The organism is Burkholderia sp. KL41 (assembly GCF_057005415.2).
Genome location: NZ_CM174447.1, coordinates 115344 through 171812 on the forward strand (window position 1 = coordinate 115344; position 56469 = coordinate 171812).

General features: G+C 67.3%; 53 protein-coding genes (2 of these 53 running past the window's edge). 23 read left to right on the forward strand and 30 right to left on the reverse strand.

The genetic code is table 11. The annotated features are described in order from the left end of the window. The 3 genes in view from PQB87_RS18165 to PQB87_RS18175 are tightly spaced (at most 28 nt apart) and all read right to left on the reverse strand, a layout consistent with a single transcriptional unit that may run on beyond the window. Positions 1 to 1054 carry the 5' portion of a hypothetical protein gene (locus PQB87_RS18165; protein ID WP_489243438.1) on the reverse strand. The gene continues 215 nt to the left of window position 1, outside the view, so only the first 1054 of its 1269 coding nucleotides appear in the window; it begins with the start codon at positions 1052 to 1054; its stop codon lies beyond the left edge, outside the window. Then, entirely contained in the window at positions 1054 to 1476 is a 423-nt protein-coding gene (locus PQB87_RS18170) for a hypothetical protein (RefSeq protein WP_489243439.1), read from the reverse strand. Before PQB87_RS18170 ends, PQB87_RS18165 begins: the two co-directional genes overlap by 1 nt. 28 nt (positions 1477 to 1504) lie before the next feature. Next, positions 1505 to 2059, reverse strand: coding sequence for a hypothetical protein (locus PQB87_RS18175; RefSeq protein ID WP_489243440.1), 555 nt, complete (start codon positions 2057 to 2059; stop codon positions 1505 to 1507). A gap of 405 nt (positions 2060 to 2464) precedes the next feature. Between PQB87_RS18175 and PQB87_RS18180 the strand changes: the two genes are divergently transcribed. The 4 genes from PQB87_RS18180 to PQB87_RS18195 all read left to right on the forward strand — a co-directional run bounded on the left by PQB87_RS18180 (position 2465) and on the right by PQB87_RS18195 (position 6702). Next, positions 2465 to 3781 carry a lipase family protein gene (locus tag PQB87_RS18180; protein WP_489243441.1) on the forward strand — a complete coding sequence of 439 codons (1317 nt, stop codon included), beginning with the start codon at positions 2465 to 2467 and terminating at the stop codon, positions 3779 to 3781. Positions 3782 to 3981: 200 nt separating this feature from the next. Continuing rightward, a complete protein-coding gene (locus PQB87_RS18185) occupies positions 3982 to 5112 on the forward strand; it encodes a 3-deoxy-7-phosphoheptulonate synthase (RefSeq protein WP_027790280.1) in 1131 nt (376 codons plus the stop codon). A gap of 16 nt (positions 5113 to 5128) precedes the next feature. Further along, on the forward strand, positions 5129 to 6085 hold the full coding sequence (locus tag PQB87_RS18190) for a hypothetical protein (RefSeq protein ID WP_153490395.1): 957 nt from the start codon (positions 5129 to 5131) through the stop codon (positions 6083 to 6085). 188 nt (positions 6086 to 6273) lie between these two features. Further along, on the forward strand, positions 6274 to 6702 hold the full coding sequence (locus tag PQB87_RS18195; protein ID WP_042974211.1) for a PRC-barrel domain-containing protein: 429 nt from the start codon (positions 6274 to 6276) through the stop codon (positions 6700 to 6702). A 231-nt stretch (positions 6703 to 6933) separates the two neighbouring features. Here PQB87_RS18195 and dapF read toward each other — a convergent pair whose 3' ends face one another. Next, positions 6934 to 7752 carry a diaminopimelate epimerase gene (gene dapF, locus PQB87_RS18200; protein ID WP_489243442.1) on the reverse strand — a complete coding sequence of 273 codons (819 nt, stop codon included), beginning with the start codon at positions 7750 to 7752 and terminating at the stop codon, positions 6934 to 6936. Between the two features lie 481 nt (positions 7753 to 8233). Here dapF and PQB87_RS18205 point away from each other — a divergent pair, with 481 nt between their 5' ends. Continuing rightward, a complete protein-coding gene (locus PQB87_RS18205; RefSeq protein ID WP_489243443.1) occupies positions 8234 to 8608 on the forward strand; it encodes a fimbrial protein in 375 nt (124 codons plus the stop codon). A 60-nt stretch (positions 8609 to 8668) separates the two neighbouring features. Here the strand turns inward: PQB87_RS18205 and PQB87_RS18210 are convergent, their stop codons facing one another. The 15 genes from PQB87_RS18210 to gbpA form a co-directional block, all read right to left on the reverse strand. Then, positions 8669 to 9220 (reverse strand): cytochrome b, encoded by a 552-nt coding sequence (locus PQB87_RS18210; protein WP_060067945.1) that lies wholly within the window; start codon positions 9218 to 9220, stop codon positions 8669 to 8671. Positions 9221 to 9382: 162 nt separating this feature from the next. Beyond that, positions 9383 to 10066 carry a response regulator transcription factor gene (locus tag PQB87_RS18215; RefSeq protein ID WP_059688161.1) on the reverse strand — a complete coding sequence of 228 codons (684 nt, stop codon included), beginning with the start codon at positions 10064 to 10066 and terminating at the stop codon, positions 9383 to 9385. A gap of 13 nt (positions 10067 to 10079) precedes the next feature. Further along, a complete protein-coding gene (locus PQB87_RS18220) occupies positions 10080 to 10613 on the reverse strand; it encodes a type II secretion system protein (RefSeq protein WP_059688081.1) in 534 nt (177 codons plus the stop codon). Then, positions 10600 to 10995: a type II secretion system protein gene (locus PQB87_RS18225; RefSeq protein WP_060067941.1), complete on the reverse strand. Its 396-nt coding sequence runs from the start codon at positions 10993 to 10995 to the stop codon at positions 10600 to 10602. The genes PQB87_RS18220 and PQB87_RS18225 overlap by 14 nt, the downstream gene beginning before the upstream one ends. Beyond that, positions 10970 to 11458 carry a type II secretion system protein gene (locus PQB87_RS18230; protein ID WP_059688080.1) on the reverse strand — a complete coding sequence of 163 codons (489 nt, stop codon included), beginning with the start codon at positions 11456 to 11458 and terminating at the stop codon, positions 10970 to 10972. Before PQB87_RS18230 ends, PQB87_RS18225 begins: the two co-directional genes overlap by 26 nt. Continuing rightward, entirely contained in the window at positions 11455 to 13713 is a 2259-nt protein-coding gene (locus PQB87_RS18235) for a secretin GspD/PilQ domain-containing protein (protein ID WP_489243444.1), read from the reverse strand. The genes PQB87_RS18230 and PQB87_RS18235 overlap by 4 nt, the downstream gene beginning before the upstream one ends. Before the next feature lie 31 nt (positions 13714 to 13744). Further along, positions 13745 to 14215: a hypothetical protein gene (locus PQB87_RS18240; RefSeq protein WP_226143866.1), complete on the reverse strand. Its 471-nt coding sequence runs from the start codon at positions 14213 to 14215 to the stop codon at positions 13745 to 13747. Continuing rightward, a complete protein-coding gene (locus tag PQB87_RS18245; RefSeq protein ID WP_059688078.1) occupies positions 14212 to 14766 on the reverse strand; it encodes a hypothetical protein in 555 nt (184 codons plus the stop codon). Before PQB87_RS18245 ends, PQB87_RS18240 begins: the two co-directional genes overlap by 4 nt. Beyond that, positions 14763 to 15293, reverse strand: coding sequence for a hypothetical protein (locus PQB87_RS18250; RefSeq protein ID WP_059688077.1), 531 nt, complete (start codon positions 15291 to 15293; stop codon positions 14763 to 14765). Before PQB87_RS18250 ends, PQB87_RS18245 begins: the two co-directional genes overlap by 4 nt. Continuing rightward, positions 15290 to 16060, reverse strand: coding sequence for a hypothetical protein (locus PQB87_RS18255; protein WP_489243445.1), 771 nt, complete (start codon positions 16058 to 16060; stop codon positions 15290 to 15292). Before PQB87_RS18255 ends, PQB87_RS18250 begins: the two co-directional genes overlap by 4 nt. Further along, on the reverse strand, positions 16041 to 17675 hold the full coding sequence (locus PQB87_RS18260; RefSeq protein WP_489243446.1) for a GspE/PulE family protein: 1635 nt from the start codon (positions 17673 to 17675) through the stop codon (positions 16041 to 16043). The genes PQB87_RS18255 and PQB87_RS18260 overlap by 20 nt, the downstream gene beginning before the upstream one ends. Positions 17676 to 17729: 54 nt before the next feature. Beyond that, the gene (locus PQB87_RS18265) at positions 17730 to 18911 is read right to left on the reverse strand and encodes a type II secretion system F family protein (RefSeq protein WP_060067933.1); all 1182 of its coding nucleotides are present in this window, start codon (positions 18909 to 18911) and stop codon (positions 17730 to 17732) included. A gap of 2 nt (positions 18912 to 18913) precedes the next feature. After that, positions 18914 to 19423 carry a transglycosylase SLT domain-containing protein gene (locus PQB87_RS18270; RefSeq protein ID WP_233344368.1) on the reverse strand — a complete coding sequence of 170 codons (510 nt, stop codon included), beginning with the start codon at positions 19421 to 19423 and terminating at the stop codon, positions 18914 to 18916. Continuing rightward, on the reverse strand, positions 19398 to 19838 hold the full coding sequence (gene gspG / locus PQB87_RS18275; RefSeq protein WP_059688073.1) for a type II secretion system major pseudopilin GspG: 441 nt from the start codon (positions 19836 to 19838) through the stop codon (positions 19398 to 19400). Before gspG ends, PQB87_RS18270 begins: the two co-directional genes overlap by 26 nt. Before the next feature lie 269 nt (positions 19839 to 20107). Next, positions 20108 to 21505, reverse strand: a complete 1398-nt coding sequence (gbpA, locus tag PQB87_RS18280; RefSeq protein WP_233344367.1) for an N-acetylglucosamine-binding protein GbpA — start codon at positions 21503 to 21505, stop codon at positions 20108 to 20110. Positions 21506 to 21872: 367 nt separating this feature from the next. Between gbpA and PQB87_RS18285 the strand changes: the two genes are divergently transcribed. Continuing rightward, entirely contained in the window at positions 21873 to 24782 is a 2910-nt protein-coding gene (locus PQB87_RS18285) for a glycosyl hydrolase family 18 protein (RefSeq protein WP_489243447.1), read from the forward strand. A gap of 138 nt (positions 24783 to 24920) precedes the next feature. Here PQB87_RS18285 and PQB87_RS18290 read toward each other — a convergent pair whose 3' ends face one another. Beyond that, a complete protein-coding gene (locus PQB87_RS18290) occupies positions 24921 to 27233 on the reverse strand; it encodes an ATP-binding protein (RefSeq protein ID WP_489243448.1) in 2313 nt (770 codons plus the stop codon). Between the two features lie 294 nt (positions 27234 to 27527). Here PQB87_RS18290 and PQB87_RS18295 point away from each other — a divergent pair, with 294 nt between their 5' ends. The 3 genes from PQB87_RS18295 to PQB87_RS18305 all read left to right on the forward strand — a co-directional run bounded on the left by PQB87_RS18295 (position 27528) and on the right by PQB87_RS18305 (position 32324). Further along, complete coding sequence (locus tag PQB87_RS18295; protein ID WP_258403529.1) at positions 27528 to 29774, forward strand: carbohydrate-binding protein; 2247 nt, start codon at positions 27528 to 27530, stop codon at positions 29772 to 29774. Positions 29775 to 30026: 252 nt separating this feature from the next. Then, a complete protein-coding gene (locus PQB87_RS18300) occupies positions 30027 to 32105 on the forward strand; it encodes a carbon starvation CstA family protein (RefSeq protein ID WP_021158673.1) in 2079 nt (692 codons plus the stop codon). A gap of 12 nt (positions 32106 to 32117) precedes the next feature. Continuing rightward, entirely contained in the window at positions 32118 to 32324 is a 207-nt protein-coding gene (locus tag PQB87_RS18305; protein ID WP_233344354.1) for a YbdD/YjiX family protein, read from the forward strand. Positions 32325 to 32440: 116 nt separating this feature from the next. On the opposite strand, the gene PQB87_RS18310 is transcribed toward PQB87_RS18305, so the two are convergent. Then, positions 32441 to 33598 carry an MFS transporter gene (locus PQB87_RS18310; protein WP_489243449.1) on the reverse strand — a complete coding sequence of 386 codons (1158 nt, stop codon included), beginning with the start codon at positions 33596 to 33598 and terminating at the stop codon, positions 32441 to 32443. 135 nt (positions 33599 to 33733) lie between these two features. On the opposite strand from PQB87_RS18310, the gene PQB87_RS18315 reads away from it, so the two are divergent. Together PQB87_RS18315 and trhA are read left to right on the forward strand one after the other, a co-directional pair. Then, the gene (locus PQB87_RS18315) at positions 33734 to 34120 is read left to right on the forward strand and encodes an ArsR/SmtB family transcription factor (RefSeq protein ID WP_153490405.1); all 387 of its coding nucleotides are present in this window, start codon (positions 33734 to 33736) and stop codon (positions 34118 to 34120) included. Between the two features lie 196 nt (positions 34121 to 34316). Next, positions 34317 to 34937 (forward strand): PAQR family membrane homeostasis protein TrhA, encoded by a 621-nt coding sequence (trhA, locus tag PQB87_RS18320; RefSeq protein ID WP_021158676.1) that lies wholly within the window; start codon positions 34317 to 34319, stop codon positions 34935 to 34937. 215 nt (positions 34938 to 35152) lie between these two features. Here trhA and PQB87_RS18325 read toward each other — a convergent pair whose 3' ends face one another. The 3 genes from PQB87_RS18325 to PQB87_RS18335 form a co-directional block, all read right to left on the reverse strand. Then, complete coding sequence (locus PQB87_RS18325) at positions 35153 to 36565, reverse strand: MFS transporter (RefSeq protein WP_489243450.1); 1413 nt, start codon at positions 36563 to 36565, stop codon at positions 35153 to 35155. Continuing rightward, positions 36562 to 36993, reverse strand: a complete 432-nt coding sequence (locus PQB87_RS18330; RefSeq protein WP_111938711.1) for a nuclear transport factor 2 family protein — start codon at positions 36991 to 36993, stop codon at positions 36562 to 36564. Before PQB87_RS18330 ends, PQB87_RS18325 begins: the two co-directional genes overlap by 4 nt. A gap of 127 nt (positions 36994 to 37120) precedes the next feature. After that, positions 37121 to 37474 (reverse strand): DOPA 4,5-dioxygenase family protein, encoded by a 354-nt coding sequence (locus tag PQB87_RS18335; protein WP_060067921.1) that lies wholly within the window; start codon positions 37472 to 37474, stop codon positions 37121 to 37123. A gap of 501 nt (positions 37475 to 37975) precedes the next feature. On the opposite strand from PQB87_RS18335, the gene PQB87_RS18340 reads away from it, so the two are divergent. Both PQB87_RS18340 and PQB87_RS18345 read left to right on the forward strand, forming a co-directional pair. Then, positions 37976 to 38353, forward strand: a complete 378-nt coding sequence (locus PQB87_RS18340; protein ID WP_060067919.1) for a hypothetical protein — start codon at positions 37976 to 37978, stop codon at positions 38351 to 38353. A gap of 223 nt (positions 38354 to 38576) precedes the next feature. Then, positions 38577 to 39065, forward strand: coding sequence for a hypothetical protein (locus PQB87_RS18345; protein WP_059688066.1), 489 nt, complete (start codon positions 38577 to 38579; stop codon positions 39063 to 39065). 237 nt (positions 39066 to 39302) lie between these two features. Here PQB87_RS18345 and hpnH read toward each other — a convergent pair whose 3' ends face one another. After that, positions 39303 to 40463 carry an adenosyl-hopene transferase HpnH gene (hpnH, locus tag PQB87_RS18350; protein ID WP_021158681.1) on the reverse strand — a complete coding sequence of 387 codons (1161 nt, stop codon included), beginning with the start codon at positions 40461 to 40463 and terminating at the stop codon, positions 39303 to 39305. A gap of 12 nt (positions 40464 to 40475) precedes the next feature. Then, positions 40476 to 41417, reverse strand: coding sequence for a 4-hydroxy-3-methylbut-2-enyl diphosphate reductase (gene ispH, locus PQB87_RS18355; RefSeq protein WP_059688065.1), 942 nt, complete (start codon positions 41415 to 41417; stop codon positions 40476 to 40478). 402 nt (positions 41418 to 41819) lie between these two features. Between ispH and PQB87_RS18360 the strand changes: the two genes are divergently transcribed. Then, on the forward strand, positions 41820 to 43007 hold the full coding sequence (locus tag PQB87_RS18360) for a glycosyltransferase (RefSeq protein WP_059487627.1): 1188 nt from the start codon (positions 41820 to 41822) through the stop codon (positions 43005 to 43007). 101 nt (positions 43008 to 43108) lie between these two features. Here the strand turns inward: PQB87_RS18360 and PQB87_RS18365 are convergent, their stop codons facing one another. Beyond that, the gene (locus PQB87_RS18365) at positions 43109 to 44575 is read right to left on the reverse strand and encodes a phage tail protein (protein WP_489243451.1); all 1467 of its coding nucleotides are present in this window, start codon (positions 44573 to 44575) and stop codon (positions 43109 to 43111) included. A 108-nt stretch (positions 44576 to 44683) separates the two neighbouring features. After that, positions 44684 to 45691: a hopanoid-associated sugar epimerase gene (gene hpnA / locus PQB87_RS18370; RefSeq protein ID WP_011353724.1), complete on the reverse strand. Its 1008-nt coding sequence runs from the start codon at positions 45689 to 45691 to the stop codon at positions 44684 to 44686. Positions 45692 to 45855: 164 nt separating this feature from the next. Between hpnA and PQB87_RS18375 the strand changes: the two genes are divergently transcribed. From PQB87_RS18375 to PQB87_RS18385, 3 genes are all read left to right on the forward strand, one after another. Next, positions 45856 to 46152: an acylphosphatase gene (locus tag PQB87_RS18375; RefSeq protein ID WP_006480292.1), complete on the forward strand. Its 297-nt coding sequence runs from the start codon at positions 45856 to 45858 to the stop codon at positions 46150 to 46152. Between the two features lie 16 nt (positions 46153 to 46168). After that, positions 46169 to 47068: an EamA family transporter RarD gene (gene rarD / locus PQB87_RS18380; protein ID WP_060067912.1), complete on the forward strand. Its 900-nt coding sequence runs from the start codon at positions 46169 to 46171 to the stop codon at positions 47066 to 47068. 449 nt (positions 47069 to 47517) lie between these two features. Then, positions 47518 to 48639 carry an OpgC domain-containing protein gene (locus PQB87_RS18385; RefSeq protein WP_489243452.1) on the forward strand — a complete coding sequence of 374 codons (1122 nt, stop codon included), beginning with the start codon at positions 47518 to 47520 and terminating at the stop codon, positions 48637 to 48639. 34 nt (positions 48640 to 48673) lie between these two features. Here PQB87_RS18385 and PQB87_RS18390 read toward each other — a convergent pair whose 3' ends face one another. Continuing rightward, positions 48674 to 48880, reverse strand: coding sequence for a hypothetical protein (locus PQB87_RS18390; protein WP_027790314.1), 207 nt, complete (start codon positions 48878 to 48880; stop codon positions 48674 to 48676). Between the two features lie 117 nt (positions 48881 to 48997). After that, positions 48998 to 50518: a peptide MFS transporter gene (locus tag PQB87_RS18395; protein ID WP_489243453.1), complete on the reverse strand. Its 1521-nt coding sequence runs from the start codon at positions 50516 to 50518 to the stop codon at positions 48998 to 49000. A 499-nt stretch (positions 50519 to 51017) separates the two neighbouring features. Here PQB87_RS18395 and PQB87_RS18400 point away from each other — a divergent pair, with 499 nt between their 5' ends. From PQB87_RS18400 to PQB87_RS18425, 6 genes are all read left to right on the forward strand, one after another. Next, on the forward strand, positions 51018 to 51599 hold the full coding sequence (locus PQB87_RS18400; protein ID WP_021162455.1) for a cupin domain-containing protein: 582 nt from the start codon (positions 51018 to 51020) through the stop codon (positions 51597 to 51599). A gap of 179 nt (positions 51600 to 51778) precedes the next feature. Beyond that, complete coding sequence (locus PQB87_RS18405; protein WP_059688061.1) at positions 51779 to 53389, forward strand: peptide ABC transporter substrate-binding protein; 1611 nt, start codon at positions 51779 to 51781, stop codon at positions 53387 to 53389. 11 nt (positions 53390 to 53400) lie between these two features. Further along, the gene (locus tag PQB87_RS18410) at positions 53401 to 54339 is read left to right on the forward strand and encodes an ABC transporter permease subunit (RefSeq protein WP_060067909.1); all 939 of its coding nucleotides are present in this window, start codon (positions 53401 to 53403) and stop codon (positions 54337 to 54339) included. Between the two features lie 13 nt (positions 54340 to 54352). Next, complete coding sequence (locus tag PQB87_RS18415; RefSeq protein ID WP_021162451.1) at positions 54353 to 55255, forward strand: ABC transporter permease; 903 nt, start codon at positions 54353 to 54355, stop codon at positions 55253 to 55255. A 1-nt stretch (position 55256) separates the two neighbouring features. Then, on the forward strand, positions 55257 to 56249 hold the full coding sequence (locus PQB87_RS18420; RefSeq protein WP_021162450.1) for an ABC transporter ATP-binding protein: 993 nt from the start codon (positions 55257 to 55259) through the stop codon (positions 56247 to 56249). Continuing rightward, positions 56246 to 56469: the 5' end (the start) of an ABC transporter ATP-binding protein gene (locus tag PQB87_RS18425; protein WP_059688058.1), read on the forward strand. The gene runs 796 nt beyond the window's last position; only the first 224 of its 1020 coding nucleotides appear in the window; it begins with the start codon at positions 56246 to 56248; its stop codon lies off the right edge, out of view. The genes PQB87_RS18420 and PQB87_RS18425 overlap by 4 nt, the downstream gene beginning before the upstream one ends.

Sequence of the window (56469 nt, forward strand, 5' to 3'; positions counted from 1 at the left end):
CGTCCGTCACGTGCTCACCCCGTGCTGTCGTTGCGCGCAATCGCGTAATGAAACCCACCAGCGCGGGGCTCGTTGCCGGCTCCCCGTCCTTGCTCGTCGTAGCGGCGTCGATCACGCGATTCCAGTCGAGATACGCGCCACGCAGCAGGTCGAACGTGACCGGATCGTAGTGATTGTCCGGGTACGCGCCGCCGCAGAACAGGCTGCCCGATTCCACGATACCCAACACCGCGCGCGACAGCCACGTGACCGTTACGTGCTCGTCGTCGTCGTAACCGCCGAGCGTACCGGCTGCCGGCCCGTCGTCCGTATAGCGCGTCGCCGCGCATTCGAGCGCTGCGAGACTCATCTGCCAGTGCCGTTGTTCCAGCAGATGGTTGACCCGTGCCATCACGGCCGGATCGGGATGGCGGCTCAGCCGCGGATACGCGAGCACGGTGCGCGGGTCGCTCCACATCCTGTAGGCAACCAGGCCGTCGCCGATCTCGGCGCCCACCGGCCGTACGTGCCCGGCAAGCTTCAGCGTGGCATAGGGTGCGTGCTGCATGTCGATCTCCGCGCTGCGCGCGATGCCGCTGCCGACACCCCCCGCGGATACCGCGGTGATCGCTTCGACCGACCCGGGCGCAACCGCGTCGGGATCGTATTCAGCGACGCGCCGCAGCGTGAAGCTGCGCGTCTTGCCGGAGCGTGTGTCGGTCCAGCGGCCGCGATAGCCGGCCTTGTCCCGCGTGCCTTGCCACGTGGCCGCAGCATGATCGAAATCGGCTTGCCCGCGGAATCCCGACGCGTCGCGCGCGTCGTCCGGCAACTGCGTTCGCACGACCGGTTCGACCAGTTGCGCGGGCGTGCCGTGTAGCGGAATATCGACGCCGTGCTGCGCATAGAAGTAGCGGCCGGAGATCGAGCCGTCCGCAGCCGGGCGATCGTCGAGTTCCATCACGACGGCTCCGGCGCCTTGCAGCGTGCCCTCGTAGACCGTGCGCGGCGCGGCATGCGCGAAGCCTGCGTGCAGCGCGACCAGCACCCACGCGATCCGGATCAGCGGGCGCATCACCAGCGGCACCCGGTCTGTTCGGACGCGTCGACATCCAGCGCGCGGCCGAACGCGGTCTGCTTGCCGGTACGCGCGTTGGTGTAGGTCATCGAATAGACCATCGCGCCCTGGGTCATCATTTCGTAGCGCCCGTTGACCTTGCCGCCGACCATTTCGACCCAGGTCGTCGTGTACTGGTGCGGACGGCTTTCGTCGAGCACCTCGTCCTCCTCGTGTTCGATCACCAGCGGCAGGGCCGTTTTCGACTGCGCGTACCGGACCATGCCGCCCGACCATTTGACCGCATCGTCATAGTAGGTGCGCATCTCGAAGCGCATGGGTTTGTCGCCGTCCGACCTGAAGCAGAACACGTCGGTGGACACCTTGGCGAGTGCCGGAAGCGACACGCAAAGCAGCACGGTTGCGAAGATTTTTTTCATGGTGGCGTAAGGGAAACGGAGTGGCCAGTCAACCGACGCGGATCCGCGAAGCGCCCGCATCGACGAGCCGGAACAGCAGATCCTCGACGGCCGTTTCGGGCGCGGAGCCGAGATCCGCATGGACGCGCCAACCCTGTTCCGCGCGAACCGGTTCCGACAGGTAGTGAACGATCCCGTGCAGGCCGTCTTCGGCCGGCGTGTTCTCGTCGTCGGCGTCGAACCACGCGAAGAACCATGCCTTGAACGCGTCGGCCGCCGCGCTTTCGTCGAGACCGTCGGCCTCGATCGCGGCCCAGTCCCACACGAACGGGCGGATCGACACGGCCACCGTGTCGAGATCGAACGCGAACGGCTCGAAATCCAGCTGCGTGGCGGAATCGACCATCGCCGGCTGGCCGGCCGATTCGCCTTCGGACGCGATGATGTCGGCCCGGCACGGCAGCGCGAGCGGCCCTTCGGTGGCGAGCGTGCCGTCGGCACGCCGGTAGGCCGGTTCGGCGATCACGGCCGGTTGTGCGGCCGCCTTCGCGAGCAGGTCGGCATACGGTTGGCGAATGGCGCGGAGCAGTTCGGAGACGGTCATCGTGGCGTGTCGGCTGGGCAGGAAACGATCGGTCACAGGCAGGCGGTGCGCCGTGCGGCCGGCATCGCACGACGCGGCCGCTTCGGTACCCGACAGCCGTGATCGTACGGTACTTCCGCAAAACGCGGACAGTCGGCCGAACGGCCAGCGCGCCCCGCATCGTGCGGCGGCGCGTTTAGACGTTTACCTTCAAACAATGGAAAACGCCCGTCGAGCGTGTTCTCGATGTGCTTCAATTAATCCGGTTTGTACTCCTACTAAAATCACGAATTCAGAACAGGCCGGATCAACCTTTCACAGGAGACAGTCGATGGCACGGAAACGGTTTTGACGCGGCGCACACGATGGTCTGCAACACCGCCGAACTTCCTTCGATGAAAGCAGGTTATCCCAGGGGCCCCAACCATGTCCTCCAGACGTTTCATGCTGGCCGCGGCAGCCGTATCCGCTGCGCTGGCGGTCGCCGCACCGCCGGCCAGCGCCGGCGCACCGGCCGTGTCCGATCCGTTCTATACCTACACCGGCACCACGCCGCTGGCATCGATTCCACCGGGCACGGTGCTCAAGACGCGCAACGTCACCTATCACGTGGCCGGCATTCCGACCGCGCTGACCGCGCTACAGTTGCTGTATCGCACCAATAACGCGCTGAACCAGCCGGTCGTGAACGTGACGTCGGTGATCCGGAGCCAGGTCAGCAACGGCCGGGCCATCTCGTACCAGTCGGCTTACGATTCGCTGAACCCGTACGACGAGCCGTCGCAGGTGATCGCCGGCGATCGCGACGTCACGAAGATCATCAACGTCGGCACGTTGCTCTACAGCGCGGAATCGATTCCGCTGTCGACGCTGCTGCTGCTCGGCTACAACGTCATCGTGCCCGATACGGAAGGCCAGACGGCCGATTTCGCCGCCGGCCCCGAATACGGGATGACGACGCTCGATTCGATCCGCGCGGCGCTCAATACGCCGTCGACCGGCCTGAGTCCGTCGAGCAAGGTCGCGATGATCGGCTATTCCGGCGGCGCGATCGCGACGAACTGGGCCGCGCAGCTCGCGCCGAGCTATGCGCCCGAGATCAACAGGCAGCTCGTCGGCGCGGCGGAAGGCGGCGTGCTGGTCGACCCCGCGCACAACCTGCGCTATGTCGACGGCAGCATCGTGTGGGGCGGCGTGGCCGCGGCCGCGCTGGCCGGGCTGTCGCGCGGCTACGGCTTCGACCTGACGCCCTATCTCAGCGATACCGGCGTCGCCGTGTTCAACGACATCCAGAGCCAGTCGCTCGCGTACATCCTGCCGAGATACACGGGGCTGCACTGGGGCACGCTGTTCAAGCCGCAATACGCGAACGACATCAACAGCATTCCCGCGTACGTGACGTATGCCAACAAGGTGAATGCCGGGCTGGCCGCATCGCCGACGATCCCGATGTTCATCGGCCAGGGCACGGCGGGCGCGCTGGACGGCACCTTCAGCAGCCAGGTGGGTGACGGCGTGATGCTCGCGTACGACGTGCGCGCCCTTGCGCAGAAGTTCTGCGCCAGCGGCACGCCGGTCACGTACACCGAGTATCCGCTCGAGCATGCGGGGGCGATCGTGCCGTGGGTGGCCGGCATGCTGCCGTGGCTCTACGACCGTTTCAACGGGAAAGCCGCGCCGAGCAACTGCTGGCTGACGTCGCTGCTGCCGAGCAATTCGCTGGCGCCCGAGACGCTGCACTAGCCGCACCGCACCGCACCGCACCGCGAGGCGCATGGCCGGGCGACCCTTCACGGGTCGCCTTTTTTCATTCCGGGATTGATCACGGTCGCGTCAACGCGGCCTTTGCCGCGCCCGGCCCTCCCGCCGGAACCCTTCGCCGCCCCGCCCGGGTGCCATAATCGAGCCTGCTCATCATTACAGACGTCCCCCGGAGAATCACCATGCAGAACCTCGACAATCCTTCCCACGATCGCGAGGTAGGCAGCGCCGACGCGACGCAGGACACCACGCGCATCGACGACGTCCGCATCGGCGCCGTGCGCCCGCTGATTTCGCCCGCGCTGCTGCTGGACGAGCTGCCGGTGCCGGCCGCCACGCAGACGCTCGTCGAGGATACGCGCCGCGCGATCGGCGACATCCTGCACGGCCGCGACGACCGGCTGCTGCTCGTCGTCGGCCCGTGCTCGATCCACGATCACGACCAGGCGCTCGACTACGCACGCCGGCTGAAGGCCGCCGCCGATGCGCTGAAGGACGACCTGCTGATCACGATGCGCGTCTACTTCGAGAAGCCGCGCACGACGGTCGGCTGGAAGGGCTACATCAACGACCCGCGCCTCGACGGCAGCTTCCGCATCAACGAAGGGCTGCGTGCCGCGCGGCAATTGCTGCTCGACATCAACGCACTGGGCCTGCCGGCGTCGACCGAATTCCTCGACCTGCTGAGCCCGCAGTACATCGCCGACCTGATCGCATGGGGCGCGATCGGCGCGCGTACGACGGAGAGCCAGAGCCACCGCCAGCTCGCGTCGGGCCTGAGCTGCCCGATCGGTTTCAAGAACGGCACCGACGGCGGTGTGCAGGTTGCGTCCGATGCGATCGTCGCGGCGGCCGCGAGCCACGCGTTCATGGGCATGACGAAGATGGGGATGGCCGCGATCTTCGAGACGCGCGGCAACGACGACGCGCACGTGATCCTGCGCGGCGGCAAGAACGGCCCGAACTACGACGCCGCGCATGTCGACGCATGCTGTGCGGTGCTGCGCAAGGCCGGGTTGCGCGAACAGGTGATGGTCGACTGCTCGCACGCGAACTCGAACAAGTCGCACGACCGCCAGATCGACGTCGCGCAGGATCTCGCGCGACAACTGTCGCAGGGAGAGCACCGGATCGTCGGCGTGATGGTCGAGAGCCATCTCGAGGCAGGGCGGCAGGACCTGAAGCCGGGCGTGCCGCTCAAGTACGGCGTATCGATCACGGATGCATGCCTGAGCTGGACGCAGACTGAGCCGGTGCTCGACGTGCTGGCGGAGGCCGTGCGGCATCGGCGAGTGTATTCGCGCAATGCGTGACGCGGACGATACCGGCATGACCGATTTCCCGTCCGACGCACCGGCTGTCCCGGGCGAACCCGCTGCTTCCGGCGGGGCGGCGACGGTGCCGCCCGGCAAGCTGTTCACGATGGCGGGCATAGGCTGGGCGGCGTTTCTCGGCTCGCCGCTCGCCGGCGGCATCCTGCTCGCGGCGAACGCGCGGCGTCTCGGCCACCGCGCGCTCGCGCAGCGGCAGATTCTCGTCACGGCACTCGTCACGCTCGTGTCGATCGTGCTTTACGCGGCGGCGGACGTTCCGGAAACCTCGGCGGTGCCCCACGCGCTCGTGCATGCGGTCGTCATTGCCGGTCTCGCCGGGACGATCGTCTATGCACGGCACGCGCAGCGCGAGGCCGTCGACGCTCACCGGGCGGCCGGCGGTGCGCTGCAATCGAACTGGCGTGCGGCGGGCATCGGCCTGCTGACGCTGCTCGGCGTCTGGCTGTCGATTGCGACGGCGATCGTCGTGCTGGGTGTTGCGGGCGTGCTGAACTTCGACAACGACCTGCGGCTCGTGCGCGACTATCCGGCGCCCGCGGAACTGCGTCTGCCTGCGGGATGGCGGGTCGCGAACCAGCCGGAGGATCGCGGCGACGCGACCTACCGGATCCGGCGTTTCAGGTTCGGGCTGATCTCGGCCGGGATCGAGTTCGTCATCGGCGACAAGAGCGACGATGCCCTGTCGAGCCTCTGCGACGGGTGGGACGAGGGGGGCGGGGAAGGCGGCAGCGCGATCGAATCGTCGCACGCGGCAAACGAAACGATAGCCGGCAGGCCCGCACTGGCTTGCGAGCACAAGGAGGCGCTCGGCGATGCAATCGTCCACCAGGCCGTCGTGGCGACTGCCGGTGACACGAAGACCTGCGCGCTGATCTACACGGCGCGCGAGGAGAACTACGCGCGTTATCTGCCGGAGTTCGACCGCGTTCGCGATTCGCTGCGGTGTCCGTAATGTCGCCGTCGCGCGGGGCAGATGACGGGTGCTGCGTCATCGCGTCCGATGCAGCGTTGCGCGAGTGGCGCTAACATGGGCCGGTGCGATGTGTCGCGCGCGGGCCACCGGGCTTCGCGCGGCGCATGCACGGCGGCGGCTCGGCCGACCGCCGCGACCGACAACAATTCACCGGAGTGCACAACAGCATGGCTTTCTACAAAACCCTCATCGCAGCAACCGTCCTCGCCTCGAGCGTCAGCGCGCACGCGCAGATCGCGGGTGCGCAGCCGATCAGCGTCACCGTCGAGCAATCGCAGGCGCTGCTCGAAGGCTGGAGCGTGAAGAAGAGTGTGCTCGGCAAGGCCGTCTACAACGACGACAACCAGAAGGTCGGCACCGTGCGCGACCTGATCGTCGCGCCGGACGGCTCGGTGTCCGCGGCGATCGTGTCGGCCGGCGGCTTCCTCGGCGTGGCCGCGCACGACGTCGCGGTGCCGATCGCGTCGCTCGACGTGCGCAAGGGCAACATCTACCTGCCGGGCGCGACGAAGGAAGCGCTGAAGGCGACGCCGGCATTCCAGTACGCGAAGGTGCCGTCGCCGCCGAAGCCGAAGAAGGTCGACGACAAGCACTGATCGTCGATTCGATGCATCGCCGCCCGGCGCGCACCGCGCCGGGCCCGGCGACCGCCGTTCGTCGATGGCCAGGCGAGTCGGCGCAAGTCGGCGGGGGCTCGGCCTCGCATCATGGCTCCGGGCGAATTGCCTCGACGATCGATGCCGATGCAGCTGCGCATCGCGCGCGGATCGGCGCGGTGCGCCGTCACACGCCGTGAATGCCGCACATGCCGGCGATCAGATCGCCGGCTACTCTCCGCCCACCCATACCCCGCTGAACCCGAACGAAACCGGCCCGCTCAGGAGCACGCTGCCGGTACCGTCCCATCGAACGGTGACGTCGCCGCCGTCGCAGGTCACCCGCACCGTATCGTCGAGCAGCCCGCGCCGGATGCCGTTGACGACCGCACCGCACGAACACGATCCCGAACCGAGCGGCACGCCGCCGCCGCGCTCCCAGATGCGCAGGCGAATATGTGTGCGATCGATGACCTGAACGAAATGCACGTTGGTTTTCTGCGGAAACAGCGGATGCGTTTCGATGGCGGAGCCGAGTGCCGCGACATCGATCGCGCGGAGATCGTCGACGAAGAACGTGCAATGCGGGTTGCCCATGTTGCAGGCGGCCGGCGCGCCGGGCAGCGGCAGCGCGAGGGTGTCGAGTGCGTCGGCGACCGGCACGTCCCGCCAGCCGGTGAGCGGCGTGCCCATCTCGACGGTGATCAGGCCGTTCGTCTCCCTCGAACACACGAGATAACCGCGGCGGGTCCGCAGCACGAGCGATGTCATGCCGGATTCCCGCATCAGCTTCCACGCGATGCCGCGCGTTGCGCTGCCGCAGGTGTCGAGCGGCGAGCCGTCGGCGTTCCAGAACGCGACGCGGGCCGCCGCGTCGTCGCAGTCCGACACGACGGCAAGCTGGTTGAAGCCGATGCCGCGGTGCCGGTCGCCCATGTGCCGCACGAGGTCGCGATCGATACGCGGCACGTGTTCCTGATCCTGACCGCGCAGGTCGACGATGACGAAGTCGTCGCCGTTTGCGTTCATCTTCTGAAATCCGATCGGCATGGCGGTTCCGGAATGGAGACAGGCGAACACTGTACGTGACTCGCCGTTCCCGATCAATCGCATGCCGGACCGGCGGTTTGCATGAATTTGTTCTTGTTGCTGCCGCGTCAACAGGGCGGCTGCGGGGTTTCCTTCCTTTGCGTTCCTGTCGGGCTGCATGGATGGGTGCCGGCGATCGCCGCATCGAGGGACGACGCCAGGACCTCGAGCGCGCATTCACATGATGGCTTTTTCGTTAAAACCGCCTCTATTCCAGCGGATTCGGTGATTTCATCCGGATTCGTCGACGGCGCATCGCTCGACGCGTCGTTTCAGCCCCCGAATTTCGCGCGCTCCCCCAAGTATTCGACGTGCTGGCCGCCGCCACGCCGCCGAATCCGTGCAAGCCGCCGATCAGCCATACGGGAGCAGGCAATCTCGGCATCGGCATCGACGGATCGGTCACATTCCGAACAAATGCGACGTGTTGTCGAACGGCATCTTGCACGTCGACCCGGGTCACTTTCCGGTGAGCCGGTTCGGTGCACCGAACGCGACGTCCACGCCGGTCGATTTCAGCATCTCGCTCAGCGATTACGCGGCTTCCGCGAAGCCGACCCTCAGCTTCCGCGACAAGGCCGCACAACCGAACGCGGACAAGACGTTGTTGTCGTCGAGCGCGCCGGCAGCCCGCGCGGTGGCGCAGGGTTTCAACCTCGTGACGACCGAGGCGTCGACCGGCGAGTGGATTGCCTATGGCGATCCGTTGAGTGCCAGGCAGTACCCGATGAATCGCGTGGGCGACATGGCGACGATTCCGCTGCGCGCGCAATACATCCGTACCGGCGCCGCCGAGTTGACGTTCACGTTTCCGTGACGGCGGCGCGATTCGCGGGCCGTGCCCTGCGAGATGGGGAGTTGTCGATGCGATGCGGGATCACAGCATGCGTGTCAACACGCTGTTCTTCGACACGAAGTGATGCTTGAGCGCCGCGCCGGCATGCGCCGCCACCAGGGCCGCCAGCGTGTAGCAGGCGATCTTGTGGAGAACGAACCAGTGCTCCGTCACCGGCCCGGCCGAGAACGGCGTCTTCACGTACACCGTCCAGAACAGCCAGTATCCTTCGGGCACCATCAGGAAGCCGCTGACGAGCACCACGGCGATGAGCGCATAGATCAGCGAATGAACCAGATGCGCGATCGCACGTTGCTTTTCCGGAATCGACTGAATCTCCGGCGGCGCCTTGCGGAAGAACGACCAGAGATACCGCAGCGGAAACAGCGCGATCAGGCAGGTCGCGAGCGACATGTTGAGCGTCGACACGAAGCCCCAGATCGCCGGTTGCGTGATGAAGTGAAGCGAGATGCCGGCGACCATCGTGTAGAGAATGATGGCCGCGAAGATCCAGTGCATCGCACGGGAAAGCCGATCGTATCGGCCGGCCTGCGGCACCCGGTGCCGCGCCTGTGACAGGGAAACGGAAGACATGATTCAACATCCTTGATCGAGTGTCGATCGGTTGATCGACGTGATTTAAAGATGAGAATTATCTCGATCGCGCCGCAGGATGAAAAAGATCATGAACGATTTCTCAACGCGTGCGGTGTGCTCCCGTCACGGCCGCGCGGGCCGCGTTCGGCTGCGAACGGATCAGGTCCGCTCGAGCCGGTATCCGTAGTTGTAGATCGTCGTGATGACGAGCCCGTTCTTCGGCCGCAGCCCGAGACTCCTGCGCAGCTTGCTCACGTAGGTTGCCAACGTCGCGTCGTATTTCCGGTCGACGACGCCCCATACGTGCTTGATCATCATGTCCTTCGACACGATCCGGCCGACACTCTCGAACAGCATCAGCGCGAGATCGAATTCGCGCTGGGACAGTTCGACCGGCGCGCCGTCCACGGTGGCGACGTGCGTACCGGTGTCGAGCGCGAATTTCCCGACCTCGACGATCTTCGCCCGCTGCGTTTCCGGATAGTACTTCCGCGCCTGGGCGCTCACGCGCGCGATCAGCTCGCGTTCGCGCAGCGGCTTGACGAGATAATCGTCGGCGCCATTGTTGAGGCCGAACACGATGTCGTCCTCGCCGTCGTGCTGCGTCATCATGATGATCGGCAGCGCGTCGGCGAACGAATCGCGCGCCCAGCGCATCACGTCGATGCCCGACATGCCGGGCACGTCCCAGTCGAGCAGCAGCACGTCGACGCGCGTCGAGCGTACCAGTTCGACGAAGCTCTCGCCGTCGTGACGGACCTCGGTTTCGTAGCCGGCCTTCTCCAGCCAGCGGGCCACGACACCCGCCTGCGTCACGATGTCTTCCAGGATTGCAACGATCATGTTGTTTCCGCTTTCAGTGTGCGGCCCCGGTTGCCGGCGTGCCGGCCGCGTTTGCAGCACCGTCGCCGGGCGCCGGCGGCAGGTAAACGAAAATCCACTCGCCATACGTGTCGCGGTCGCCGAACGACTCGTAGCGGACCGGGAACCCCTGGCGTTTCAGCGGCCGGCCGGCCGCTTCGCTGAACACGCCCATGATGCCGCCGTCCGGCGCCTTCACGAGCCCCCATTGGGTCGACCCGGTCAGCGGGTCGGCATACAGGCGTCGCAAATGGCGCTGGGTCGGCAAGGTCCGGCGATCCTCCAGCAACGCGTCGAGCGACTCGGGATAGCGGTTTTGCCCCGCTGCGCCGTAGTAGCGTTCGATCGCCGCGCGATACTGGTCGCCGACGAACAGCAGCTCGGCTTCGCGGTCGCGTTGCTGAACGGTGCTCCAGATGCGCGTGGCCTCGGTCATCCCGAGGCCGAGCGCCGCGACGAGCATCAGCACGCCGAGATACGCGATGCCGCGTTGGGTGCGCGGGCGTTGCCGCAGGTTACCACGTCTCATAGCTGCTTCCGTCGAGCGCGCTTCCCTTTGCGCCGCTCTTGATGTCGGCCACGCCGCCGCTGTCGCCGGCCAGGGGGCGCCACGAATTGCGCTTGCCCGTCACCGGGTCGAGCGGCACTTCGCGCAGGTAGCGATTTTCGACGAGCGCCTCGAGCGAGGCCGGGTCGCGGCCGTGGTCGGCGCGGTAATCGTCGATCGACTGGCGCAGCGTATTCAGGTTGTGGCGCAGCACGGTTTCCTTCGCGCGGTCGCCCTGCTTCAGATAGCCGGGCGCGACGAACGCGGTCAGCGCCGCGATGATCGCCATGACGACGAGCAGTTCGACGAGCGTGAAGCCGGCGGTGCGACGCGCACGTCTACCATTGGTTGTACGGGACGCCATTGATGCCCTCCTTGCGGTTGGTGGAACGGATGTCGAACACGTCCTCGCCCGACGAAAAGGATGCCGGATCGCTCGAGTAACTGCGCGTTTCCCACATCTCGTCGGGCGCCTTGCCGTCGCATTCGCACATCGGATCGGCGGGAATCTTGCGCAGGAAATACAGCCGCGCGCCGTTCGGGGAAGTCTTGTCCTCGACGCCCTCGACCAGCGTGCGCAGATCCGGCGGATAGCCGCTCGCGTCAGCGCTGTGCTCGATCCGTCCTTCGCCGGCCGCCGTCTTGTAGGCATCGAGCGCGGTACGGATGACGACCAGCGCGCGGCGCAGCTCGGTTTCGTCGGCGCGGCGCCTGGCGAGATCGGTCAGCGGCAAGGCGACGGTGGCGAGCAGCGCAAGCAGCGTCAGCGCGACCATCATCTCGATCAGCGTGAAGCCGCGCGCGCGGCGGCGCCGCGCGGCGCTCATGCGACGCTCCAGAGGCTGGGCAGCCGTCCGGGCGCGTCGGCGTGCAGGGTCGATCCGGGCACGGCGCCGCCGTTGATGGACGCCACGAACGACACCAGCGAGCCGATCAGCGAACGCACCATGGCCAGCAGCCCGCGCTTTTCGGTCGCGGGCGCCGCCACGTCGGCCGGCAGGTCCGCGGCCGCGACGACGACGGCCTCGGCCTTCGGCGGCGGCACGGCGCGCGTGGCCGAGGCGGGCTCGATCGCATGCGCGCGAGGCAGCGGCAACGCGGCCGCTTCCGCACGCACACGCATCATGCTGCCGCCTTTCATCGTGGGCTTGCCCGATACGGCCCCGGCTTCGCCCGACTCATCAGCCGGGGAGGCTTCAGCGCCCGGCGCGGTATCGACGGCCTCGTCCGGGCCCGGTTGCGCGGCAGGCGCGGCGTCCGCGGCGGGGGCCGCCGGTTCGATCGGCGCATCGAGATCCGGGGCGTTCGACGAAGCCGTCGTGGCCGATGCGGATTCGAGCGTCAGCGCCTCGGTCGTCACGCGCGACTCGGTCCCCGACAGGAACGTGGTGACGGCCGACGTCGGCAGGTCGAGATTGCGCTCGATGTGCGGGGTGATCAGCAGCACGATTTCCGAGCGCTCGTTGCTGCGGCCGTTCGAGCCGAACAGGCGGCCGACGACGGGCAGGCCCGACATGCCGGGCAGACCCGAGATGTTCTCGATCTCGTTGCGCTTGACGAGGCCGGCGAGGATCTGCGTTTCGCCGTTTCGCGCGGTCATCAGGGTTTCCGCATTGCGTGTCCCGAGCGAATAGGCGACGAGGCCGGTCTTGGTCGTTTCCTTCGACAGGATGCTGCTGACTTCCATGTTGACCTTCACGCTGACTTCGTCGTCGAGGCTGATGCGCGGCTCCACCTTCAGCATCAGGCCGACGTCCTGGTAGCTGACGGATTCCGTGACGACGCCGTTGGCGTTCGTGGTCGTGACGATCGGCACGCGTTCGCCGATCTTGATGTTGGCCTTCTCCATGTTGCGCACGCGGATCTTCGGATTCGCGAGCGTCTTGGTCTTGCCCTGCTTCTGCAGCATGTCGATCGCGAGCGACAGCGCGCCGGATTCGCTGGATACGCCGATCCGGTCGCGGTTCAGGCGCAGCAGGTCGCCGAGCGTCAGCGCCGCGCCGTCCGCGCCGCCGAGCGCGCCGAACTGCACGCGGCCCGGGTACTGGACGCCGAGATCGAGGCTGTCGTTCATGTTGACCTCCAGCACCTGCACGTCGAGCGTGACTTCGGACTGGGGAATGTCCAGCCCCATCACGACGCGCTCGGCCACCTGGATCGTTTCGGGCGTGTCGCACAGGACGACCGCGTTGACGCGCTCGTCCACGTAGATGTCCTTCGGCTTGATCATCTGGCGCAGTGCCGCCATCACCGATTTCGCGTCCGCGTGCGACAGGAAGAAGGTGCGCAGCGCGAACTCGGTGTAGGTGCGGCTTTTCTCGGGCTGCGACGGATAGACGAGCAGCGTGTGCTTGTCGAGCACCTTCTTCTCGAGCTGGTTCGTGCGCAGCAGCAGGTTGATCGCATCCTCGGCGGTGGTGCGCTCGGCGAACAGCGTGGCGGGCTGGTTGGTATCTACGTCGCGGTCGAACACGAAGTTCACGCCGGACACGCGCGAGATCACGTCGAAGATGTTCGACATCGGTTGCTGCTTGAAATTGAGCGAAACCGGCTTGCGCAGCGCGTCGGACAGTTGCGGGCGCACGGGACGGCTCGCCTGCGACGCGCGCAGCAGCGCATCGCGCAGCCGCTTGGCTTCCGCGTGGTTCGGCTGTTCGGCAAGGATGCGCCGCGCGATCTCGAGGGCTTCCTGCGGTTGCTCGCCGCGGATGCGCTGTGCGCGCGACAGTTCGACCGCCATTTGCTGGCGGCGCTTGACCTGCTCGAGTTCCTGACGGGCGCGCAGATTGCCGGCGTCCTCGGCCAGCACGTTGTTCAGGTGATCGATCGCCGCGCTGTGGTTGCCCTGTGTGCTTTGCCGCTCGGCGGCCTTCAGCTCGGCGCGCACGTATTCCTGCCGCGTGAGTTCGAGGGAGGTGGCGATCCGGATGTCTTCCGGCGCGGCTTCCTTCTGCTGCTGGAGCGTGCCGAGGCGTTCGGCGGAGGTCCCGGCGGCGGCGGGCGGGCTGCCGGCCGGGAGGCTCGAGCATCCCGCCAGCGCCAGCGCCGAGGTCAGGAGCAATAAACTGATGGTTCGTTTCATCATGGTGTTCGGTAGAAGTTCGATTCGCAATTCAATGGGTCGGCGACGGCGGCGACAGCTCGATGTCCGAGCCGTTTCGGGTCATGACGACCGGACCTGTTTCGCCCAGCGTTTTCAGCCGGTAGCCGTCGGCGATCTCGCCGCCCGGCAATACGGCATCGCGGACGCCGCAGCGGCGTCCGCACAGCAGGAATGTCTTGCCGTCGCCCTCCAGCACGACGATGCGCTGCCCTTGCGTGCGCCATTCGCCGGCAATCTCGAACGGCATCGGCGGCGCGGCGGCGGCGTCGATCGGATCGCTCAGCGCCGGCGGCTCCGCCGCGGGCGGCTCGACAGAATCGGGCGTGCCGGGGGGCGCGTCTTCCGCGCCGAGCGACACCCAGCTTTGGGCCGGAAATACGTCGACGATGCGCGGCTGGCCGACGGGCTCGTGCGCCAGGCTGCCGCCGGAGGCGGCAACGGCCAGCGCCGCCGCGACGCGTATGAAGGTGAGGCGCATCATGCGTCGGGCCCCAGCAGGCTGACCCGCAGATCGACGTTGACGACGGGGCTGTTGATCTTTTCGCGCTCGATCGTGACGTTCTCGATACGCACCATCGGCTGGTTGGCGATTTTCCGCATCGCTTCGCGCAATCCGGCGTAGCTGCCGCTCAGCGCGATGCTGATCGTGAGCCGTCGCAGCTTGCCTTTCACCTCGGCCTCGCGCCGGTAGGTCGCGTGCTTCCGTTCGAGGCCGTTCTGCGACAGGATCTCGAACAGCGAATACGCCTGCTCGCGGCTGCGCAGCTGCTGGACGTCCTGCAGCGTCATGCCGCTGGCGCCGGCCTTCGGGCCGGGCTTGGGCAGCGCGGCTAGATCCTGGGCGAGCGCGCCGCGCGTCGCGTCGAGTCGCGCGACGTCCGGCTGGATGTAGAGCGCGTGCAGGCCGAGCAGGCCGACGACCGCGCCGGCCGCCAGCAGCCCGGGCACGCCGAGCTTGCGGGTCGCGACGTAGCGCCCCCAGCGCAACCGCGCAGCAAGCGCCGTTTTGTCGATTGCATTCAGGTGGGTCATGGATGTTCGATGCTCAGGCTGAAGTGAAAAATGGCCTTGCCGTCCTCGGTCTTCGTCCGATGCTGGAGCAGGCCGATCATGCGGTCCGGATGGCGGTCGTGCAGGCGGTCGACGAACAGGTAGATGTGCGACAGCTCCGCGGCACCGCCTTCGATGCGCGCCTCGCGGCCCGCCTTGTCCACCGTCAGCGACTTCAGCGCGATCTGCGGGGTCCATGCGTGCTCGATCCAGTCGACCACCGACAGGCCGGATCCCTTGTCGGTCATCGTCTGTTCGGCCAGCACGCGCTCGATGCGCCGCTGCTCGGGCGTCTTGGCCTTCTCCCGCCGCTGTTCGCGCTCGATGACGCGCTGACGCTGCTCGATGCGCTTCTCGACCTGCTCGACATCGTCACGCAGTGCTTCGACGCGGTTCCATTCGCTGCCGGCGAAGAGGCCGGCCGCCAGCGCGCAGCACAGCGCGATGCCGGCCCACGGCGTCAGGCGCGTGCGCGGCGCGACGAAGTTCAGTTCCGACAGGCGCTTCATGCCGGATCCTCCGCCGTGACATCCATCGGTTCGACAGTGCGACCCTCGGTCGGCGCGCACGCCGCGTCGCCATCGGCGAACATCGAGCCGTCGAACCGGCATACATGCGCGTCGCCGCCGGCCGGCTGCCCGGCGATCAACGCCGCCGCGGCGAACCAGTCGTCGGGGTGGTCGCCGGCGCGCGGCAACGTGACGATGTCGGCCCATTCGCCCGAACGCCGGAAAATGCACGTCACGACGTGCGGCTGGCGAAGCGCGAATTGGAAATCGTTGCCGACCAGCCGGGCGGCGTGCGAGGCGAGCGACGCCGACAGCGCGTCGCGGAAGCTGGCGAGCCGCCAGCCGGCCGCGCGGCTCGCGTCGACGAGCGCCGCGAGGAGTTCGTCGCAGGCCGCGACCGCGAGGCGCGCGCGGCCGTGCCGTTCGTCCTCGATGAGGATGCGCAACGCGCCGCGCTGCGCGCGCGCGGCGAACAGCATGCGGGCATACGCATCCCACGCGGCGTCCGACACCAGGCCTTCCTGCCAGGGCAGCACCACACCGTGCGACCACGGATGGCCGACGACGACGTGGAGGCGGTTGCGCATCGGCAGGCGCACTTTCGGCAGGCCGGCGAGCACCTGCGCGAGCGCGTCGGCCGGCCGGCCCTCGTGGGCGACGACGGCGAGCGGTGCATCGGCGCGCCGTGCGCGCCGGCTTTCATGCGCCCGGACGTGCAGCGTATCGGCGTCGATCAGCACGGTGACGTCATTCCAGAGCGATCGCACGCTGCACCTCCTGGAATGTCGTCATTCGTGCGCGCACCGCCGCCAGCCCCGCGTCGCGCATCGACTGGTAGTCGGGGCTCTCCGCGAGTGCGCGCGCGCGCTTCTCGATCGAGCGCTCGAGCAGGGCCGCCTTCAGCGGCGCATCCAGCGCAAGCACTTCGGCAAGCCCGATCCGGCCGTGATAGCCCGTGCCACGGCACGTGTCGCAGCCGGCGCCGGGCGCCACCTCGCGCCGAAGCACGTCGGGAGGCGCATCGGACAGATCCGCGCCGCTCGTCGCCGGGGTGCCGCAGGTCGCGCAGATCCGTCGCACCAGTCGCTGCGATACGACGCCGTTGAGCGCCTCGAGAAAGGTCGACGGTTCCACGCCCATGTAGATGAAGCGGTCGATCACGCTGAATCCGTCGTTCGCGTGCACGGTCGACAGCACGCGGTGGCCGGTGAGTGCCGACTGCACCGCGATCGACGCGGTTTCCTCGTCGCGGATCTCGCCGACCATCACCGTGTCCGGATCGTGCCGCAGGATCGAACGCAGCCCGCGCGCGAAGGTGAGGCCCTTGCGCTCGTTGACCGGAATCTGCAGCACGCCCTTCAGCTCGTATTCGACCGGATCCTCGATCGTGATGATCTTGTCGTCGCCCGTGTTCACCTCGGACAGCACGGCATAAAGCGTCGTCGACTTGCCGCTCCCGGTCGGCCCCGTCACGAGCATGAGCCCGTAGGGGCGATGGGCGAGCGCACGCACGCGGCGGGCGGTCGACGCGTCGAAGCCGAGCACGTCGAGGCTCACGCTGTCGCCGCGTTGCGACTTGTCGAGCACGCGCATCACCGCGTTCTCGCCGTAGGTGCCGGGGATGATGGAGACGCGGAAATCGATTTCGCGCCCCTGCATCACGATCTTGAAGCGGCCGTCCTGCGGCACGCGTTTTTCCGCGATGTCGAGGGCCGCGAGCACCTTGAGCCGCGACATCGTCTGCGTGGCGACTTCGATGCCGGGAATGTGGCGGATCGACTGCAGGACTCCGTCGATCCGGTAGCGGATCGCCAGGCCGTCCGCCGCCGATTCGAGGTGAATGTCGCTCGCGCGGCTCTGCAGCGCGTCGTACAGCGTCGAGTTGACCAGCCGGATGATCGGGCTTTCGTCCCGGGCGATGCTGGCGAGCGAAATCGATTCGGTCACGCGCGCGAGCGTGTCGCCCGATGCGTCGATCGTCACGTCGTCCATCGCGCGTTCGTTCGATTCGAGATCGCCGAGCAGGCGCTCGACTTCGCCGGGGGTGCTCATCGCGAGGCTGACCGGCCGGGCGCCGACGCGCGAGAGCAGTTCGTCGCGCACGGTGCGCGCGAGCGGATCGGCGACGACGATGCACGGTGCACCGTTGTGCTCGATCGGCAGCGCGCGCAGCGCCAGCGCGTCGTGCAGCGGCAACAGGTCGAAATGCGTCGGCGCCGCGCGCAGCGTGTCGGCGTCGATCGGATCGATGCCGAGGCAGGCCGCCACTTCGTCGAGACGCGTCGCGTCGGCGCGCATCAGGTCGTTGACGTACTGTGCGAAATCGATGCCGGACGCCTCGCTTTCCGCGTGCCAGCGTTGAATCAGGTGTTGCTTAGTCATCTTGAATTCTCCAGTTGGGAAGCGGGAAGGCGGGCACCTGGCCGACCGGGACCGCTATCCGACGCTGCCGGCCAATTCGAAGATCGGCATGTACAGCAGCAGGACCACCGCGCCGACCGTTGCGCCGACCGCGAGCATCAGCACCGGTTCGAAAACCTTGCTGATCATTTCGATCGACCGGTCGAGCGCGCCGTCATGAAACTGCGCGATGTGCTCGCACATCCCGCCCAGGTCGCCGCTCTGTTCGCCGACGCGCAGCAGCCGCTCGGCGACGGAGGTCGTCAGTGCATGGGCCGCGAAGACGGTCGATACCGATCGTCCGGCACGCAACTCGGTCAGCGCGGCCGCGAGGCGCGCGCCGAAATGCGCGGGCAGCACCTTGCCGGACAACTCCAGCGCGTCGATCACGGGCGTGCCGCCCGCGATCAGGAGTCCGACGGTTCGATAGAACCGGGTCAGGGCGAACAGCGCACAAACGTCGCGCACCTTCGGCGCCCGCCACATCAGCCGCTGCGCCGCGCGCTTCGCGGCGGCCGAGCGCACCGCCAGCCCCGCGCCGACGGCCGCCGCGGCGACCGTCATGCCGACCGCCGCGCCGTTCTCGCGCAACAGGGTCGCCCACCAGAGCATCACCTGCGCGGTCGGCGGCAGCGTGGTCAGCGACTCGAACACCACGGCGAAACGCGGAATCACGAAAAAGGCCATGAACAGCAGGATCGCGATGCCGACGCCGATCACGACCGCCGGATAAATCAGCGCGCCGGTGACCCGCTTGCGGATCTGCTCGATCCGCACTTCGTATTGCTGGTAGCGCTTCAATACGGCGGGCAGCTGGCCGCTGTCTTCCGACGACGCGATCGTCGCGACGAGCAGCCCCGGAAAGACGTCGGGCTGTTGCGCAAGCGCCGCGGATAACGGCTGCCCCTGATACATCACCGACAGGATCCGGTCGATCACCTGCTTCGACGCCTTGCCGGCATCGTTCTTGTCGCGCAGCGCCTCGAGCGCTTCGATCAGCACGAGGCCCGCATCGAGCAGCGTCGACAGTTCCTGGAGGAACAGCGCGAGCGCAAATTTCGGCGCGCGCTTGCGGCTGACCAGGCGTGCGCGGCGAATGTCGAGCGCGACACCGCCTTGAGCCGCGATCCGGGCCCGCACGTCCGCTTCGCTCGCTGCTTCGATCGTCTGCAGGGCGACCTTGCCGTCGGCAAGCACCCGAACCTGAAACGATTGCATGGCTACCTCCGCCATTCGTCGAGCAACGCCAGGCTGGCGGCGCGATCGCGGGTCAGCGTCTGGTACTCGCGCCAGACCTTGGTTGCATACGATTTGCGCACCGGTCCGCGCTTCTCCGACGATCCGGCGTTGTAGGCGCCGACGGCATTCCATGTGTAGCCGTGCCGTTCGATGAAGCCGGCGAGAATCGACGCGCCGGCGTCGATCGACGTACAGGGCTCGCTGATCAGGCGCTTGTGCGTGACGCCTGTCTTGATCAATCGCGGCAGGTGCGAGCTGTTGATCTGCATCAGCCCGATGTCGTAGGTGCCGTTGCGGTTGTAATTGATCGCGCGGGGATTCAGCGACGATTCCACTTTCGCGATCGCGACGAGCAGGAGCGGATCGATACCGTGCCGCTCGGCTGCCTGGGTAAAGCAATCCTTGGCTGCGGCACCGGACGCGCAGACGGCGATCGCCGCCGCGACGGTCCAGCGACGCAGGCCCTTACATGCCGTAGACGAGGTCCGCATCGTTGCCGCTCCCTCCGACACGACCGTCCCGACCGAGCGACACGATCTCCGCCTCGCCGTCGCGGCCCGGCACGTTCCACTGATAGGCCCGGCCCCAGCCGTCCTTCGGCACGGCCTTCGCGAGATAGGGGCCGTTCCACCCGTCGGTGTTCTGCGGTTGCTTGACCAGCGAATCGAGCCCTTCGTCGGCGCTCGGATAGCGGCCCGTGTCGAGCCTGAACTGCGTGACCGCGTCGCCGAGCGTCTTCATCTGCGATTCGGTCGAGCGAACCTTCGCCTTGTCGACCTGCGAGAAGAGTTTCGGGCCGACATAACCTGCCAGCAGCGCGATGATCAGCAGCACCACCAGCAATTCGAGCAAGGTGAAGCCACGCTGGCCTCGTTTCTTTGTCCATTTCGGATAGTTCGATTTCACGTTGTATGCCCTCGGTTGAAGTTCCGACGCGATTCGCGGGTCGGAGTGTCGTCGTATTGCGGACGACTGATGAATGGCGCGCTGTGGGGAAGGGGCTTGTCCGAGCCCGGGCGCCGCTTGATGACGTCATTTTGCAAACGCGACGCAGGCGCGGCAATTTTCATGAAGGATGTCTCAACAAACTTCGAAACGCGCCGCGCATGCGCCCGTCGAGGACGGGCGAGCCGCACGCCAACGGCGTGCGGCTCGCGGGATTCATGCTGGAATCCTTACTTGCTGCATGCGCCGAGATCCTTCCAGACCTTGCCGGAGTGATCGGCGCCGGTCGTCGCGGGCGAGCCCGGTACGTCGTTCTGGGTCCACCAGCGCGCCTCGTAGGTGCGGCCGTCGTGCTGCACCTTCGCGCCGCCCGTATAGGCCGTGCCCTGCTTCCACGCGGCCTGGCACTGCGCGCCTTCGCCGCCGCCCGTGCCGCCGGTCAGCTTGAACGTGACGGTTTCCTGCTTCAGCGTGCCGCCTTCGATCTGCGACGTCGCCACGGCCGTGTGCGCGCCGGCCTTCGCATTCGCGATGTCGACGCTCAGGTCGCCCTGCATCCGCATCGTTGCCGACTTCGAGCCGACCAGCGAATTGGCCGCGTCGTACACCTTCATCGTGACGCTGGTGTCCTTCGTGTGATTGAACTTCAAGAAGAACTTCGCGGTGGCCTTGCCGTTCTCGATCTTGAATTCGGGGTTGCTCGTGACGCTGAAACCTTCGTCGATGCCCGATTCCGGCTTCTTCTCGACCGTCGTCTCCGTGCGCACGATGCCGCTGCCGCTCTTGGCGAACACGCTGTTCGCGCCCAGCCCCGGCTCGATACGCCCGTCGCGCTCGATGCCTGCCAGCAGGCTGGCCGACTGCACGCGGTTGATTTCCTTCGCGAGCAGCATCGGCCACATGTTGCGTTCGCCCTGTTCGGCCGTGCCGATCGTGACGGTCGTCTTCATCGACGGCACTTCACCGCCCGACTTGAACACGCGGTTCATGACCTTGTCGCCGGCCTTCAGGTCGACGGTCGGCGCGATGGTGCCGACGGACGACCAGCTCGGCTTGCCCGGGTCGGTCGGACCGCCGTCCGCCTTGATGTTGAGGTCGGCCACGTTGTAGAACATGCCGGCCGTGTCGCCGACGTGCCACGTGCTCAGCATCACGTGATGCCCGGTGCGGTCCGACGGAATCGTGCAGTTGTGCGGCCCGATCGCGTCGGCCTTCTGCATGCCGCCGTCGACCGTGCAGAACGGCGTCAGGTCGAACTGGTCGCGCGTCAGCGGCAGGTTCGGGTTCCAGCCCTGCTTCGTCAGGTAGTACTTGAAGTTCTTCGTCACGTGCGGCGCGGTGAACGTCCAGTTGAACTGGTGCGCGCCCGGCTTGATGTCGTTGGCTTTCCAGCGGTCGACGGATTGCTCGTTGAGTTCGCTGAACTGCACGACGCCGCCGCTTGCGATCTGTCCGTCGGGCGCACCGGCCTGAGGGAAGCCCTGCTTGCCTTCGACGCTTTGCGGTTCCCATGTGACCGAGCCGCAGTTGAAGTTTTGCGCCGGGCCCTGCTTCGAGCTGCACATCAGGTTGCGCGACGGCGGATCGGAGAGGTAGCCGTGCGCGAACGCATGTTGCGCGAAGAACATGGATGCGCATGCGACCAGCGGCGAAAGTTTGAAGAGCGTTCGGCTCGCGGTGTGTTTGTTCATGGTGTGTAGGAGATGGATCGTATCTGTCGGTACTGCTTTCGAAAGAGCGGTTGATCGAAGCCGGCACGGTGCCCGGCGTTTGCGCGTCGTGCATCGAGCGGGATGCGACACGGGTTGCAGTTTCCGCGAGCGCGGCGGGGGCGGGAATCTTCCTGAACGATTCATCAAGAATCCGGCTTCCGGCTTATGAAAAGCCCGCATTTCTTGAGACATCCTTGAGATTGATTGGCACGGGGCGGCGGGGAAAAAACAATGCGACGGTCGATTCAGACACTCTTTCAATTTCTCAAGGACGATCCTCAAATTGCGCCTGAATAAACTCAACCTCAATCCGTCGCGTACCGGCGGTGCATCCGGCCGCACCCAGACGCTTGCATTCGCGACGATCGCCACGGCCAGCGCGCTGTGTTTCGCGAACGCCGCGTTCGCCGCCCCCGGCAAGCCCAGTCTCAAGCAATACGAAATCACGTCGAAGCCGCACGGTTTCGTCGAGATCGATCTGCAGAAAGCGGGCACCGCGCCCTACAAGGACCTCATCAAGCTCAACAAGAAGGTCGACGTGCCGTTGCCGTTCGACATCTGGAGCAACGGAACCGCGGTGAAGGCGGTCGCGGTGGTCGACGGCGCGGTCGATGCCGCGTCGGAACTCAAGCTGACGCCTGGCGGCACCCAGAGCGGCACCGTCGTCGCCAACGTCAAGACGCCGGGCGTGAAGAAGATGCAGGTTCGGGTGATCGACGCGAACGGCGCGTCGACGGACAGCGCGCCGATCGACGTGGTCGTGTTCGACACGATTCCGGAACTGGCCGATACGCTGCCCGACAACGCGAGCAAGGCGCACAAGCGTTTCAAGAACACGTCCGGCTCGGTGGTCGGCACCTACTTCGCGACGTGGTCGGTCTACGACCGCAAGTTCAACGTCGACAACGTGCCGGTCGAGAACCTCACGCACATGCTGTACGGCTTCGTGCCGATCTGCGGCGGAGCGAACATCAACGCGTCGCTCGCGCGCGACGTACCGAATTCGTTCCGCGCGCTGCAGCAGACGTGCGCGGGGCTGCCCGACTTCAGCGTGGCGATCCACGATACGTGGGGCGAGATGGGCATGACGCTGCCCGGCCAGACCGCGAACTCGAAGCTCAAGGGCGTGCTTGGCCAGATGATGGCCGCGAAGAAACGCAATCCCGACCTCAAGATCCTGCCGTCGATCGGCGGCTGGACGCTGTCCGATCCGTTCTTCCAGCTGCACGACCCGGCCAAGCGCAAGGTGTTCGTCGATTCGACCGAGCAGTTGCTGCGCACCTGGAAGTTCTTCGACGGTGTCGACATCGACTGGGAATTCCCGGGCGGCAAGGGCGCGAACGGCGCGATCGGCAATCCGCAGACGGACGGCGCGCTGTATGTGACGCTGATGAAGGAACTGCGGCAGATGCTCGACCGCGTGTCGGCGGACACCGGCAAGACCTACGAGTTGACGTCGGCGATCGGCGCGGGCAAGGACAAGATCGACGTGGTGAACTACAAGGAAGCCACGAAGTACATGGACTACATCTTCGACATGACGTACGACTACTACGGTGCGTTCAGCCTGACGGAGCTGGGTCACCAGACGGCCCTGCACGCGCCCGCGTGGAAACCGGACACCAAGTACACGACCGACAACTCGATCAAGGCGCTGCTTGCGCAGGGCGTCGATCCGAAGAAGCTCGTCGTCGGCGCGGCGGCATACGCTCGCGGCTGGAACGGCGTGTCGGGCTATACCGACGGCAATCCGTTCACCGGCACCGCGAAGGGGCCGCACAAGGGGCAGTGGGAAGCCGGCATTCTCGACTACAAGAAGCTCAAGGCGGAGATGATCGGCCCGAACAACGCGGGCATCAACGGCTACGAGTACCACTACGACCAGACGGCCGAGGCGCCGTACGTGTTCAACAAGAGCACCGGTGAACTCCTCACGTTCGACGATCCGCGCTCGGTGAACGCGAAGGGCGACTACGTGCGCAAGCAGCAGCTCGGCGGGATGTTCTCGTGGGAAATCGACGCGGACAACGGCGACATCCTGAACGCGATGCACGAAGGTCTCGGCCACGGCGACGGCGGAAGCGGCGCGGAGAATCGTCCGCCGCTCGCGAACGCGGGCACGGCCATGACGGTCACCGGGCCGCAGACGGTGACGCTCGACGCGTCGAAGTCGCGCGATCCCGACGGCGACAAGCTGACCTTCAAGTGGGAACAGATCGGCGGCGATCCACTGAAGATCGGCAGTCCGGACAGTGCGAAGGCGACGGTCGACGTGCCGGCGGTCAAGCAGGACACCCGCTACACCTTCCGTGTGACGGTGACCGACCCGGCCGGGCTGAAGGATGCCGCGCAGGTCGTCGTGACCGCGCAGGCCGAAGCGTCGGTCGAGCCGCCGCCGGCCGAAAACCGTCCGCCGGTCGCGCGACTCAGCGGTCCGGCGCAGGCGGAAGGCGGTCAGGCCGTGGCCCTGTCGGCCGAGAAATCGACCGATCCGGACGGCGACAAACTGACGTTCCAGTGGACGGCGCCGTCGGGCATCGACGCGCAGCCTTCCGGCGCGACGCTGCGCTTCACCGCGCCGAAGCTTGCGAAGGACCAGTCGTTCACGTTCTCGGTCAAGGTCGGCGACGGCAAGCTGTCGTCCACCGCGCAGCACACGGTGCTCGTGAAGGCGACGGAGACGGGCGGCGGCAACGGTGGTGGCGGCAACGGTGGCGAAGGCGGCCAGTACCCGGCTTACAAGGCCGGTACGCAGTACAAGGCCGGCGACGTCGTGTCGAACCAGGGCAAGCTGTACCAGTGCAAGCCGTTCCCGTACAGCGGCTGGTGCTCGGGTGCACCGGCGGCCTACGAACCGGGCAAGGGCACCGCGTGGAACGATGCGTGGACGGTCTTCGGCAACGGTGAAGGCGGCGGCAACGGTGGCAATGGCGGCAACGGTGAAGGCGGCGGCAACGGTGGCAACGGCGAAGGCGGTGGCAACGGCGGCAACGGCGGCGGCGAAAGCGGCGGCAACCATCCGCAGTACAAGGAAGGCACCAAGTACGGCGCCGGCGACATCGTGTCGAACAACGGCAAGCTGTACCGATGCAAGCCGTTCCCGTACACCAACTGGTGCTCGATGGCTGCCTGGGCATATGAGCCCGGCAAGGGCACCGCGTGGGATCAGGCCTGGGAGGAACACAAGGACTGACGCACACTCCCCGGTTACGCCGGGCCGCGGCGCAAGCCCGGACCGGCGCCGAACCCGTATCCTCGAACCGGCATCGACCGATGCCGGCCTCGCCCCCGCCTCGTGCGGGGGTTTTTGTTTTTGGCGGCCGCCGGGCCGCTATGCGGCGGCGTCCGTGCCCGCGCGGGTCATCGGCAAGTGCACGGTGAAGCGGCTGCCTTGCCGTGGCGCGGACGTCACGTCGATCGATCCGCCGTGGCGCTCGACGACCGTCTTGACGAACGGCAGCCCGAGCCCGACGCCGCCGCTTGCATCGCGATACGTGCCGTTCACCTGGAAGAACGGCTCGAACAGCCGCGGCATCGCCTCGGCCGGGATGCCGATGCCGTTGTCCGCCACGGCGATGGAGACGTGGCGCTCGTCGGAGGTGATCCACACGTCGACGACCGTGCCTTCGTCCGAATACTTGATCGCGTTGTCGAGCAGGTTGGTCAGCGCGCGGAGCAGCATGTCGCGATTGCCGAGCACGAACGCTTCGTCGCCGTCTTCATGCGGACCCTCGACGCGAATCCGCTTCGCGCCGGCACTGTGCCAGACCTGATCGACCGCTTCCATCGCCAGGTCGCTCGCGGACACCGGTATGTAGGCGCTCTGGTCGAGATGCTCCGCGCGCGAGAGCTGGGTGAAATCCTGCGCGACGCGCAAGCTGTAGTCGACGAGCTTGTGCAGGTCCGCGAGGAAATCGGGATCGGTCGAACCGTTGCTGACGCTGTGCTGCTCGAGCAGCGACAGCACGGTCGAGAGCGGATTGCGAAGATCGTGCGCCATGTGGCGCAGTGTCATGCGGTCGCTTTCGACCGCCGCCGTGATGTTGTGGATGTCGACGAGGCAGATCATGCTGGCCGTGGAGCGATGAGGATCGCCGTCGCCGAACGGCGTCACCATCATCATGTGCGTGCGCGCATTCAGCGTGAGTTCGGCCGAGTGGATCCGCCCGGTTTTCTTCGCGGCGAGGATTTTGTCGTAGGCGATGCCGATCACCTGCCGGGCGGCCGCATCGCTGTCGACGTCGATCGATTTCAGCATCGCGTTGCCACGTTCGTTGCACATCAGCAGGCTGCCGTCCTGTTCGACGAAGATGGGATAAGGCAGCGTATGGATCACTTCGACGTAGGTCGACTGCCATTCGCGGATGAGCGACATCGCCTGCGCGACATCGTCGTCCGTCGGCGCCGCATCGTCGGCGTCGCCCGTTTTCGCAAGGCCCGCGAACGCATGCCGCCCCGCCAGCCCGCGCAACCCGCGGTATTCCTTCATCAGCGCGGCGCGCAGGCTGCCTGCCCGCCGCCAGCCGCAGACGGCGAAGATCGTCACGCACACGGCAAGCAACGGCCCGACCGGTGTCCAGTATGCGCCGTACACGAGCAGCGCCGTTTCGCCGGCGACGTAGGCAGCCAGCCACGCCAGCGCGAATCCGTACATGCGTCGGCCCGGCACGAACAAGCAGATCAGCAGCATGCCGATCGCGACCGCGATGCTGACGACCAGCTGGATCCCGGCCGGCACGCGCCGCATCAGGTGGCCGTCGAGCAACGCTTCGGTGGCGAGCGCATCGACCTCGACACGCCTCACCCTGCCGCCGCTTCTCGTCGACAGATAGAACACGCCCGTCATCTCGGACATCCCGTCGCCGATGAACACGATGCGGCCGTGCCATGCCGACGCGGGCACGCGGCCCTTCAGCACGTCGACGAACGAGTAGCTCGCGAGGTCGAAGCGCAACGGAAGGCCCAGCAGGATCGTGCCGTCTTCGACTCTTCCCATCCGGGTGACATGCGGCTGCACGTGGCGACGCACGTCGCTGTCCGACAGCGGCACGTTGGCGACGCGGATCGCCTGCAGACCGACATGAGGAATTTCGTCGCCGCTGCTGCTTTTGACATAGGGCACGATGCCCTGCACCAGATGGTCGCTGCTCAGCACGACGCTGCGCTGGCCGATCGCCGCGGCCGCTTCCCGCAGCGACCGCGCCGGCAGGATCACGGTATCGGCCCTGTTGTGAACCGGCGACATCTGGGCGGGCAATACCACGCGGCCGTGCCTCGCGATCGCGGCCGCCAGCAACCCGTCGTCCTGCGCCGGCGAGATCATCGTCATGTCGAGGACGACGCTCGACGCGCCGGCGACGCGATCCAGCACCCCCGCATAGGCCGTGCGCGTGTAGCTCCCGCTGTCGCCCAGTTCGGCGAGCGTCTTCTTGTCGACCATGATCACCGCGACCTTGTCGCGCGGCCCGCGATCGATGCCGGATGAAACGACGTGCCAGTAGAGTCGATCCACGGGCGAGAGCAGCGTCTCGACCGCGGCGGTGCAGCTCAGTGCCGCCAGCGCGGCAACGCCGGTCAGCAGCAGCCATGTGGACGGGCGTGCCGACGCTGCGATTCCCGGAACCTGGCGGAGCCTGTCGAGCATAGGGCGGCGTCTCCCCGAACAAGATGTTGTTGGATGTCGACCGGGATGCTGCGGCGCCGGGCGCCCCGGGCAAACGATGCTTGCCGGTTCGCGCCATGCGGTTTTTCCCGTCGGGAGAGTCTAGCGTTGTTTTTGCCGCTCCGGAGCATGCGGCGGAGCGAAATCGTTCCGGAACGGAACCGGCGGCGCCGGTCGACGCGTTGAGAATGAGTTGAGGATGTTTGAGCGGGGAGCGGGGCGCCGGAACAATGGGGACTCCTTTCAATGCGCGCCGCTTGCGCCGAATGTTATCCCATGATCGTGAAGCCTCTTAACCAGACTCTCGCGCTGACAGCCCTGTCAGCGGCCATCGCAGCCCTGCTGATACCGTCAGGCGCATCCGCTGCCCCCGCCTACGAGCCCATCAAGCACTACCAGGACGGTGTCGAGCAATGCCTCGCGTGGCAGCCGGGCAGCGCCGATCCCGTCGTCGCGGCCTGCGACGGCGCCGCCGCGCAGGACTGGGCGTTCGTGCCGAGCGGGGGGTATTACCAGATCCGCAATGCCGGGGCCACGCAGGCGCGCGGCCAGGACATGTGCCTGCGCACCCAGGCCGGCAATACCGGCATGGGCGGCGTGTCGATCGATGCGTGTGCCGGCGGCGACGCGAAGACGTCCCAGTGGCGCTTCGAGACGGGGCCGGCCGGCCGTCTTGGCATGCTGAACGCGTACCGGATCTCGACGGGGCGGGACGAAGTGCTCGCGATCCGGGCCGGGAGCCAGGGTGTCGCGATGCAGTTCGCCCGCGGCGAGGCATCGGCGGCGTGGGTGTCGGCGGCGACGATTGCGCTGCCGCAGCGCCCGCTGATGGGCAGCAAGACGGCGCTGGTATTGACCGCGCGCTTCAGCGACGCCACGGCGAACGATCCCGAGATCATCCGCAAGGCCGTGTTCGGCAACGGCGACGACTATTCGTCGCTGCGCCGCTATATCGAAGTGGCGTCCCACGGCAAGGCCACGCTGAGCGGGACGGTGCTCGGCGACGTCGACCTGGGCGCCCGCCCGGCAACCTGCAGCTCGGGCGCGTTGCTCGACTCGGCCCGCAAGGCCGCGCTGGCGCAGGGCACGGATCCGGCGCGATTCGACTACCTGCTCGTCGATTTCTCGAAGCTCGGCAGCTGCAACTGGGCGGGGCTGGCGGCGAAGCCGGGCAACTGGATCCTGTCGAACGGCAATGGCCACGGATACTGGATGTGGACACACGAATACGGTCATTCGCTCGGCGCGTCCCACCCCGATTCGCTGATCAACTGCCCGACCGTCGGCGGCACGGTGCAGGTGGGTGCCGCGTGCCGCACGGGCAAGGTCGACGATCCGTCCGACACCGTCGGCGGCGGCGGCCGTCGCCTTTATCCCGGCAGCTACCAGTTGTTCTCCGGCTGGCTCGATCAAGCCCAGGTGCCGGAAATTCGCGCGTCCGGCACCTACCGGCTGATGCCGCTGTTCGGCGACCAGGCGGGTGCGAAAGGCTATCGCATCGCGCGCAGCGACGGCACGCAGCTGTGGCTCGAATTCCGGCAGCCGCTGCGCGGTTTCGACGACTGGAAGGCGGACGATCCGTTCGTCAACGGCGTGATCGTGAGGAGCGTCAGGTATCAGGGTAGTACGCTGCAGAATACGCTGGTGGATACGACGCCCGGCAGCGCGGGCGGCATGAAGGATGCCCCGCTGATGCCGGGTCACGCGCTGCACGACACGCTGTCCGGCAAGATCGTCACGGTGAACTCGGTCGGGCCGGACGGCGCCGTGGTCACCGTGAAGAACGATGGTGTGCTGCTGCCGGAGGCCGCCATCACGGGGCCCGCGCAAGCCGATGCGAACACGACGGTCACGTTGTCCGGCGACGCATCGGTCGGCGATCGCCTGCAATACCGGTGGAACGCGCCGGCAGGCGTTGCGCTGGAGCAGAACGGCAGCAGTGCGAGCGTGGTCGTCCCGCCGGCCGACCGGGATCGCGAATACGCGTTCGGGCTGACCGTGATCAACGGCAACGGGTATGCGGCCAGCACGACGCACGTGCTCAAGGTGAAGGCGCAGGAGGCGATTGCGCCGCCGGGCGCGTCGATCGCCGGCCCGACACGGGCCGTGGGCGGCGAACGCGTCACGCTGTCGAGCGCGCAATCGACCGGAAAGGGCCTGTCGTATGCGTGGACGAGCCCGCCCGGCGTGCAGCTCAGCCAGCAGGGAGCGACGGCGAGCTTCGTCGCGCCGAAGGCCGGGAGCGAGCGCGGATATGACTTCCGCGTGACGGTGACCGATGTGCTGAACCGCCAGTCCGTGGCCACGCACCGTGTGACGGTCCAGGCCGATGCCGGCGAGGCGATCGAGTCATGGGATCCGAAGCGGACCTACGCCGCCCCTTGCCAGAAGGTCGCTTACGCCGGCAAGCGCTGGATGAACGGCTGGTGGGTGCTGGGCGACGTGCCCGGCCAGGGCGGCGAATGGGGCCCGTGGCGCGAATTCGAGGCGGCCAACATGCATGCGCAGTGCAAGGTCAAATGATCGAGGGCGCGCGCCGGACGGGCGGCGAAGCACCCGTCCGGCTGCCGCACACGGTTCGGCCGGCACGCGGTTCTACGTAATTCTACGTAGCTCCGCATACGTAGTTAACCGCTTGTAAGCCTCCCCGGTCACACGGAATACTACGGCCCATCGCCGCGGCCTTTGCGAGACCGCGGCACGACGCATCGACGTCACGCGGGTTCGGCGCCTCGCCGCATCCACTCAAAAACACATTGGAGACCAGGAGACGCCATGAATCGGGCTTCCAGTACCCTGCTCTGGATTGCGGTCGCGCTGCTCGGCGCGTTCGCGTTCGGCACGATCGCACTCGCACACGGCGAGCGCGTCAGTGCCCTCTGGATCGTGATCGCCGCAGTCTGCGTGTATCTGATCGCGTATCGCTTCTACAGCCGTTTCATCGCCAGCAAGGTCATGCAGCTCGACGGGCTGCGGATGACGCCGGCCGTCAAGTACAACGACGGCCTCGACTACGTGCCGACCAACAAGTACGTGCTGTTCGGCCATCACTTCGCCGCGATCGCCGGCGCGGGCCCGCTCGTCGGGCCCGTGCTCGCCGCGCAGATGGGCTACACGCCCGGCATGCTGTGGATCCTGGCCGGCGTCGTGTTCGCCGGCGCGGTGCAGGACTTCATCGTGCTGTTCATCTCGACGCGTCGCGACGGCCGTTCGCTCGGCGACCTCGTCAAGATGGAGCTCGGCACGGTGCCCGGCGTGATCGCGCTGTTCGGCGCGTTCCTGATCATGGTGATCATCCTCGCGGTGCTCGCGCTGATCGTCGTGAAGGCACTGACCAATTCGCCGTGGGGCACGTTCACCGTCGCCGCGACGATTCCGATCGCACTGTTCATGGGCGTCTACACGCGCTACATCCGTCCGGGCCGCATCGGCGAAGTGTCGATCATCGGCTTCGTGCTGCTGATGGCGTCGATCGCGTTCGGCCAGCACGTGCACGATTCGCCGACGCTCGCCGCGTGGTTCACGTTCACCGGCACGCAGCTCACGTGGATCCTGATCGGCTACGGCTTCGTCGCATCGGTGCTGCCGGTGTGGCTGCTGCTCGCGCCGCGCGACTACCTGTCGACGTTCCTGAAGATCGGCACGATCCTCGGCCTCGCGATCGGCATCCTCGTCGTCGCGCCGGAACTGAAGATGCCCGCGCTGACGAAGTTCGTCGACGGTACGGGCCCGGTGTGGTCGGGCAACCTGTTCCCGTTCCTGTTCATCACGATCGCGTGCGGCGCCGTGTCGGGCTTCCATGCGCTGATCTCGTCGGGTACGACGCCGAAGCTGATCGACAACGAAACCAACGCGCGCTTCATCGGTTACGGCGCGATGCTGATGGAATCGTTCGTCGCGATCATGGCGCTGGTTGCCGCGTGCGTGATCGAGCCGGGCATCTACTTCGCGATGAACGCACCGGCGGCCGTGCTCGGCTCGACGCCGGAAGCGGTGGCCAACACGGTCACGCAGTGGGGCTTCGTGCTGACGCCGGACATGCTGACGCAGACCGCGAAGGCCGTCGGCGAAACGACGATCATCGCGCGCGCGGGCGGCGCGCCGACGCTGGCCGTCGGCATGGCGCACATCCTGCACCAGGTGATCGGCGGCGAAGCGATGATGGCGTTCTGGTATCACTTCGCAATCCTGTTCGAGGCGCTGTTCATCCTGACGGCCGTCGACGCCGGCACGCGTGCGGGCCGCTTCATGCTGCAGGACCTGCTCGGCACGTTCCACCCGGCGCTCAAGCGCACCGAGTCGCTGCCCGCGAACCTGGTCGCCACCGCGCTGTGCGTGGCCGCGTGGGGCTACTTCCTGTACCAGGGCGTGGTCGATCCGCTCGGCGGCATCAACACGCTGTGGCCGCTGTTCGGCATCTCGAACCAGATGCTGGCCGCGATCGCGCTGGTGCTCGGCACCGTCGTGCTGTTCAAGATGAAGCGCGAGCGTTATGCGTGGGTGACGATCGTGCCGACCGTGTGGCTGCTGATCTGCACGCTGACCGCCGGCTGGCAGAAGATTTTCGACGCGAACCCGAAGGTCAGCTTCCTCGCGCACGCCGCGAAGCTGCAGGCCGCGGTGGACGAAGGCAAGGTGCTCGCGCCGGCGAAGTCGATCGCGCAGATGAAGCGGATCATCTTCAACGACTACATCGACGCGGCGCTGGCCGGGCTGTTCATCTTCGTCGTCGTGGCGATCGCGGTGTACGGCGTGCTCGCCGTGCTGCGCGCGCGCCGCGAGTCGAAGCCGACCGTGCGCGAGACGCCGTACGAAGCGATGCCGGCCGCGCAGGCGCTCGGCAGCGGACGTTAAGGGGAGGCCGCGATGTTCAGCGATCTTGGCAGCGACCTGCGCAGCGCGGGGCGTTACCTCGGGCAGGCGTTGCGGCTGATGGTCGGCCTGCCCGACTACGACACCTACGTCGTGCACATGCGCGAGACCCATCCGGACCGCGAGCCGATGACGTACGAGGAATTCTTCCGCGAGCGCCAGAATGCGCGGTATGGGTCGGGAGCAGGGAAGTGCTGTTGAGCGGTTGAAACGGCAGGAAAGAACGAAAAGGCGTCATGGCGTGAAAGCCATGACGCCTTTTTTCATGTCGCCGCAAGGCGACCGGCTCGTGCAACGCATGCCGCCGCGTGCGGCCGTCAGTCGTTGTCGTGACGGAGCGCAAGCACCGCGGCGGCCCCCGCGGCGAGCGCGATCAGCGTCAAGGCGACGGCGAAACCGGTCGCGCCTGCCGTGAAGCCGACGCGGTCGATCGCGTACCCGGTCATCACGGGCATCAGTCCCGCCGGGAGGTAGCCGCCGATGTTCATGACGGCGTTCGCCTCGGCGCGCCGCGCGTCCGGTACGTGCAGGCCGATCAGCGTCAGGCCGCCGAGCTGCCCGAGGCCTTGTCCCGCGCCCGCGAAGAGCGCCGCCGCGACGAGGACGGCGGCCGACGACGCATGCACGGCGACGCACAGCATCACCATCGACAGCGTGGTGGCGACCGTGCCGGCAACGAACGTCGCACGGATCGATCCGCGCCGCGCGACGAACTGGACACCGGTAGCGGCGATGAACATCGCGCAGGCCATGCCGCCCGCGAGCAGCGGGCTGCGCACGTGAAGCAGGCGTGCCAGCAACGACGGACCCAACGCAAGCACGAAGGAGGTCGCGGTGATGCCCGGCCCGAACACGGCGACACCGCTGGCGACATGGCGCCGGTTGTGAACCGGCACGGACGGCAGACGTAGCGGCGGCGCGTCGCCTGGCGCCTGCACGGGCTGGTTGCGCGGCAGCCGCAGCGCGACGGCCAACGCGCTCAGCAGGATCACGAACTCGACGCCGAAGACGAGGGCGACCGGATGCGCGGTGGTTTGCGCGGCAATCCCGGCGAGCAACGGCCCGAGCCCCGCGCCGAGCACCATGGCGACCGACGCGAGCAGCGCGGCCTTGCGCCGCTCGGTGCCCGCGAGATCGATCACCGACGCCATGCCCGCCGACACGATCACGCCGACCGCGATGCCCGTCAGCAAGCGGGCGACCGCGAGCATGGCGACGGACGACGCGGTCGCGAACAACGCGCACGCGATCAGCGCCGCGGCGAGGCCGGGCAGCAGGACCGGCTTGCGCCCGTAACGGTCCGAAAGCTGGCCGGCGACGAGCAGCGTACCCAGCAGGCCGGCGATGTAGAGCGCGAAGATGACGGTCAGCGTGCCGGACGAGAAACCGAGTGCGCGCTGCCAGGACACGTACAGCGGCGTCGGCGAGTTGGACAGCATGAACACGGCGGTGACCATCCAGGCGGCGTGTGCCATGCGGGGCACGGAACGCGAGCCCGCGGGTCGCGATTGGGGGACGGCGGTGTCGGACATGAATGCGCTCCTTGTACGAGTTTTTTCGAACTATAGCTTAGTTCGAAAAAACTCGTACAGGGTGATATGCTTGCGGACATGAAACGAACCCACCCTGAACGGGCGGCCGGCCTCGTGCCGGCGCCCGCGGACTTGCCCGATCCGCTGCCGGAGCCGGGCGTGGCCGAGCTTCGGCTCGAAACCATTCTTGGCGCGCTGGCCGATCCGTTGCGACTGACGATCGTGCGGAAACTGATGCTGGAATCCGAGGCTTACGACCATCCTTGCGGCTGGTTCGGCTTCGATCGCCCGAAATCGTCGCTCACCCATCACTTCAAGGCGTTACGCGACGCGGGCGTGCTGCGCCAGCGTCAATACGGGCTCGAGCGGCGCAGCCGCGTGCGCACGGAAGATCTCGATCTGCGCTTTCCCGGCCTGCTGAAGCTCGTGGCCGAGTGGGCGCCGCCGGCAGACAGCGACGGTTGACGGCTGGTGGAGGGTGGATGAGCCGCCCGGCGGGATGCGCCGGTTCGCCATGCGGCGGCGAGCGTGACGCGCCGGGCGCGCGGCGCCGCGGCGCCGTCCGAGTGCCGGGCTTGATCTGCCTGCAACCCGGCTTCGTTTCCCGGCCGGTATCATGTGAACCATTCACCCCGATGAACCCGCACAGGAGGAGCCCGTCGTGCATGCCGGTGAGCGTTTCAACAGCATTACCCATCTCGTCGGCGCGGTGCTATCGGTGGCGGGGCTGGTAACACTGGTGACGATGGGCGCGCTCGAAGGCGACGCCTACAAGGTGGTGAGTTTCAGCGTGTACGGCGCGATGCTCTGCGTGCTCTACGCGATCTCGACGCTGTACCACAGCGTGCGTAGCCCGCGCCTGAAAGCCATCCTGCAGAAGTGCGACCACTCGGCGATCTACCTGCTGATCGCCGGCAGCTATACGCCGTTCACGCTGGTCACGCTGCGCGGCCCGTGGGGCTGGTCGCTGTTCGGCGTGAGCTGGGGGCTGGCCGTGTTCGGTATCGTGCAGGAACTGACGCTCGGGCGGCGCACGCGCATGCTGTCGATGATCCTGTACGTGGCGATGGGCTGGCTCGCGCTCGTCGCGGTACGTCCGCTGATCCACGCGCTGCCGCCGGTCGGCACCGCATGGCTCGTGGCCGGCGGCCTCATCTACAGCGCGGGTATCTACTTCTTCATCAACGACGAACGCATCCGCCACGGGCACGGTATCTGGCATCTGTTCGTGCTGGCCGGCAGCCTGTGCCAGTTCGTCAGTGTCGCGATGTACGTTGCGTGAGCGGACGGCGGCGTCAGCCGCCGCCGTGTCGACCGGTCGCTGATCGACGATCGTACCGGCATCGGGCCCACGCATGTCGGCGCACCGGCACGCGAGGTCGTCGTGTTCGCAACGCGGAAGTCGACGTATCGCGATGAACCCGGGGGCGTGTCCAGGAAGATCCGCCGGCGCGCGGCGCTGTTCGTCGTGACACGCTGTCGCGTCGGGCGAGTGAACTACTCGCCTTCCGCGACACGAATCCCGGCCGTGCGAGCGCCGACTTTCGGTGCCTTGCCTGTTCTTGCCGCGATCCACCACATCGGCATCGCAGACGCGGATATCGCCACGGCGGCCAGCAACGTCACCCGCATCGCCACCGGAAACGGCTGCACGGTCGCGATGCACGCGCCGAAGATCGCGACACCGAGCGCCGACCCGCTCTGCCGCGCCGCGTTCAGCGCGGCCGCCGCCACGCCCGCGCGGCGGCGGTCGACCGTCCCGAGCGCCGGCGACGTCGCGGCCGGCGAGATGAATCCCGATGCAAAGCCGATCGCGAGCATCGGCGCGACGGCGAGCCACGCCGGTGTCGCCGCGTCGATGCGCGTCATCCCGAGCGCGCCGGCCGCATAGAGCGCGAACGCGGCGCACATCGAACCGCGCGCACCGAAGCGTGCAACGAGCCTGCCCGAGCACAGTCCGCCGAGCGCGACCATCGCCGTCATCGGCAGGAACGCGAGCCCGGTGTCGAGCGGGCTCGCGCCGCGGATCTGCCGATAGAACAGGCTGAGGACGAACAGCAAGCCGTAGAACACGAACGCCGATGCCATCGACACGAACGTCGATCCGGCGAACAGCCGGTTGCGGAAGAACGCGAGCGGCAGCATCGGTTCGCGGCGCCGCGCTTCGATCGCGATGAACGCGACCCACGCGACGGCGCTCGTCGCCGCGCCGCCGACGATCGGCGCCGAGCGCCAGCCGAGCGACGGGCCTTCGATCAGCGTGCCGATCAGCGTGGCGATCGCGACGATGGCCGCGGCCTGGCCACCCCAGTCGAAATGTCGCGACGCGTCGCCGGCGGCGCGCGTGACCGTGCGGGCGAGCCAGATGCCGGCAAGCCCGAGCGGCAGGTTCACGAAGAAGAGGCTGCGCCACCCGGACAGGTGGATCAGCAGGCCGCCGATCAGCGGGCCCGACGCCATCGCGATGCCGCCGCAGCCCATCCACAGGCTGATTGCCGATGCGCGCGCGGCCGGCTCGGGGAACGCGCGGTTGAGCAGCGCGAGCGAGCAGGGCACCAGCATCGCGCTGCCGACGCCTTGCAGCGCGCGGGCGATCGCGAGCGCCGGGAGGCTCGGCGCGATGCCGCATAGCGCGGATGCGGCGACGAAGATCGCGAGCCCCGCGACATAGACGGTGCGATCGCCCAGCCGGTCGCCGAGCGTGCCGCCCGTCATCAGCAGGCTCGCGAACGCGAGCGTGTACGCATTCACGATCCACTGCAGGCCGGCTATGCGGCTGCCGAACGTGTGGGCGATATCGGTGAGCGCGACGTTGACGATGGACGCGTCGAGCAGCACGAGCGTGTAGCTCACGCAGGTCGCGGCGAGCACGCGGCGGGCCGCGGCCCGGTTCGGCGCGGCGGCCGTCATGCGTGGTCGGGCGCCGGCGCGGCGGCCCGCAGCGCGAGCAAGCCGACCCATCCCCAGTACACGCGATGATGCGCGATCAGCCCGTCGCGCAGGTCCATTACTTCGACGAGATCGACCTGGTCGCCTTCCGGTGTCGCGCGCGGATATTCCCACGTGAGCTGGCGGCCGTTCGAGAAGAACAACCCGGTGCGGTACCAGCGCCCGAGCCGGTTGCCCGGATTGCGCAGGCCGGCCGCGAAGAACGCGCCGATCGCGGCCTTGCCGTGCAGCACGCCTGAGCCGTGACCGGGCAGCGTGACGACGATCAGCGGCGTTTCGAGCACCGCGTCGTCGGTATACAGCGCCATCAGCGCATCGACGTCGCGCGCGACGACGGCCGCGTGCCAGCCTTCGTAAATGTGCCGGGCATTGGCATCGGGGTGTGTCATGGCGGGTTCCGGAAGTGTCGATAACGGAACCCACTGTATGAGCGCGCCGTCGCGGGACGTTTCACGTCGACCCGAAACGTGGATGCCGCCGCGGCGAAGGCGGCGCTTTCCGGCCGATTTTCGGCTGTTATCCGGCCAGCGCGTCGAGATTCAGCACGTACGACTTCCCGATCCACACTGCGCAATCGCGATGGTCGCGCAGTTCGTCGCCCGTATTCGGATGCAGGAAGATATCCAGCGCGCCGTGGTTCAGCACGAGCCACGGCACGATTTCGTCGAAGCGCGCGGTGTCGAACGCGATCTGGTACGACCACGCCGGGTGCGGGCCGACGAGGCGTTCGTGAAAGCGGCCGAGTTCGATGATTGCGCCGAACCGTTCGTCGACGACCTGGCGAAACGCCCACGCGGCGTCGCGGCTGGCCGCATCGAAATAGACGTGCGCATGCCAACTGTGGATGGCGGTGGTGTCGAGGGCAGCCATGGAAGGACTCGATAAAAATGGGAATGCATGAGGTGCCGTGCGAAACGGCCGATGCGTGATTATCGCGCGTCCTTGCCGCGCACGTCGTGTCGCTATCCGGCAATCCGGATGCGATGCTTGTCCTGAATCACGAGAACCGTTCGATCCGGCAACGCCGCGGTTTGAGATATCCGCGGGTATCCGCACGCGCGATATCACGCCGGAAGCCTTGCCGGAAGGTGCGCCCGCTGCGATCGCATCGGCAACACGTCATTTCGGAAATTGAAAAAGCGCTGTGTGCACGGCCTCGGATCGTCTGAACAAATGCGATCAGGGCATTGAATGAAATAAAGAAATTCCGATTGGGCGGGATTCGCGCATGACGTGATTCGCGCACCGAATTCCGAAGCCGAAAATATCAATTGCGGAATCGGCTATTCAAGCGGCATGCAGCGCGACATACGATGCTTTCAACGCATCGTCGAACACGATCGATGCGGGGACAACCACCTGGAGGCCACTATGCGATCCCTCGTTCCCGTTGCTGTACTTTCCTGCGCACTCGTTGCGCTGCCCGCCGTCAGCTTTGCGCAGTCGGCCGTTTCCGATGGGGCATCGAATGCCTCGCTGTCGAGCTGGTCGGCGGCGCGTGCCGAAACCAACGCGCAACTGATGCAGATGACGCGCGCAGGTTATCGCGCGACGTCGGCCGGCAACCAGAACTATCCGCTCGCGATGCAGCGTGCGCTCGAACGTGTCCACAATCCGGTGCCGGACCGGTCGCGCGAAGAGCGGGCCGAGATGGAGGCGCGCGCCGCACGCGACGCGCAGGGCGGCCATCCGGTCAAGGCGTTCTTCGTGAAGACCGCGTACTACCTGAAGGGCGAGAACACGTTCTGATGCAGGAGACGAGCATGGCTTGCCCGATCCGATTTGCCTGCGTCGTGCGCGCGTCGGCGCTGCGCCGGCTGCCGGCCGCGCGAGCGTCGCAGCGGCGGGACGATGCGCGCGGCGCGCGACGTCGCGCGAAACACCGCCGCCTTGCGCACCGTGCTGCCGTTGCGTGCCGTACCGCGTGGCCGGCCGTCGCGGCGAGCGATGCGCCCGCAAGCGGGAGCCCGTCATGAAGGGTTCCCGGAAGCACCGCCGCCACGTGCCGCTGACCCGCGAGTGGTTGCTGCCGCTGCCGCCGGTGCATGCGCGCGACATCTCGCTGAAATGCCACATGGCGCTCGTCGCGCTGCGCGGCGGGCATGGCAACGAGGCGCTGCTGATGCGGCTGCGCACGAGCGTCTACCTGGTGTTCCTGGCGCTCGACGATGCGGTGTGCGCGGATGCCGACATCGACCTGTGCGTCGACGCGGAGCGCGCGCTCGACGCGGGCGTGGCACGCGCGGCGCAAGGCGGCGCATGGACGCTGCACGACGACGAATGCGCGGTGCTCGAGCATGTGCTCGCGGCGAACGACGCGTGCGTCACGACGCTCACGCGGCGTCGGCTGGCCGAGCTGTGGGAGCACGTCTGCGCGTTCGCGTCGAGCGGCCAGCCGGCGCTCGTCGCGGGCGCGGCGGAGAAGATCCGCATGCACGCGGCCGAATCGCTGGCCGCGTAGCGTCTCGCATTGGTTTTGCCGGGAGTCTGGAGGAGACAGGGCCGGCCGCACCGGCACGGCGGCCGTTAATCGCCGAAGCAGCGATTGCACGGCTGTCGCAGCCTGTCGTGGCCATAGGGCGACGGCGGAACGCGACTCGACACCTCGGCCCAAAACAAAAGCGCCACGGAGCAGGCTCCGTGGCGCTTCTTTTTTCCCGCCGGCGCGGAGGCAAGGCCCCCGCGTGGCGAAACGCGCTTAAGCGGCGGCTGCCGGCTTCGCCGGCTTCTGCAGCTTGCCCTTGCCGGCGCGCTGGATTTCCTCGAGCTTGATCTCGACGTGGCGCGAGAACACGTACTCGGCCGGACGCTGCTTGTCGATCGGAATGTCCGGTGCGAACGGGCCGTCGGTCTTGATGCCCTTGCGGCTCACGGCGAACGCCTTCAGCGGATGCGCCATCGTGTCCATCACGGCGGTCGCCTCGAAGCCGCAGTGGACCATGCAGTCCGCGCACTTCTCGTAGTTGCCGACGCCGTAGTTGTCCCAGTTCGTGTCTTCCATCAGTTCCTTGAAGGTCTTCACGTAACCTTCGCCGACCAGGTAGCACGGCTTCTGCCAGCCGAACACCGTACGCGCCGGGTTGCCCCACGGCGTGCACTTGTACGTCTGGTTGCCGGCCAGGAAGTCGAGGAACAGCGACGACTGGCTGAACGACCAGCGCTTGCCGCCTTCGCCGCGCTTCAGGATCTCGCGGAACAGGTTCTTCGTCTTGTCGCGGTTCAGGAAGTGCTGCTGATCCGGTGCGCGCTCATACGCGTAGCCCGGCGACACGGTGATGCCGTCGACGCCGATCGGCTTGAGCGTATCGAAGAACTTCGCGACGCGCTCGGGGATCGCATCGTTGAACAGCGTGCAGTTGATGTTCACGCGGAAGCCGCGGCGCTTCGCTTCCTTGATCGCCGCGACCGCCTTGTCGTACACGCCTTCCTGCGACACCGAGTGGTCGTGCATCTGCGCGTCGCCGTCGAGGTGGACCGACCAGACGAAGTACGGGCTCGGCTGGTAGTCGTCCATCTTCTTTTCCATCAGCAGCGCGTTCGTGCAGAGGTAGACGAACTTCTTGCGCTTCATGATGCCGCGGACGATTTCCGGCATTTCCTTGTGCAGCAGCGGCTCGCCGCCGGCGATCGACACGATGGGTGCGCCGCACTCGTCGACCGCTTCCAGGCATTCCTGGACGGACAGGCGCTGGTTCAGGATGGGATCCGGGTAATCGATCTTGCCGCAGCCGTTGCAAGCGAGGTTGCAGCGGAACAGCGGCTCGAGCATCAGCGCGAGCGGATAGCGTTTGTTGCCGGACAGGTGTTGGCGCGTGATGTACGCGCCGACGCGGACTTGCTGGAGCAGCGGAATAGACAAGAGATGTCCTCCTTAAACTTCGCGGGCGACAGCTTGCGTGAGCTTCGCCGGCAACTTGAATTCGACTTTTTCTTCACGGCCCGCCATCGTCGTGACGTCGACGGGGCCCAGCGCGCGCAACGCGCCGATTACATCTTCAACCATTTCCTCGGGCGCGGACGCCCCGGCGGTCAGGCCGACGGTCGTCGCATTCGCGAACCATTCGGCCTTGACTTCCGAACCGTCGGCGACGAGGTAGCTCGGCACACCGCTTTCGGTGCCGATCTCGCGCAGGCGGTTCGAGTTCGAGCTGTTCGTCGCACCGACCACGAGCAGTACGTCGACCTGTTCGCTCAGTTCGCGCACGGCAGCCTGGCGATTCTGCGTGGCGTAGCAGATGTCGCGCGTGTCCGGGCCGACGATGTCGGTGAACCGGCGCTGCAGCGCTTCGATGATGCCGCGCGTATCGTCGACCGACAGCGTGGTCTGCGTGATGTACGCGACCGGCGTGTCGACGGGCAGCGTCAGCGTATCGACTTCCGCTTCGCTTTGCACGAGGATCACCTCGGCCGGAATCTGGCCGATCGTACCCTCGACTTCCGGGTGGCCCGCATGGCCGATCAGGATCAGCCGGCGGCCCGCCGCGACGTACTGGCGGCCTTGCACGTGCACTTTCGTGACGAGCGGGCAGGTGGCGTCGAGCACGTCGAGCCCGCGCGTTTCCGCATCGCGCTCGACCGTCTGGGCGACACCGTGCGCGCTGAAGATCGCGACAGCGCCGTGGGGCACCTCGTCGAGTTCCTCAACGAATCGCGCCCCTTTATCACGCAGGTTTTCGACGACATGCCGGTTATGCACGATCTCATGACGCACATAGACCGGCGCACCGTGCTGTTGCAGCGCGCGATCGACGATCTCGATCGCACGGACAACTCCCGCACAAAAGCCGCGGGGCTGGGCAAGGATGACTCGCATAAGTGAGCGAACTCCGACGACAGACGCCGGGGTTCGAGGAGCTGGCACTCGCTCGCTCGCCCCGGCTTGATGTTATGAAGGCAGGAACGAACCGGCCGGCCAGGCCCCGGAACCCCGAATTAATCGCGCATTTTAACTCTATCGGGCCGTCCTTGCTTTGGTGCTGTGTCTGCCGTGTTGCATTTGCGGGAGAGCCGCGTCGGCGCTGGCGCGTGCGGAACCCAGTAAACTATGCGGTTTCGCGGGCAGCCGCTCCGGCTGCCCGGCGTCGCGCTCATTTCAAGGCCATTCGATGACCGTCGATTCTTACGCGTATTACCCGGCCGCCCGTGCGGTTTCGGGCGCTTTGTTCCTGACCCCTATTGATTTTGCCGAACCCGGCGCCCGGCAGGAGGCGCGCCGATGATGCTGGTTCTCGCTTTCCTGGTGTCCGGGCTGTCGCTGATCATCTGGATCGTGCTGCTCGTCGCGCGTGGCGGTTTCTGGCGCGCGGTGCCCGCGCGGCCGCTGCCGCCCGAGGCGCGCGGCGCCGCGGCCGAGGCCGGCTGGCCGGCCGTCGTCGCGGTCGTGCCGGCGCGCAACGAGGCCGACGTGATCGCCCGGGCGGCGACTTCGCTGCTCGAGCAGGATTACCCGGGCGAATTTCATCTGATCATTGTCGACGACCACAGCGACGACGGCACCGCCGACGCCGCCCGCGCGGCCGCGCTCGCCATCAACCGCGCCGACCGGCTGACGGTGCTGGCCGCGAAGCCGCTGCCGGCCGGCTGGTCGGGCAAGGTGTGGGCGCAGTCGCAGGGGATCGCCGCGGTGCAGGCGCTCGGCCTGCCGGCCGACTACCTGCTGCTGACGGACGCCGACATCGGCCATCCGCCGGATGCCGTCGCGCAGCTCGTCACGCGCGCGCAGGCCGAGAACCGCGATCTCGTGTCGCTGATGGTGCGGCTGCGCTGCGATTCGTTCTGGGAAAAGGCGCTGATCCCGGCGTTCGTGTTCTTCTTCGCGAAGCTCTACCCGTTCTCGTGGATCAACAACCCGCGCAACCGGACGGCCGGTGCCGCGGGCGGCTGCATGCTGGTGAAGCGCACGGCGCTCGAGGAAGCGGGCGGCATCGAGTCGATCCGCGGCGCGCTGATCGACGACTGCAGCCTGGCCGCGCAGATCAAGCACCGCGGCAGCGGCCGCCACCCGATCCGGCTCGACCTGGCCGACCGCAGCGTGTCGCTGCGTCCGTACGACAGCTGGCGCGACATCTGGAACATGATCGCGCGCACGGCGTTCACGCAGCTGCACTATTCGCCGCTGCTGCTGGCCGGCACGCTGCTCGGGATGACGATCATCTATCTCGTGCCGCCCGCCGCCGCGCTCGCGTACGGCGCGCGCGCATGGCCGGCGTGGCTCGCGTGGGCGTCGATGTGCGCCGCGTATGCGCCGATGCTGCGCTACTACCGGCGCTCGCCGCTGTGGGCGCCCGCGCTGCCGCTCGTCGCGCTGTTCTATGTCGGCGCGACGTTCGCGTCCGCGTGGCGCTACTGGCGCGGCAAGGGCGGCCAGTGGAAGGCCCGCGTGCAGGCGCCGGTGGATCGCTGAGCGCATCCCGGGAGGCGTGCCTCCCGGCGGCCGGAAAGCAAACAGCCCGATCGTGGAAACGGTCGGGCTGTTTCGTTTTCGGCGGGGCTGCCTGCCGGTGCCTAGCGCTGGGTCAGCATCATGTACATCTGGACCACGACGTCCGGCGAGAACGTGAACGGCACCCAGCCGTAGCCCGTGTGACGGGCGACCAGCAGGCGGTCGCCGTTCGACTGCTTCTGCACGGCCATCATCGGGTTCTTCGTCGTCACGAAGCGCCAGCCGGCCGGGATGCCGGGCGGCGGCTCCGGCTGCATCGACGCCCGCGCATGCGCGAGTTCCTCGATCAACTGGCCCAGTTGCTCCGGATGCAGCGTGATCGATTCGCCGTTGATGGTCAGCGTGAGTTCGTTCTGCGTCGGACGCGACACGTGCAGCGTCGATTTGTCGGACGGCGCCGGCGTGTTGGCGGCGTCGGCTTCGACTTCGGCTTCGACTTCACTTTCAACCGGCGTCTCGGCTTGCGCCGTCGCGACGATTGCCGTCCCGGTGTCGGTCGTTGCCTCCGCCGCTTCGGCCACGGCCGGTGCGGGCGCGTTCACGGCCGGTTCCGCCGCGGGCGAGTCGGCCGGCGCGGGTTCGACGACTTCCGCCGCAACGGCCGTGGCGGCCACCGCGCTCGTCGCGGCTTCCTTGACGACGGCCTCGACCAGCGCCTCGGCGTCGGCGATGGCCTTCGCGTGGTGCTGCGCGGCCGCTTCGGCTTGTGCGATCGCTTCGGTGTGGCGTTGCGTGACGGCCTCGGCCTGCGCGGCGGCATCGGCGTGGCGTTGCGCGGCCGCCTCGGCCTGCGCGATCGCTTCGGTATGGCGTTGCGTGACGGCTTCGGCCTCGGCGGTGGCGTCGGCGTGACGCTGCGCGGCGGCCTGCGCTTCCGCGATCGCCTGCGCGTGCTGCTGCGCGAGCGCTTCGGCTTCGGCGATCGCGGCCGTGTGGCGCCGAGCGGCGGCTTCGGCTTCCGCGATGGCGGCCGCGTGGCGCTGCGTGGCCGCTTCGGCTTCGGCGGTCGCGTCCGCGTGACGCTTCGCGGCGGCCTCGGCTTCGACGGTCGCGGCCGCATGGCGCTGCGCGGCGGCTTCGGCTTCGGTGGCCGCGGCGTGATGACGCTGCGCGGCGGCCTCGGCTTCGGCGATCGCTGCCGCGTGGCGCTGCGATGCCGCTTCGGCATCCGCGTGACGCTGCGCGAGCGCTTCGGTCAGCGCGGTGGCTTCCGCATGGCGTTGCACGGCGGCTTCGGCTTGCGCGGTGGCATCGGTATGACGCTGGGCGGCGGCTTCGGCGGCAGCGGTCGCGCTGGCGTGGCGCTGCTGCGCGGCCTCGGCTTCGGCGGCGGCGGCCGTATGGCGTTGCGCGGCGGCCTGCGCTTCGGTTTCCGCGGCGGCGTGACGCTCTGCCGCGGCCCGGGCTTCCGCTGCTGCGGCGCGCGCGAAGGCTTCCGCGCTGCGGGCCGCCTGTTGCGCGGCGTGGTGATCGTGGAGCAGCTGATCGACGCCCACGGTGAGCGAAGCGATCTGATCGTTCAGGTTCATGCGTGTCTTCTCTGCGTAAGACCCGCGATTTTAACCGCTGCGCCGGTGCCGGGCCGCGCGGGACGTGTAACAAAGTGCGCAAAGCGGCGTGAAGTACGCCGCTTTGTGTTACTTCAGGTAGCCCGCGGAGCCGAACCAGTCGAGCGCATCGCGCAGCCCTTCGCGGTACGGGCGCGCACGGTAGCCGAGCTCGCGCTCGGCCTTCGCGGACGTGAAATACATCTTGTTCTTCGACATCCGCAGCCCGTCCACGGTGACGAACGGCTCCTTCTTCGTGAACTTCGCGACCGCTTCCGCGCCGACTGCGAGCGGGTACAGCGGCCAGCGCGGCAGCGCGATCGTCGGCGCCTTGCGGCCCGTCATCTGCGCGATGTCGGCGAGCATCTGCTGCAGCGGCAGGTTCTCGCCGCCGAGGATGTAGCGCTCGCCGATCCGGCCGCGCTCGAGCGCGAGGAAGTGGCCGTGCGCGACGTCGTCGACGTGCACGAGGTTCAGCCCCGTGTCGACGAACGCCGGAATCTTGCCGAGCGCGGCCTCGACGATGATGCGGCCGGTCGGCGTCGGCTTCACGTCGCGCGGGCCGATCGGCGTCGACGGATTGACGATTACGGCCGGCAGCCCTTCGTCGGCGATCATCCGTTCGACCGCGCGTTCCGCGAGCACCTTGCTGCGCTTGTAGACGCCGATCGCCTGCTCCGCCGTGAGCGGCCGGTTTTCGTCGGACGGATCGCCGGCACTCGTCACCTTCAACGTCGCGACGCTGCTCGTGTAGACGATCCGCTCGACGCCTTCCGCGCGTGCCGCGCGCATCGTCGCGACCGCCCCCTCGAGGTTCGCGCGCTCGATCTCGTCGGGATCGGGTGCCCACAGCCGGTAGTCGGCCGCGACATGCAGCAGGTAGCGCACGCCGCGCAGCGCGGCGCGCATCGACGCCTCGTCGCGCATGTCGCCGGTGACGATCTCGGCGTCGAGATCCGCCACGTTCGTGCGCGGGCTGGTCGGGCGCACGAGCACGCGCACCGCATAGCCTTTCTGCTGCGCGATGCGCGCGACGGCCGAGCCGACGAAACCGGACGCGCCGGTGACGAGAACGAGATCGCGGGAGGTATCAGTCATGCGTTTCCTTCAGGGCCGCGCGCGGGCGGCGCGGCGGTTGAGCGTCGGCGAGATTGTACGTGGTCGGCGCGCGCGGCGACGCAAGGCCGCGACGGGTGCGGGCATGTACGAAGCGGCCGACGCGACTACAATGCCGGGCTTGAACGCAACGGGAGGACGACGCGATGAGCCGCAATGAACTGGACGAACGGATCGAGACCTACTACGTACGGGTGCGCGGCGTCGTGCAGGGCGTCGGCTTCCGGCATGCGACGGTGCGCGAGGCGCATGCGCTGAAGCTGCGCGGCTGGGTCGCGAATCTCGAGGACGGCACCGTCGAAGCGATGATCCAGGGCCCCGGCGCGCAGATCGACCGGATGCTCGCGTGGCTGCGCCACGGGCCGCCGGCCGCGCGCGTGACCGAGGTGACGTTCGAGGAGCGCCGGACCGAGAAGCGCTTCGAGCGCTTCCAGCAGCAGTAAGCGGCACGGAACGATCATGACGGGGTATCCGGAGGCCGGGCGCGGCCTCATGCTGTCGGTGATGGCATCGACGCTGTTCGCGCTGATGTCCGCCTACGCGAAACTGCTCGCGCCGCTCACGGGGCTCGACATCTTCGCGTGGCGCGTGTTGTGGACCGCGCCGGGCGCGCTCGCGCTGATCGCGCTGCGCGGCCGCTGGCCGGCGCTCGTCGACCTCCTTCGGCGCAGCGTGCGCGACTGGCGCCTGCTGATCGCGGTGCCCGTGAGCGCCGCGCTGCTCGGATTGCAGTTGTGGCTGTTCCTGTGGGCGCCGCTGCACGGGCGCATGCTCGAGGTGTCGCTCGGCTATTTCCTGTTGCCGCTGACGATGGTGCTCGTCGGCCGCTTCTACTATCACGAACGGCTCGATCCGCTGCAATGGGCGGCGGTCGCATGCGCCGCGCTCGGCGTCGCGCACGAAGTGTGGGCGACGCGCGCGTTCGCGTGGCCGACGCTCGTCGTCGCGCTCGGTTATCCGCCTTATTTCGTGCTGCGCCGGCGGATCAATGCCGATTCGCTCGCCGCGTTCGCGGTCGAGATCGTGCTGCTGTGCCCGGTCGCGTTCGCGATGGTCGCGACGAGCGCGACGCGCGTGGCCGGCCATCCCGTGCTGTGGGCCGCGCTGCTGCCGGGGCTCGGCGTGCTGAGCACGCTCGCGCTCGCGAGCTACCTGAAGGCCAGCCGGATGCTGCCGATGGCCCTGTTCGGGATTCTCGGCTACGTCGAGCCCGTGCTGCTCGTCGCGGTGTCGTTGTTGCTGCTCGGCGAAACGCTGAGCGTCGCGAAGCTCGCGACGTACGGGCCGATCTGGGTCGCCGTTGCGCTGACCGCATGGCACAGCGCAATGCTGATGCGGCGCCTGCCCGCGCGCGGATAGGCGTCGATCGCGACGCGGCGGCGGCGCGGAACGTGGCGTAGATCGCACCAGCATCGGCATCAGCACCAGCGCCAGCGCCAGCGCCAGCGCCAGCATCGGCATCGCCATCGCCATCGCCCGGCGATCGAACCCGTCGATGCTGACCGCAAGCTGGCGTCGCGCTGGCGCGAATCTGGCGACACCGCCTGCTTCGCACCACAAGGCTCGCGCGTGTAATCGAACAGAAGATTCGGTTGCACTTTGTTACTTAGGGTCCCTCCTGATCGGCCATTAGACTGGCCTCACCGACTTCCCTTCGTATGCAGCCTTTCAATGAACGGTCCTCTCCGTGCCTGGCCGGCCGGGTTGGCGCGATGCGGGCATACGCGTATCGCGGCCGATCCCGCGCGCCTTCTTCTTCCCGGTCCATTCCCCGGTGCGTGCCGCACCGCTGTCGTGCGGGTGCGCTCATGTCGTTGAGCGTGCCGCCCGCCACGGCTCGGCCGCCGCGCGGCGGCCGCCTGATCGAAGTCGATTTCTTCCGCGGCATCGTGCTGTTGATGATCGTCGTCGACCACATCGGCGCGAGCGTGCTGTCGCGCGTCACGCTGCACGCGTTCGCGCTGTGCGACGCGGCCGAGGTCTTCGTCTTTCTCGGCGGTTTCGCGACCGCGAGCGCCTATGGCGCGATCGCCGAACGGCACGGCGCGCGCGCCGCGCAACGGCGGTTCGTGCGCCGCGCGATGCAGATCTACCGCGCGTTTCTCGCGACCTCGACGCTGATGCTCGTCGTGTCGGCCGTGCTCGACCATTACGGGATCGATGCGCCGAACCTCGCACTCGACGACGTCAGCGTGATGCTCGCCTCGCCACTCACGGGCCTTGCCGAGCTGCTGACGTTCCAGCGCCAGCCCTATCTCGCGTCGGTGCTGCCGATGTACGTGCTGTTCGCGCTCGCGTCGCCGGTGCTCGTGCCGTTCGCGCGCCGGCATCCGTGGCTGCTCGTCGTGCTCGGCGTCGCGTCGTGGATCGCGGCGGGCTGGCTCGGCCCCGAGCTGCTGGATACCGACGGATTCCGCTGGAGTTTCAATCCGTTCGCGTGGCAACTGATGTTCGTCGCGGGCGTGCTCGCGCGCTGCCAGCCGTTCTACCGGCGCATCGCGCTCGGCCGCTGGAGTGCCGCGGCAACCGGGCTGGCCTGCGCGGTCGTGCTCGGCTGCGCGAGCTACAAGCTGTTCTCGGGGCTGCCGCTGCCGGAAGGCGTGTTCAAGCGCGATCTCGCGCTGCCGCGCATCGTGAGCTTCGCGGCCATCGCGTGGCTGATGGCCGATTGCGTGCGCTTCGGCTGGATCGCGCGGATCGCGCAGGGCGTGCGGCCGGTCGTGGCGGTGGGCCAGCGCGGGCTGATCTGCTTCGTCGCGGGCGCGGCGATCTCGCTCGTCATCGATTCGCTCCTGCATCCGGTCGTGGGCAGTGCCGACCTGCGGCACGTCGGCGTGGGGCTCGTGGCCGACGCGTGCGCGCTCGGGCTGATGATGGCCGTGGCCGGTTCGGGAACGTGGATCGCGCGGTGGCGCGGTGCGGCCGCGTGAGCGGCGCGGGCGGCACGGAACGTGCGGCGCGGCGTCAGTGAGGTGAGCCGATACGGGAGCGGGGAACGGCGGTGGGGTCGTCGGATTCGGCGTCGTCGCGCTCGTCGGGCGCCGGATCGTCGCGTTCCGCGAGTACCGCGTCGGCTTCGGCGGCTGCCCGGGCGGCGCGCAGCGCAGTGCATCGCTGCGCGTACCGGATGTCCGAGAGGATCCGGAGGAGCCTCGTGGTCTTGCTTTTCATGGTCTTCTCCCGCCAGCGCGCATCGCGGCGGATGCACTGCTTTGCAACCAGTGTAGGACGCAATCGCGCAACCGGCGGGAGAATGTGGCGTGCAGGCCGCACGCCGAGGGATAGTCCTTACTGGGCTGTGGCGGCACCCTGCGCCTGCAGCGATTGCTCGCGGCGCTCTTCCGCACAACGTTGGTGCTGGCGCGACAGGCGGTTCATCAGCGGCAGCAGCAGCAGCGCGAGCAGCATGCCGATCGCGGCGAGCCAGCCGAGCTTCTCGAACAGCGACAGGTAGAGCGGCAGCGATTCGGTGGCCGGCAGTTCGTGCGACGGCATCTGCGCGAAGTTCGCGACGACGCTGCCCAGATACTGCGACACGCCCGTCGCGACGAAGTACGCACCCATCATGAAGCCGCTCATGCGCGCCGGCACGTAGCGGGCGATCATCGCGAGGCCGAGGCCGCTCACCAGCAGTTCGCCGAGCGAGTAGAGGCCGTAGCCCCACACCATGAACCACGACGACACGCGGCCGTCCACCGCAAAGCGGCCGCTGATCGTGAACACCAGGTAGCCCGCGGCCACTGCGCCGAAGCCGAGCGCGTACTTCGCGGCGACCGGCAGGTCACGGCCGCCCTTCGCGACGGCGTTGTAGACCCACACGAGCACCGGGCTGAGCAGCATGATCCAGATCGGGTTCAGCGCCTGGAACTGCGCGGCGCTCCACGTGAACAGCGTCGTGCCGAACAGCATGAAGCGCGGATCGACGTTGCGCAGCGCGAACAGCGTCAGCGACGTCGACATCTGCACGTAGAAGATGAAGAACAGGATCACCTGGCCGATCAGCACGAGCGCCGCGATCAGGCCGGCGCGCTCCGAGCGCTCCGATTTCGCGATCATGTACGCGAAGATCGCGAGGATCGCGAACGCTGCCGTCCACACGCTGGCGACGGCGAGCTGCTTGTGCTGCAGCACGTACAGCGTGACCAGCGCGAGCCCGACACCGCCCAGGGCGACCGCGCCGAGGCGCTTCCAGCGGATCGGCTGGTCGTCGGGCAGCGAGCCGACGTGTGCGAGCGTGCGATGCATCAGCATGAAGTTGAGGATCGCGAGCAGCATGCCGCCGCAGCAGACCGCGAACGCGGTGTGCCAGCCCCAGTGATCCTTGATCCACGGCGTCGCGAGCATCGACACCGTCGAGCCGATGTTGACCGCCATGTAGTAGATCGTGAACGCGCTGTCGATGCGCGCGTCGTCGCCTTCATAGATGCGGCGCACGAGGTTCGCCGCGTTGGCCTTGAACAGGCCGTTGCCGACGACGATCACGCCGAGCGACGCGTACATGTACGTCAGCTGGTCGTTCGGTACCGACAGCATCAGGTAGCCGGCGCAGAGCACGGACGCGCCGATGATCATCGTGCGGCGGGCGCCGAGCACCTTGTCGCCGATCCAGCCGCCGATCGACGGCGCGGCATAGACGAGTGCGGTGAACGCACCCCAGGTCAGGTTCGCATGGCTGTCGGTGAAACCGAGCCGGTCGACCATGAAGAGGACCAGGAGCGCGGCCATGCCGTAGTAGCCGAAGCGCTCCCACATTTCGATGAGGAAGACCGTCGTGAACGATCGGGTTTGTGAAACAGGTGGTTGCATCATCAATCTCGTTTGAAACGGACGGCACGGATCGCGCGTCGTCTTGGGGTCGAACTGGCGCCGATGCACAATGGGCCGGGTAAGCTTTGCGCTGGCGATGGAACAGTCGGGCGGTTAGCCCGGGCCGGAGCCTGACTCCGCCTGGTGTGGCGGGGAAGGGCCCCGACCGGCGCGCGCATGGTAACGGCTGCCGGTCCGGTGCGTCTGGTATCCGCCACTTAGGGAAACTCCTAATGTGGCAGTAGCTTTCAGGAACATTCGTCTCATCATTTACTTGTAAGCTTTCATGCCGGCCCTCCGAAGATTCCCGGAGAGCCGCTTGCAGCTTGCCTGTGAAGCCGGCGAGTCTGGCAAGATAGCGCGTCGTTTCGCTCGCTTCGTGTCCCGTTTAGTGCACCGGGCTCAACACCGAAGACGGGTGCGAACCCGAAGACTAAGCTATATCGTTCTAACTTAGTTATTTTCCATCAAACATTTTTTGACGATCACTTTTCGGCCTGCTATGGTTCCCCCCACTGAAAACTCGCGGTCCGCAGATGCTGCCGCCGCTCTGGGCAGCAAGATTCGCGCGTTGCGCCAACGACTCAAGCGCACGCTCGACGACACCGCTACCGCCGCGGGGATTTCGAAGCCGTTTCTGTCTCAAGTCGAACGCGGGCTCGCGTCGCCGTCGCTGACATCGTTGGCCGGTATCGCGCACGCGCTCGGTGTGACGGTGCAGTACTTCGTGGATACGCCGAGCGAGGAACGCTCGGTCTGTCGAGGCGAGCAGCTGCGCTTCTTCGGGTTTGCCGATTCGGCGAACCTGTTCGCGAGGCTGACGAACGTGTCCGAAGGGCGCCAACTGGAGGCGATCCTCGTGAGGATGCCGCCGGGGCAGAAGCGGTCTGAGGTGACGACACATGCAGGAGAGGAGTTCCTGTATGTGATTGAAGGGGAAGTGTCGCTGACGCTGGAAGGCAAGACGTTCGTCCTGCAGGCCGGTGACAGTTCGCACTATCAGTCGACGGTCCCGCACAGCTGGGTCAACACCGCGAAGATCGAGTCGGTGGTGGTCTGGGTCGGTACGCCGAGGCTGTTCTAACGCACAGGTATTCCTTCGTTTCGAAGACGGAATACCTGTCGAAAGAAACGTAAGGAATACTAAAATGCAATACGAGAATCACGGGCCTCCTCAATCGCTGCGCCCGTCAGCGTCTCACGCGTAAGCCGCGGCATCCGCCGCGCGACGCTCACCGAACAACCCTTCTCAAGACTGCCACGATGAAATCCTTGCATGCCATGTCGGCCGTGCTGGCCGCGCTCGCCCTGACGCCTGTCGCCCACGCCGTTTCCGTTCCGTCGAACGTCGCGCTCGCTCCTCAACAGGACCTGACGCGCCAGGTGCCCGCCGAAGTCGAGTCGCTCGACCCGGCGCACATCGAATCGTGGACCGGCAACACGATCGGCCTCGACCTGTTCGAAGGGCTGGCGCGCATCGACGCAGCCGGCCAGGTCGTGCCGGGTGTCGCGCTGTCGTGGGAACGCAAGACGCCGACGACGTGGATCTTCAAGCTTCGCCACGACGCGAAGTGGAGCAACGGCCAGCCGGTGACGGCCGCCGATTTCGTCTACGCATGGCAGCGCCTCGTCGATCCGAAGACGGGCTCGAAGTACACGATCCTCGTCGAGTTCGTGAAGAACTCGAAGGACATCATCGCGGGCAAGGCCGCGCCGTCGACGCTCGGCGTGCGCGCCGTCGACCCGTACACGCTGGAAGTGACGACCGACGTGCCGGTCGCGTTCTTCCCCGAGCTCACCGCGATGGTGCCGCTCGCACCGGTGAACAAGGACACGGTGACGAAGCTCGGCGACGCATGGACGCGCCCGGGCAACATCGTCAGCAACGGCGCCTACCAGCTCGTCGACTGGCAGCCGAACAACCGCATCGTGATCTCGAAGGATGCGAAATACTGGAATGCGCCGAAGGTCGTGATCAACAAGGTCACGTACCTGCCGATCGAGAGCGACGAGACGGCGATGCGCATGTACCAGGCCGGCCAGATCGACTACAGCTACTCGATCCCGTCGGGGATCTTCCAGCAGGTCAGCAAGCAGTTCGGCGGCGAACTGCGCCAGGGCCTGCAGCTCGCGACGTACTACTACTACCTGAACAACAGCGATCCGGCACTGAAGGACAAGCGCGTGCGCCAGGCGCTGTCGATGGTGCTCGATCGCGACGTGCTGACCCAGAAGCTCACGCAGGCCGGCGAGAAGCCGATGTACGGCCTGATGCCGAACGGCACGAAGGGCGTGCAGCCGTTCACGCCGGACTGGGCGTCGTGGCCGATGGCCAAGCGCGTCTCGACCGCGAAGGACCTGCTGAAGCAGGCCGGCTATTCGGACGCGAAGCCGCTGTCGTTCACGCTGACCTACAACACCAACGACCTGCACAAGAAGGTCGCGCTGTTCGCGGCGTCCGAATGGCGTACCAAGCTGGGCATCAACACGAAGCTCGAGAACGTCGAGTTCAAGGTGCTGATGAAGCAGCGCCATGACGGCAAGGTGCAGATCGCGCGCGACGGCTGGTTCGCCGACTACAACGACGCGATGACGTTCTTCGACCTGCTGCGTTGCGGCAGCGCGCAGAACACCGTCGGCTACTGCAACAAGCAGGCCGATGCGCTCGTCGACGAAGGCAACCAGAAGCTCGACGACAAGGCGCGTGCCGCGCTGCTCACGCAGGCACACGATCTCGCACTGAACGACACGCCGATGGTGCCGCTGTTCCAGTACTCGGCCGACCGTCTCGTGAAGCCGTACGTCGGTGGCTACTCGCTGAAGAACGTGATCGACATGCGTGCGTCGCAGGACATGTACGTGATCAAGCACTGAGCGGAGCGATCATGCTGGCCTACGCATTGAGGCGTACGTTGTGGGCGGTGCCGACGATCCTCGCGGTCGTCACCGTCTGCTACCTGCTGCTGCACCTGACGCCCGGTGGCCCGTTCGATACGGAAAAGCAGCTGTCCGCGGCGACGCTCGCGAACCTGAACGCGAAGTATCACCTCGACCAGCCGCTGTGGAAGCAGTACCTGATGTACCTGAACGCGCTGCTGCACGGCGATCTCGGTCCGTCGTTCCGTTACGTCGACTGGTCCGTGAACGACCTGGTGCGCAAGGCGCTGCCGGTGAGTCTCGGCGTGGGCGGCCTGTCGATCCCGATCTCGATCGGGCTCGGCGTGCTGCTCGGCACCGTCGCGGCCGTGCGCCGCGACAGCTTCATCGACCGCATCGTGATGCTGATCGGCAACGTCGGCAACGTCGTGCCGCCGTTCGTGCTCGGCCCCGTGCTCGTGTGGGTCTTCGCGATCCTGCTGAAGACGTCGGCCGGCAACGGCTGGCTGCCGGCGGGCGGCTGGGGCGACGGCGGCTGGCAGTACCGGCTGCTGCCGATCGTGCTGCTGACCTTCATCAACATGTCGCTGCTCGCGCGCGTGATGCGCGGCTCGATGATCGAGACGCTGTCGAGCAACTACATCCGCACCGCGCGCGCGAAGGGCCTGCCGGGCTCGACGATCGTGCTGCGCCACGCGCTGAAGCCCGCGCTGATGCCGGTCGTGTCGCTGGTCGGCACGGTCTGCATCTCGTCGATCACCGCGGCCGTCGTCACCGAATCGGTGTTCGCGCTGCCGGGCCTCGGCCAGCTCGTCGTGAACGGTGCGATCAACCGCGACTACACGCTCGTGCTCGGCCTCGTCGTGCTGACCACCGTCTGCGCCGTGCTGTTCAACCTGCTGGTCGACCTCGCATACGCGTGGCTCGATCCGCGCATCCGTTATTGAGCGAGGCACTGCGATGACTCCGACTACTCCCGTCGTCGGCCTGCCCGTGCAGACCGACACGCCGCCGCGTTCGCGCTCGCCGCTCGCGCTTGCCATGGCGCGCTTCCTTCACAACCGTGCGGCCGTGTTCAGCCTCGTGCTGCTCGCGCTGATCACGATCGCGTGTTTCGTCGGCCCGTGGCTGCTGACCGCCGACCCGGCCGCGAGCGACTGGGGCGCGATCAGCCTGCCGCCGACCTGGGCCAACCAGCACTGGTTCGGTACCGACGAGCTCGGCCGCGACCTGCTCGTGCGCACGCTGATCGGCGGACGCGTGTCGATCGAGGTCGGCGTGCTCGGCACGCTCGTGTCGGGCCTGTTCGGCGTCGCGTGGGGCGCGACCGCGGGCTTCGCGGGCGGCCGCACCGATGCCGTGATGATGCGCGTCGTCGACATGATGTACGCGATCCCGTACCTGCTGATCGCGATCCTGATGATGACCCTGTTCGGCCGCTCGTTCATGCTGGTCGTGTTGACCATCAGCGCGTTCTCGTGGATCGACATGGCGCGTGTCGTGCGCGGCCAGACGCTGTCGCTGCGCAGCCGCGAGTTCGTCGATGCGGCGCGCGCGATCGGCGTGTCGCCGGCCACGATCGTGCGGCGCCACGTCGTGCCGAACCTGCTCGGCGTGGTCGTCGTGTACGCGACGGTCTCGGTGCCGGGCATCGTGCTGACCGAATCGGTGCTGTCGTTCCTCGGCCTCGGCGTGCAGGAACCGATGACGAGCTGGGGCGTGCTGATCCAGGACGGCGCGCAGAAACTGGAATCGATGCCGTGGCTGCTGCTGGCCCCGGCCGTCATGCTGTGCGTGACGCTCTACTGCGTGAACTTCGTCGGCGATGGCCTGCGTGACGCGCTCGACCCGAAGGATCGCTGAAATGGGTGCACTGCTGGAAGTAGACAACCTCGGCGTGCGCTTCACGCGCAAGGACGCACCGCCGGTCGACGCCGTGAGCGGCGTGTCGTTCTCGCTCGAAGCCGGCAAGACGCTCGGCATCGTCGGCGAATCGGGCTCGGGCAAGAGCCAGACCGTGATGGCGCTGCTCGGCCTGCTGGCCGGCAACGGCACGACGACGGGCGCCGCGCGCTATCGCGGCGACAACCTGCTCGAGATGGATGCGCGCGCGCTGAACAAGGTGCGCGGCGACCGGATCGCGATGATTTTCCAGGACCCGATGACGTCGCTCAATCCGTTCCTGACGATCGAGCGGCAGATGACCGAGACGCTGCAGCTGCATCGCAAGCTGTCGCGCAGGGAAGCCACGAAGCGCGCGATCGAGGCGCTCGAATCGGTGCGTATCCCGGACGCGGCGCGCCGCATCCGCATGTATCCGCACGAGTTCTCGGGCGGGATGCGCCAGCGCGTGATGATCGCGATGGCGCTGCTGTCCGAGCCGGAGATCCTGATCGCTGACGAGCCGACCACCGCGCTCGACGTGACCGTGCAGGCGCAGATCATCGACCTGCTGCGCGAGCTGAACCGCGAGCGCGGCACGGCGATCGTGCTGATCACGCACGACATGGGTGTGGTCGCGGGCCTCGCGGACGACGTGATGGTCATGTATGCGGGCCGCACCGTCGAATACGCGCCGGCCGAATCGATTTTCGCGGCGCCGTCGCATCCGTACACGATCGGCCTGCTCAACGCGCTGCCGCGCCTGACCGACGCGGACGATGCGCCGCTCGTCGCGATTCCCGGCAATCCGCCGATGCCCGGCACCGCGCCGGCCGGCTGCGCGTTCGCGAAGCGCTGCACGTATGCGGAAGAACGCTGCGGCGCAGCGCGCCCCGCGCTCGAAACCTATGGCGCCGTGGGCGCGGTGCGCGCATGCCACCGGCCCGTGGCCGATATGACGGGAGGTCTGCGATGAGCGTCGATGAACGCCGCAATACCGGCGCGACGGACGACACGCTGCTGTCCGTCGATGGGCTGAAAGTGCATTTCCGCGTGCCGCTCGGCGGCTATCCGTGGTCGCCGAAGGGCACGCTGCGCGCCGTCGACGGCGTGTCGTTCGACGTGAAGCGCGGCGAGACCGTCGGGCTCGTCGGCGAATCGGGCTGCGGGAAGTCGACGCTCGCGCGTGCGCTGAT

Excerpts from the sequence above, each read along its gene's own strand:
- PQB87_RS18170 (WP_489243439.1), bottom strand. The coding sequence starts at position 1,476 with ATGAAAAAAATCTTCGCAACCGTGCTGCTTTGCGTGTCGCTTCCGGCA.
- PQB87_RS18175 (WP_489243440.1), bottom strand. The coding sequence starts at position 2,059 with ATGACCGTCTCCGAACTGCTCCGCGCCATTCGCCAACCGTATGCCGAC.
- PQB87_RS18180 (WP_489243441.1), top strand. The coding sequence starts at position 2,465 with ATGTCCTCCAGACGTTTCATGCTGGCCGCGGCAGCCGTATCCGCTGCG.
- PQB87_RS18185 (WP_027790280.1), top strand. The coding sequence starts at position 3,982 with ATGCAGAACCTCGACAATCCTTCCCACGATCGCGAGGTAGGCAGCGCC.
- PQB87_RS18190 (WP_153490395.1), top strand. The coding sequence starts at position 5,129 with ATGACCGATTTCCCGTCCGACGCACCGGCTGTCCCGGGCGAACCCGCT.
- PQB87_RS18195 (WP_042974211.1), top strand. The coding sequence starts at position 6,274 with ATGGCTTTCTACAAAACCCTCATCGCAGCAACCGTCCTCGCCTCGAGC.
- dapF (WP_489243442.1), bottom strand. The coding sequence starts at position 7,752 with ATGCCGATCGGATTTCAGAAGATGAACGCAAACGGCGACGACTTCGTC.
- PQB87_RS18210 (WP_060067945.1), bottom strand. The coding sequence starts at position 9,220 with ATGTCTTCCGTTTCCCTGTCACAGGCGCGGCACCGGGTGCCGCAGGCC.
- PQB87_RS18215 (WP_059688161.1), bottom strand. The coding sequence starts at position 10,066 with ATGATCGTTGCAATCCTGGAAGACATCGTGACGCAGGCGGGTGTCGTG.
- PQB87_RS18220 (WP_059688081.1), bottom strand. The coding sequence starts at position 10,613 with ATGAGACGTGGTAACCTGCGGCAACGCCCGCGCACCCAACGCGGCATC.
- PQB87_RS18225 (WP_060067941.1), bottom strand. The coding sequence starts at position 10,995 with ATGGCGTCCCGTACAACCAATGGTAGACGTGCGCGTCGCACCGCCGGC.
- PQB87_RS18230 (WP_059688080.1), bottom strand. The coding sequence starts at position 11,458 with ATGAGCGCCGCGCGGCGCCGCCGCGCGCGCGGCTTCACGCTGATCGAG.
- PQB87_RS18235 (WP_489243444.1), bottom strand. The coding sequence starts at position 13,713 with ATGAAACGAACCATCAGTTTATTGCTCCTGACCTCGGCGCTGGCGCTG.
- PQB87_RS18240 (WP_226143866.1), bottom strand. The coding sequence starts at position 14,215 with ATGATGCGCCTCACCTTCATACGCGTCGCGGCGGCGCTGGCCGTTGCC.
- PQB87_RS18245 (WP_059688078.1), bottom strand. The coding sequence starts at position 14,766 with ATGACCCACCTGAATGCAATCGACAAAACGGCGCTTGCTGCGCGGTTG.
- PQB87_RS18250 (WP_059688077.1), bottom strand. The coding sequence starts at position 15,293 with ATGAAGCGCCTGTCGGAACTGAACTTCGTCGCGCCGCGCACGCGCCTG.
- PQB87_RS18260 (WP_489243446.1), bottom strand. The coding sequence starts at position 17,675 with ATGACTAAGCAACACCTGATTCAACGCTGGCACGCGGAAAGCGAGGCG.
- PQB87_RS18265 (WP_060067933.1), bottom strand. The coding sequence starts at position 18,911 with ATGCAATCGTTTCAGGTTCGGGTGCTTGCCGACGGCAAGGTCGCCCTG.
- PQB87_RS18270 (WP_233344368.1), bottom strand. The coding sequence starts at position 19,423 with ATGCGGACCTCGTCTACGGCATGTAAGGGCCTGCGTCGCTGGACCGTC.
- gbpA (WP_233344367.1), bottom strand. The coding sequence starts at position 21,505 with ATGTTCTTCGCGCAACATGCGTTCGCGCACGGCTACCTCTCCGATCCG.
- PQB87_RS18290 (WP_489243448.1), bottom strand. The coding sequence starts at position 27,233 with ATGCTCGACAGGCTCCGCCAGGTTCCGGGAATCGCAGCGTCGGCACGC.
- PQB87_RS18295 (WP_258403529.1), top strand. The coding sequence starts at position 27,528 with ATGATCGTGAAGCCTCTTAACCAGACTCTCGCGCTGACAGCCCTGTCA.
- PQB87_RS18300 (WP_021158673.1), top strand. The coding sequence starts at position 30,027 with ATGAATCGGGCTTCCAGTACCCTGCTCTGGATTGCGGTCGCGCTGCTC.
- PQB87_RS18305 (WP_233344354.1), top strand. The coding sequence starts at position 32,118 with ATGTTCAGCGATCTTGGCAGCGACCTGCGCAGCGCGGGGCGTTACCTC.
- PQB87_RS18310 (WP_489243449.1), bottom strand. The coding sequence starts at position 33,598 with ATGGCACACGCCGCCTGGATGGTCACCGCCGTGTTCATGCTGTCCAAC.
- PQB87_RS18315 (WP_153490405.1), top strand. The coding sequence starts at position 33,734 with ATGAAACGAACCCACCCTGAACGGGCGGCCGGCCTCGTGCCGGCGCCC.
- PQB87_RS18325 (WP_489243450.1), bottom strand. The coding sequence starts at position 36,565 with ATGACGGCCGCCGCGCCGAACCGGGCCGCGGCCCGCCGCGTGCTCGCC.
- PQB87_RS18330 (WP_111938711.1), bottom strand. The coding sequence starts at position 36,993 with ATGACACACCCCGATGCCAATGCCCGGCACATTTACGAAGGCTGGCAC.
- PQB87_RS18335 (WP_060067921.1), bottom strand. The coding sequence starts at position 37,474 with ATGGCTGCCCTCGACACCACCGCCATCCACAGTTGGCATGCGCACGTC.
- PQB87_RS18340 (WP_060067919.1), top strand. The coding sequence starts at position 37,976 with ATGCGATCCCTCGTTCCCGTTGCTGTACTTTCCTGCGCACTCGTTGCG.
- PQB87_RS18345 (WP_059688066.1), top strand. The coding sequence starts at position 38,577 with ATGAAGGGTTCCCGGAAGCACCGCCGCCACGTGCCGCTGACCCGCGAG.
- ispH (WP_059688065.1), bottom strand. The coding sequence starts at position 41,417 with ATGCGAGTCATCCTTGCCCAGCCCCGCGGCTTTTGTGCGGGAGTTGTC.
- PQB87_RS18360 (WP_059487627.1), top strand. The coding sequence starts at position 41,820 with ATGATGCTGGTTCTCGCTTTCCTGGTGTCCGGGCTGTCGCTGATCATC.
- PQB87_RS18365 (WP_489243451.1), bottom strand. The coding sequence starts at position 44,575 with ATGAACCTGAACGATCAGATCGCTTCGCTCACCGTGGGCGTCGATCAG.
- hpnA (WP_011353724.1), bottom strand. The coding sequence starts at position 45,691 with ATGACTGATACCTCCCGCGATCTCGTTCTCGTCACCGGCGCGTCCGGT.
- PQB87_RS18375 (WP_006480292.1), top strand. The coding sequence starts at position 45,856 with ATGAGCCGCAATGAACTGGACGAACGGATCGAGACCTACTACGTACGG.
- rarD (WP_060067912.1), top strand. The coding sequence starts at position 46,169 with ATGACGGGGTATCCGGAGGCCGGGCGCGGCCTCATGCTGTCGGTGATG.
- PQB87_RS18385 (WP_489243452.1), top strand. The coding sequence starts at position 47,518 with ATGTCGTTGAGCGTGCCGCCCGCCACGGCTCGGCCGCCGCGCGGCGGC.
- PQB87_RS18390 (WP_027790314.1), bottom strand. The coding sequence starts at position 48,880 with ATGAAAAGCAAGACCACGAGGCTCCTCCGGATCCTCTCGGACATCCGG.
- PQB87_RS18395 (WP_489243453.1), bottom strand. The coding sequence starts at position 50,518 with ATGATGCAACCACCTGTTTCACAAACCCGATCGTTCACGACGGTCTTC.
- PQB87_RS18400 (WP_021162455.1), top strand. The coding sequence starts at position 51,018 with ATGGTTCCCCCCACTGAAAACTCGCGGTCCGCAGATGCTGCCGCCGCT.
- PQB87_RS18405 (WP_059688061.1), top strand. The coding sequence starts at position 51,779 with ATGAAATCCTTGCATGCCATGTCGGCCGTGCTGGCCGCGCTCGCCCTG.
- PQB87_RS18410 (WP_060067909.1), top strand. The coding sequence starts at position 53,401 with ATGCTGGCCTACGCATTGAGGCGTACGTTGTGGGCGGTGCCGACGATC.
- PQB87_RS18415 (WP_021162451.1), top strand. The coding sequence starts at position 54,353 with ATGACTCCGACTACTCCCGTCGTCGGCCTGCCCGTGCAGACCGACACG.
- PQB87_RS18420 (WP_021162450.1), top strand. The coding sequence starts at position 55,257 with ATGGGTGCACTGCTGGAAGTAGACAACCTCGGCGTGCGCTTCACGCGC.